Origin of the sequence: Pseudomonas sp. Z4-20, from assembly GCF_051131955.1 — a bacterium.
GTDB lineage: Bacteria > Pseudomonadota > Gammaproteobacteria > Pseudomonadales > Pseudomonadaceae > Aquipseudomonas > Aquipseudomonas marvdashtae.
In genome coordinates, this window is the sequence record NZ_CP071641.1 from 1,943,031 (window position 1) to 1,998,772 (window position 55,742).

53 protein-coding genes, 4 tRNA genes and 1 pseudogene (2 of these 58 cut by a window edge) are annotated in these 55,742 nt (G+C 61.2%); 33 read left to right on the top strand and 25 right to left on the bottom strand.

Translation table 11 applies throughout. The features are described 5' to 3' along the window. Window positions 1-1,944, bottom strand: the 5' portion of a protein-coding gene (locus J3P82_RS09000) for a PAS domain S-box protein (RefSeq protein WP_434562376.1). The gene continues 1,335 nt to the left of window position 1, outside the view; only the first 1,944 of its 3,279 coding nucleotides appear in the window; its start codon is at window positions 1,942-1,944; its stop codon lies off the left edge, out of view. Window positions 1,945-2,011: 67 nt separating this feature from the next. Then, window positions 2,012-2,902 (bottom strand): LysR family transcriptional regulator, encoded by an 891-nt coding sequence (locus J3P82_RS09005; protein WP_434562378.1) that lies wholly within the window; start codon window positions 2,900-2,902, stop codon window positions 2,012-2,014. Between the two features lie 157 nt (window positions 2,903-3,059). Between J3P82_RS09005 and leuC the strand changes: the two genes are divergently transcribed. From leuC to J3P82_RS09100, 19 genes are all read left to right on the top strand, one after another. After that, complete coding sequence (gene leuC, locus J3P82_RS09010; RefSeq protein ID WP_434562380.1) at window positions 3,060-4,478, top strand: 3-isopropylmalate dehydratase large subunit; 1,419 nt, start codon at window positions 3,060-3,062, stop codon at window positions 4,476-4,478. 11 nt (window positions 4,479-4,489) lie between these two features. Further along, on the top strand, window positions 4,490-5,134 hold the full coding sequence (leuD, locus tag J3P82_RS09015) for a 3-isopropylmalate dehydratase small subunit (RefSeq protein ID WP_212799752.1): 645 nt from the start codon (window positions 4,490-4,492) through the stop codon (window positions 5,132-5,134). A gap of 51 nt (window positions 5,135-5,185) precedes the next feature. After that, window positions 5,186-5,950, top strand: coding sequence for a class I SAM-dependent methyltransferase (locus J3P82_RS09020; RefSeq protein WP_434562382.1), 765 nt, complete (start codon window positions 5,186-5,188; stop codon window positions 5,948-5,950). Between the two features lie 54 nt (window positions 5,951-6,004). Continuing rightward, window positions 6,005-7,087, top strand: a complete 1,083-nt coding sequence (leuB, locus tag J3P82_RS09025) for a 3-isopropylmalate dehydrogenase (RefSeq protein ID WP_434562384.1) — start codon at window positions 6,005-6,007, stop codon at window positions 7,085-7,087. A 54-nt stretch (window positions 7,088-7,141) separates the two neighbouring features. After that, a complete protein-coding gene (gene asd / locus J3P82_RS09030) occupies window positions 7,142-8,254 on the top strand; it encodes an aspartate-semialdehyde dehydrogenase (RefSeq protein ID WP_434562386.1) in 1,113 nt (370 codons plus the stop codon). A 143-nt stretch (window positions 8,255-8,397) separates the two neighbouring features. Next, window positions 8,398-9,408, top strand: a complete 1,011-nt coding sequence (locus tag J3P82_RS09035; RefSeq protein WP_434562388.1) for an aspartate-semialdehyde dehydrogenase — start codon at window positions 8,398-8,400, stop codon at window positions 9,406-9,408. Window positions 9,409-9,618: 210 nt separating this feature from the next. After that, window positions 9,619-12,213 carry a FimV/HubP family polar landmark protein gene (locus J3P82_RS09040; RefSeq protein ID WP_434562390.1) on the top strand — a complete coding sequence of 865 codons (2,595 nt, stop codon included), beginning with the start codon at window positions 9,619-9,621 and terminating at the stop codon, window positions 12,211-12,213. A 180-nt stretch (window positions 12,214-12,393) separates the two neighbouring features. Further along, window positions 12,394-13,218: a tRNA pseudouridine(38-40) synthase TruA gene (truA, locus tag J3P82_RS09045; protein WP_434563758.1), complete on the top strand. Its 825-nt coding sequence runs from the start codon at window positions 12,394-12,396 to the stop codon at window positions 13,216-13,218. Between the two features lie 63 nt (window positions 13,219-13,281). Beyond that, the gene (locus tag J3P82_RS09050; protein ID WP_434562392.1) at window positions 13,282-13,905 is read left to right on the top strand and encodes a phosphoribosylanthranilate isomerase; all 624 of its coding nucleotides are present in this window, start codon (window positions 13,282-13,284) and stop codon (window positions 13,903-13,905) included. A gap of 267 nt (window positions 13,906-14,172) precedes the next feature. Further along, window positions 14,173-15,093, top strand: coding sequence for an acetyl-CoA carboxylase, carboxyltransferase subunit beta (gene accD / locus J3P82_RS09055; RefSeq protein ID WP_434562394.1), 921 nt, complete (start codon window positions 14,173-14,175; stop codon window positions 15,091-15,093). Further along, the gene (folC, locus tag J3P82_RS09060) at window positions 15,090-16,397 is read left to right on the top strand and encodes a bifunctional tetrahydrofolate synthase/dihydrofolate synthase (RefSeq protein ID WP_434562396.1); all 1,308 of its coding nucleotides are present in this window, start codon (window positions 15,090-15,092) and stop codon (window positions 16,395-16,397) included. Before accD ends, folC begins: the two co-directional genes overlap by 4 nt. Continuing rightward, complete coding sequence (locus J3P82_RS09065; RefSeq protein WP_434562398.1) at window positions 16,381-17,055, top strand: SPOR domain-containing protein; 675 nt, start codon at window positions 16,381-16,383, stop codon at window positions 17,053-17,055. Before folC ends, J3P82_RS09065 begins: the two co-directional genes overlap by 17 nt. A gap of 90 nt (window positions 17,056-17,145) precedes the next feature. Next, window positions 17,146-17,706: a CvpA family protein gene (locus J3P82_RS09070; protein ID WP_434562400.1), complete on the top strand. Its 561-nt coding sequence runs from the start codon at window positions 17,146-17,148 to the stop codon at window positions 17,704-17,706. Between the two features lie 41 nt (window positions 17,707-17,747). Further along, window positions 17,748-19,253, top strand: coding sequence for an amidophosphoribosyltransferase (gene purF / locus J3P82_RS09075; RefSeq protein WP_030142021.1), 1,506 nt, complete (start codon window positions 17,748-17,750; stop codon window positions 19,251-19,253). Window positions 19,254-19,309: 56 nt separating this feature from the next. After that, window positions 19,310-20,521: an O-succinylhomoserine sulfhydrylase gene (locus J3P82_RS09080; RefSeq protein ID WP_434562402.1), complete on the top strand. Its 1,212-nt coding sequence runs from the start codon at window positions 19,310-19,312 to the stop codon at window positions 20,519-20,521. Next, window positions 20,518-21,291, top strand: coding sequence for an SDR family oxidoreductase (locus J3P82_RS09085; protein WP_434562404.1), 774 nt, complete (start codon window positions 20,518-20,520; stop codon window positions 21,289-21,291). The genes J3P82_RS09080 and J3P82_RS09085 overlap by 4 nt, the downstream gene beginning before the upstream one ends. Before the next feature lie 170 nt (window positions 21,292-21,461). After that, window positions 21,462-21,537: transfer RNA gene (locus J3P82_RS09090), tRNA-Val, on the top strand. A 58-nt stretch (window positions 21,538-21,595) separates the two neighbouring features. Then, window positions 21,596-21,672 (top strand) — tRNA-Asp (locus tag J3P82_RS09095). An 89-nt stretch (window positions 21,673-21,761) separates the two neighbouring features. Then, window positions 21,762-21,838 (top strand) — tRNA-Asp (locus J3P82_RS09100). Between the two features lie 192 nt (window positions 21,839-22,030). Here J3P82_RS09100 and J3P82_RS09105 read toward each other — a convergent pair. Continuing rightward, on the bottom strand, window positions 22,031-23,314 hold the full coding sequence (locus J3P82_RS09105) for an NAD(P)/FAD-dependent oxidoreductase (RefSeq protein WP_434562406.1): 1,284 nt from the start codon (window positions 23,312-23,314) through the stop codon (window positions 22,031-22,033). A gap of 185 nt (window positions 23,315-23,499) precedes the next feature. Here J3P82_RS09105 and J3P82_RS09110 point away from each other — a divergent pair. Both J3P82_RS09110 and J3P82_RS09115 read left to right on the top strand, forming a co-directional pair. Further along, a tRNA-Val gene (locus tag J3P82_RS09110) sits at window positions 23,500-23,576 on the top strand. Between the two features lie 188 nt (window positions 23,577-23,764). Next, window positions 23,765-24,403 (top strand): hypothetical protein, encoded by a 639-nt coding sequence (locus J3P82_RS09115; protein WP_434562408.1) that lies wholly within the window; start codon window positions 23,765-23,767, stop codon window positions 24,401-24,403. 598 nt (window positions 24,404-25,001) lie between these two features. Here the strand turns inward: J3P82_RS09115 and J3P82_RS09120 are convergent. The 3 genes and pseudogenes from J3P82_RS09120 to J3P82_RS09130 all read right to left on the bottom strand — a co-directional run. After that, window positions 25,002-25,310 carry an addiction module antidote protein gene (locus J3P82_RS09120; RefSeq protein ID WP_038858737.1) on the bottom strand — a complete coding sequence of 103 codons (309 nt, stop codon included), beginning with the start codon at window positions 25,308-25,310 and terminating at the stop codon, window positions 25,002-25,004. A gap of 166 nt (window positions 25,311-25,476) precedes the next feature. Beyond that, entirely contained in the window at window positions 25,477-26,001 is a 525-nt protein-coding gene (locus J3P82_RS09125; RefSeq protein ID WP_434562410.1) for a DUF2867 domain-containing protein, read from the bottom strand. Window positions 26,002-26,025: 24 nt separating this feature from the next. Next, a pseudogene (locus J3P82_RS09130) lies at window positions 26,026-26,262 on the bottom strand (DJ-1/PfpI family protein); the annotation flags it as partial. A 319-nt stretch (window positions 26,263-26,581) separates the two neighbouring features. Between J3P82_RS09130 and J3P82_RS09135 the strand changes: the two are divergent. Beyond that, window positions 26,582-26,812, top strand: coding sequence for a hypothetical protein (locus J3P82_RS09135; protein WP_434562412.1), 231 nt, complete (start codon window positions 26,582-26,584; stop codon window positions 26,810-26,812). 143 nt (window positions 26,813-26,955) lie between these two features. Beyond that, window positions 26,956-27,159, top strand: coding sequence for a hypothetical protein (locus J3P82_RS09140; RefSeq protein ID WP_434562414.1), 204 nt, complete (start codon window positions 26,956-26,958; stop codon window positions 27,157-27,159). Between the two features lie 40 nt (window positions 27,160-27,199). On the opposite strand, the gene pip is transcribed toward J3P82_RS09140, so the two are convergent. Continuing rightward, window positions 27,200-28,180, bottom strand: a complete 981-nt coding sequence (gene pip, locus J3P82_RS09145) for a prolyl aminopeptidase (RefSeq protein WP_434562416.1) — start codon at window positions 28,178-28,180, stop codon at window positions 27,200-27,202. A gap of 218 nt (window positions 28,181-28,398) precedes the next feature. Between pip and J3P82_RS09150 the strand changes: the two genes are divergently transcribed. Further along, on the top strand, window positions 28,399-29,403 hold the full coding sequence (locus J3P82_RS09150; RefSeq protein ID WP_434562418.1) for an NAD(P)/FAD-dependent oxidoreductase: 1,005 nt from the start codon (window positions 28,399-28,401) through the stop codon (window positions 29,401-29,403). Window positions 29,404-29,493: 90 nt separating this feature from the next. After that, complete coding sequence (locus J3P82_RS09155; protein ID WP_434562420.1) at window positions 29,494-29,697, top strand: hypothetical protein; 204 nt, start codon at window positions 29,494-29,496, stop codon at window positions 29,695-29,697. Between the two features lie 248 nt (window positions 29,698-29,945). Here the strand turns inward: J3P82_RS09155 and J3P82_RS09160 are convergent, their stop codons facing one another. From J3P82_RS09160 to J3P82_RS09175, 4 genes are all read right to left on the bottom strand, one after another. After that, window positions 29,946-30,080: a hypothetical protein gene (locus tag J3P82_RS09160; protein ID WP_434562422.1), complete on the bottom strand. Its 135-nt coding sequence runs from the start codon at window positions 30,078-30,080 to the stop codon at window positions 29,946-29,948. Between the two features lie 157 nt (window positions 30,081-30,237). Beyond that, window positions 30,238-30,414, bottom strand: a complete 177-nt coding sequence (locus tag J3P82_RS09165) for a DUF3606 domain-containing protein (protein WP_434562424.1) — start codon at window positions 30,412-30,414, stop codon at window positions 30,238-30,240. A gap of 90 nt (window positions 30,415-30,504) precedes the next feature. Then, on the bottom strand, window positions 30,505-30,933 hold the full coding sequence (locus tag J3P82_RS09170) for a DUF2628 domain-containing protein (RefSeq protein WP_434562426.1): 429 nt from the start codon (window positions 30,931-30,933) through the stop codon (window positions 30,505-30,507). A 286-nt stretch (window positions 30,934-31,219) separates the two neighbouring features. Then, complete coding sequence (locus J3P82_RS09175; protein ID WP_434562428.1) at window positions 31,220-31,417, bottom strand: hypothetical protein; 198 nt, start codon at window positions 31,415-31,417, stop codon at window positions 31,220-31,222. Window positions 31,418-31,757: 340 nt separating this feature from the next. Here J3P82_RS09175 and J3P82_RS09180 point away from each other — a divergent pair, with 340 nt between their 5' ends. Further along, a complete protein-coding gene (locus tag J3P82_RS09180) occupies window positions 31,758-32,261 on the top strand; it encodes an anti-virulence regulator CigR family protein (protein ID WP_434562430.1) in 504 nt (167 codons plus the stop codon). Between the two features lie 46 nt (window positions 32,262-32,307). Here the strand turns inward: J3P82_RS09180 and J3P82_RS09185 are convergent, their stop codons facing one another. After that, complete coding sequence (locus J3P82_RS09185) at window positions 32,308-34,158, bottom strand: sigma-54-dependent Fis family transcriptional regulator (protein ID WP_434562432.1); 1,851 nt, start codon at window positions 34,156-34,158, stop codon at window positions 32,308-32,310. Between the two features lie 317 nt (window positions 34,159-34,475). Between J3P82_RS09185 and J3P82_RS09190 the strand changes: the two genes are divergently transcribed. Genes J3P82_RS09190 through J3P82_RS09215 form a run of 6 tightly spaced genes read left to right on the top strand, consistent with a single transcriptional unit; the run spans window position 34,476 to window position 40,425 of the window. Further along, window positions 34,476-35,570, top strand: coding sequence for an ABC transporter ATP-binding protein (locus J3P82_RS09190; RefSeq protein WP_434562434.1), 1,095 nt, complete (start codon window positions 34,476-34,478; stop codon window positions 35,568-35,570). After that, a complete protein-coding gene (locus tag J3P82_RS09195) occupies window positions 35,570-36,679 on the top strand; it encodes an ABC transporter ATP-binding protein (protein ID WP_434562436.1) in 1,110 nt (369 codons plus the stop codon). The genes J3P82_RS09190 and J3P82_RS09195 overlap by 1 nt, the downstream gene beginning before the upstream one ends. Continuing rightward, window positions 36,676-37,542 (top strand): carbohydrate ABC transporter permease, encoded by an 867-nt coding sequence (locus J3P82_RS09200; protein WP_186639844.1) that lies wholly within the window; start codon window positions 36,676-36,678, stop codon window positions 37,540-37,542. The genes J3P82_RS09195 and J3P82_RS09200 overlap by 4 nt, the downstream gene beginning before the upstream one ends. 10 nt (window positions 37,543-37,552) lie before the next feature. Beyond that, a complete protein-coding gene (locus J3P82_RS09205) occupies window positions 37,553-38,353 on the top strand; it encodes a carbohydrate ABC transporter permease (protein WP_434562438.1) in 801 nt (266 codons plus the stop codon). Between the two features lie 10 nt (window positions 38,354-38,363). After that, window positions 38,364-38,636, top strand: a complete 273-nt coding sequence (locus J3P82_RS09210; RefSeq protein ID WP_025212861.1) for a DUF2160 domain-containing protein — start codon at window positions 38,364-38,366, stop codon at window positions 38,634-38,636. A gap of 46 nt (window positions 38,637-38,682) precedes the next feature. Then, window positions 38,683-40,425, top strand: coding sequence for an ABC transporter substrate-binding protein (locus J3P82_RS09215; RefSeq protein ID WP_434562440.1), 1,743 nt, complete (start codon window positions 38,683-38,685; stop codon window positions 40,423-40,425). Window positions 40,426-40,540: 115 nt separating this feature from the next. On the opposite strand, the gene J3P82_RS09220 is transcribed toward J3P82_RS09215, so the two are convergent. Continuing rightward, entirely contained in the window at window positions 40,541-41,482 is a 942-nt protein-coding gene (locus tag J3P82_RS09220; RefSeq protein WP_434562442.1) for an alpha/beta hydrolase, read from the bottom strand. A gap of 225 nt (window positions 41,483-41,707) precedes the next feature. Here J3P82_RS09220 and J3P82_RS09225 point away from each other — a divergent pair, with 225 nt between their 5' ends. Beyond that, complete coding sequence (locus J3P82_RS09225; RefSeq protein ID WP_434562444.1) at window positions 41,708-41,935, top strand: hypothetical protein; 228 nt, start codon at window positions 41,708-41,710, stop codon at window positions 41,933-41,935. Between the two features lie 148 nt (window positions 41,936-42,083). Here the strand turns inward: J3P82_RS09225 and J3P82_RS09230 are convergent, their stop codons facing one another. The 12 genes from J3P82_RS09230 to J3P82_RS09285 form a co-directional block, all read right to left on the bottom strand. Then, window positions 42,084-42,878: a ChbG/HpnK family deacetylase gene (locus J3P82_RS09230; RefSeq protein ID WP_434562446.1), complete on the bottom strand. Its 795-nt coding sequence runs from the start codon at window positions 42,876-42,878 to the stop codon at window positions 42,084-42,086. After that, on the bottom strand, window positions 42,856-44,025 hold the full coding sequence (locus J3P82_RS09235; protein ID WP_434562448.1) for a GNAT family N-acetyltransferase: 1,170 nt from the start codon (window positions 44,023-44,025) through the stop codon (window positions 42,856-42,858). The genes J3P82_RS09230 and J3P82_RS09235 overlap by 23 nt, the downstream gene beginning before the upstream one ends. 5 nt (window positions 44,026-44,030) lie before the next feature. Then, window positions 44,031-44,720, bottom strand: a complete 690-nt coding sequence (locus tag J3P82_RS09240; protein ID WP_434562450.1) for an N-acetyltransferase — start codon at window positions 44,718-44,720, stop codon at window positions 44,031-44,033. Further along, the gene (locus J3P82_RS09245; RefSeq protein WP_434562452.1) at window positions 44,717-46,612 is read right to left on the bottom strand and encodes a hypothetical protein; all 1,896 of its coding nucleotides are present in this window, start codon (window positions 46,610-46,612) and stop codon (window positions 44,717-44,719) included. Before J3P82_RS09245 ends, J3P82_RS09240 begins: the two co-directional genes overlap by 4 nt. A gap of 119 nt (window positions 46,613-46,731) precedes the next feature. Continuing rightward, complete coding sequence (locus tag J3P82_RS09250; RefSeq protein ID WP_434562454.1) at window positions 46,732-48,036, bottom strand: oligosaccharide flippase family protein; 1,305 nt, start codon at window positions 48,034-48,036, stop codon at window positions 46,732-46,734. Continuing rightward, window positions 48,033-49,037, bottom strand: coding sequence for a polysaccharide deacetylase family protein (locus tag J3P82_RS09255; protein WP_434562456.1), 1,005 nt, complete (start codon window positions 49,035-49,037; stop codon window positions 48,033-48,035). The genes J3P82_RS09250 and J3P82_RS09255 overlap by 4 nt, the downstream gene beginning before the upstream one ends. A 12-nt stretch (window positions 49,038-49,049) precedes the next feature. Then, entirely contained in the window at window positions 49,050-50,186 is a 1,137-nt protein-coding gene (locus tag J3P82_RS09260) for a glycosyltransferase family 2 protein (protein ID WP_434562458.1), read from the bottom strand. Further along, a complete protein-coding gene (locus J3P82_RS09265; protein WP_434562460.1) occupies window positions 50,179-51,138 on the bottom strand; it encodes a glycosyltransferase in 960 nt (319 codons plus the stop codon). The genes J3P82_RS09260 and J3P82_RS09265 overlap by 8 nt, the downstream gene beginning before the upstream one ends. Beyond that, window positions 51,135-52,505 (bottom strand): O-antigen ligase family protein, encoded by a 1,371-nt coding sequence (locus tag J3P82_RS09270; protein WP_434562462.1) that lies wholly within the window; start codon window positions 52,503-52,505, stop codon window positions 51,135-51,137. The genes J3P82_RS09265 and J3P82_RS09270 overlap by 4 nt, the downstream gene beginning before the upstream one ends. Further along, the gene (locus J3P82_RS09275; protein WP_434562464.1) at window positions 52,502-53,605 is read right to left on the bottom strand and encodes a glycosyltransferase family 4 protein; all 1,104 of its coding nucleotides are present in this window, start codon (window positions 53,603-53,605) and stop codon (window positions 52,502-52,504) included. The genes J3P82_RS09270 and J3P82_RS09275 overlap by 4 nt, the downstream gene beginning before the upstream one ends. Next, the gene (locus J3P82_RS09280) at window positions 53,602-55,194 is read right to left on the bottom strand and encodes a GumC family protein (RefSeq protein WP_434562466.1); all 1,593 of its coding nucleotides are present in this window, start codon (window positions 55,192-55,194) and stop codon (window positions 53,602-53,604) included. The genes J3P82_RS09275 and J3P82_RS09280 overlap by 4 nt, the downstream gene beginning before the upstream one ends. A gap of 17 nt (window positions 55,195-55,211) precedes the next feature. Next, on the bottom strand, window positions 55,212-55,742 hold the 3' portion of the coding sequence (locus tag J3P82_RS09285) for a polysaccharide biosynthesis/export family protein (RefSeq protein ID WP_434562468.1). The gene runs 492 nt beyond the window's last position; the window shows 531 of its 1,023 coding nt (coding positions 493-1,023); its start codon lies beyond the right edge, outside the window; its stop codon occupies window positions 55,212-55,214.

Consider the following 55,742-nt stretch of genomic DNA (forward strand, 5'->3'; position numbering starts at 1 on the left):
GCTTACGTCCCGGGCAGTCAGCAACAGGCATGCGGTCTCGTTGAGCGTGATGGGCTCGACCGACACTTCCACCGTAAGGGTTTCCCCGCGTTTGTTGCGTCCAAGCATTTCCTGATGCAGGACGCGGCCCTTGAGCTGCAATTCAGCCAGCAACGCCGCGCGCTGTTTTTCCTCGGCCCAGATGCCGACTTCATAGACCGTGTGGCCAATCACCTCGTCGGCGCGGTAGCCGGTCAGGCGACAGAAGCCGTCGTTGACCTCCAGGTACCGGCCGCTTTCGAGTTCGGTGATGGTGATGGCGTCGGGGCTGGAGTGGAACGCCTTGGCGAACTTCTCTTCGCTGGCCTTGAGCGCCGCTTCGGAGCGTTGCTGTTGGGTAATGTCCCGAAGGGTGGTGACAATGCAGGGCTGGTTGCCGACGTTGATCTGTCGGCTGGAAATGACACAGGTCAACGGCTGCCCATTCTTGTGATGGACCACCATGGCGACGTTGCTCAGCGACTGCTCGCGGATCACCCGTTCGATGCGTTGCAGGCTGCTGCCCGAGGCGTCCCACAGGCCGATCTCCTCGGCGCTACGGCCGAGCACATCATTGGCCGCCCAACCAAAGGTCTGGGTGAAACTGGAGTTGATTTCCAGGAACCTGCCGTCGTCCTGGTGCGTGACGCAGATCGGGTCGGGACTGACCTGGAACAGGGTGGCGAACTTCTCCTCCGAGGCCGCCAGGCTCTGTTCGCGCTCTACCTGGTCGGTGATGTCCAGCAGGGTGCCGGCCATGCGCAAGGGGCTGCCGTCGTCGTTGCGGTAGAGGCGGGCGCGGCTCTCCAGATAGCGGGAGCTGCCGTCCGGCAACTGCACGCGGTAGGTCAATTGATAGTTGCCCGCCGGGCCTTCCCGCAGGCTGCGGTAGGCGTTGCGCATGTTGTTGCGTTCTTCGGTGGGCACGCCCTCGAAAAACGCATCGAACGATTCATGAAATGCCATGGGCTCCAGGCCATGAAGCTGCGCGGCCCGCGCCGAGCCGTAGAGCATGCCGCTGGGGATGTGCCAGTCCCAGGTGCCCAATTGCGCCGAGTCAAGGGCCAGGTCCAGGCGTTCCTGGCTGTCCTTCAGGGCCTGTTCGGCGAGCTTGCGTTCGGTGGTGTCGAGAAAGGTGCTCAGCAGATATGGCTGGCCTTCGAGCTCGACTTTCTGGGCGCTGAGAATGCCGTTGTGAACCTGGCCGTTGCTGGCCCGAAACTCCACCTCCATGCTCACCAGTTCGCCCTTGGCCTTGGTCGCTTCCACCAGCTTCGCCCGTTGCCTGGGGTCGACCCACAAGCCCAGTTCCAGGGTCGTACGGCCAATCACATCATGCACCGGCCAGCCGAACAGGCTTTCGAAATACTGGTTGGCTTCGCTGATCAGCCCGTCTTCCTGGCGGGTCAGCAGGACCATGTTCGGGCAAAGATGAAACAGCGTGGCGAAGCGTTTTTCCGAGCTGCGCAACGCCTGTTCTCGTTCGCGCTGGTGGGTGATTTCACGGATCACGCCGATCATGCGCGGGCGGCCGTGCTTGTCGGGCAGCACGCTGCCACTGATTTCCAGCCAGTGCAGGCTGCCATCGGGCCAGACGATGCGGTGATGCATCGCCTGTTCCAGTGGCGCACCGGCCACCGCCGCGTGAAAGGCGCGCATGGCCTTGGCGCGGTCTTCGGGCAAGAGCAGATCGAGGTAGTCAACGTCCGCTGGTAACGGTTGGCGCGGATCGAAGCCGAACAGCGCCTGGGTGCCTCGCGACCAACTGATCTGTCCGGTATCGATGTCCCAAGACCAGGCCCCCAGGCGCGCACCGTTCAAGGCCGCCAGCAGTTGTGGCGCGCTGTCCCAGCTTTGCTCGGACCGTTTCGGGTCCAGGGCCTGGATGCGTGGCAGGGGCGGGAGGTGGTCGGCGGGTTTGGGCATTCTCTAGCGGGCCTTGGCAGGTGGGGCGTTAGGCACAGGCGGCGCGGCCCTATAGGAGTAGCACAACTTATGCCCTTGTCCCTGGCAGATCGACTTGTGCATCCAATAGAGCCATGAAAGCCCGTGCAGCGTTCGACAGCGTCCGTTCGGTGTGCAAGATATAGCCTAGCTGGCGACTGAGCTGCATGCCCGGCAAAGGCACGCGCGCCACCTGTTCATCGAGCATGGTGCGCGGCAGAACGCTCCAGGCCAGGCCGATGGAGACCATCATTTTTATGGTTTCCAGGTAATTCGTGCTCATCGCGATGTTCGGTGTCAGGCCCTGGGCTTCGAACAGTCGTTGCACAATGTGATGGGTGAACGTGTTGCCACCCGGGAAAACCGCCGGATGCAGGGCGATGTCCGCCAGGCTCACCGCGCGGTTTTCCAGCAATGCGTGTTCCGGCGCCACCACGAAATCCAGCGGGTCGTCCCACACCGTCGTCGCTCGCACCAATGAGTGAGGTTCGGGGGCGAGGGTGATGACCGCCAGCTCCGCCCGACCATGGAGGATTTCCTCGTAGGCCACTTCCGAGTCCAGGAACTGAATATCCAGCGCGACCTGTGGGTAGCGTCGGGTGAACTCCCTTAATAACGGCGGCAGTCGATGCAAGCCGATGTGGTGGCTGGTGGCGAGCGTCAGGCGGCCGGTCACTTCGCCGGTCAGGTTGGTCAGGGCCCGGCGGGTGTCGTCCAACACGTTGAGGATCTGATAGGCCCGTGGCAGCAGGGCCCGACCGGCTTCGGTCAGGCCGACTTCCCGGCCCAGCCGGTCGAACAGGCGCACCTTGAGTTGCTGTTCCAGCCCGGCGATGCGCTTGCTGATGGCCGGCTGGGTCAGGTGCAGGCGCTCGCCAGCGCCGGAGAAACTGCCGGTTTCGGCGATGGCAATAAAGGCATTGAGATTGGCAAGGTCCATGGCGTTTCTGGTCGGATTCCAGTTAGTTATGCAAAGCATGAAAAATATGAATTTGAGTTATTTAATGTAGCCTCTTACCATCAGCCTCACAAGCCAAGGGGTTATTGATCCGCTCAGGACCCAGGGCATAGAAACAAGCTGATGAGGAAACCGTCTGATGGCCGGCAAAACGCTCTACGACAAGCTCTGGGATTCGCATTTGGTCAAGCAGCGCGACGATGGCTCGGCGCTGATCTACATCGATCGTCACATCATTCACGAAGTGACCTCGCCGCAAGCTTTCGAAGGCCTGCGCCTGGCCGGGCGCAAGCCTTGGCGTATCGATGCCAACATCGCCACCCCGGACCACAACGTACCGACCACCCCGGAGCGCAAGGGCGGCATCGAGGCCATTGCCGACCAGGTCTCGCGCCTGCAGGTCCAGACCCTCGACGACAACTGCGACGAATACGGCATTGTCGAATTCAAGATGAACGACGTGCGCCAGGGCATCGTCCACGTGATCGGCCCGGAGCAGGGCGCGACCTTGCCGGGTATGACCGTGGTCTGCGGCGACTCGCATACCTCGACTCACGGTGCCTTCGGTGCGCTGGCCCATGGCATCGGTACTTCCGAAGTCGAGCACGTGCTCGCCACCCAGTGCCTGGTCGCCAAGAAAATGAAAAACATGCTGGTGCGCGTCGAGGGCAAGCTGCCGTTCGGCGTGACCGCCAAGGACATCGTCCTGGCCGTGATCGGCAAGATCGGCACCGCCGGCGGCAATGGCCACGCCATCGAGTTCGCCGGCAGCGCGATCCGTGACTTGTCGGTGGAAGGCCGGATGACCATCTGCAACATGTCCATCGAGGCCGGTGCTCGCGTGGGCCTGGTGGCCGCCGATGAAAAAACCGTGGAATACGTCAAGGGCCGTCCGTTCTCGCCAAAAGGCGCGGAATGGGATATGGCTGTCAAGGCCTGGAAAGACTTGGTCTCCGATGCCGATGCCCAGTTCGATACCGTGGTCGAGCTCGACGCCACGCAGATCAAGCCACAAGTCAGCTGGGGCACTTCGCCGGAAATGGTCTTGGCGGTGGACCAGAACGTACCGGATCCGGCCAAGGAAATGGACCTGGTCAAGCGTGACTCCATCGTCCGTGCGTTGAAATACATGGGGTTGAGCGCCAACCAGGCGATCACCGACATTCAGCTGGACCGCGTGTTCATCGGCTCTTGCACCAACTCGCGGATCGAAGACCTGCGCGCCGCTGCGGTGATCGCCAAGGGCCGCAAGGTCGCCTCGACCATCAAGCAGGCCATCGTCGTGCCGGGCTCCGGCCTGGTGAAAGCCCAGGCCGAAGCGGAAGGGCTGGACAAGATTTTCCTCGAGGCCGGTTTCGAATGGCGCGAGCCGGGATGCTCGATGTGCCTGGCGATGAACCCGGATCGCCTGGAGTCGGGCGAGCATTGCGCCTCGACGTCCAACCGAAACTTCGAAGGCCGTCAAGGCGCCGGTGGCCGCACGCACCTGGTGAGCCCGGCGATGGCCGCGGCGGCGGCCGTCAACGGCCGTTTCGTCGACGTCCGCGAATTGATCTGAAGGAGCGCAGCATGAAAGCTTTTACCCAGCACACCGGTCTTGTCGCGCCTTTGGATCGTGCCAACGTCGACACCGACCAGATCATCCCCAAGCAATTCCTGAAGTCGATCAAGCGCACCGGCTTCGGTCCGAACCTGTTTGACGAATGGCGCTACCTGGATGTCGGCCAGCCGTACCAGGACAACTCCAAGCGGCCGTTGAACAAGGATTTCGTGCTCAACGCCGAGCGTTATCAAGGCGCCAGCGTGTTGCTGGCTCGCGAGAATTTCGGCTGCGGTTCGAGCCGCGAGCACGCGCCATGGGCCCTGGAAGAATACGGTTTTCGCAGCATCATCGCGCCGAGCTATGCCGACATTTTCTTCAACAACAGCTTCAAGAACGGCTTGCTGCCGATCATCCTCAGCGACGCTGACGTGGATGAACTGTTCCAGCAGGTCGAGGCCAATCCGGGCTATCAACTACAGGTCGACCTGGCCGCCCAGACCGTGACCCGTCCCGACGGCAAGGTGCTGGGTTTCGAGATCGACGCGTTCCGCAAGCATTGCCTGCTCAACGGCCTGGATGACATCGGCCTGACCTTGCAGGACGGCGAGGCGATTGCCACGTTCGAGGCCAAGCACCGGGCGAGCCAACCTTGGTTGTTTCGCGATGCTTGATCTTGCGTAACGAGTAAAGACGCCAGCGACACGAAACCATAAGGACATCCCATGACCAGCGCCGCCCACAGTCAGGTTGTACAAAAGCAATTCGGTGAACAGGCCTCGGCCTATCTGAGCAGTGCCGTGCACGCCCAGGGTGCTGAATTCGCACTGCTACAGGCGGCGTTGGCCGGTCGCGGCGATGCCCGCGTGCTGGATCTGGGCTGCGGCGCCGGCCATGTGAGTTTCCACGTGGCGCCGCTGGCCGGTGAAGTGGTGGCTTATGATTTGTCCCAGCAAATGCTCGACGTAGTCGCCACGGCGGCAGCGGAGCGTGACCTGGGCAATATCAGCACGGTACGTGGCGCCGCCGAGCGCTTGCCGTTTGCCGCCGGCGAGTTCGATTTCGTCTTCAGCCGCTATTCAGCGCATCATTGGAGCGACCTGGGCCTGGCGCTGCGGGAAGTTCGTCGGGTGCTCAAGCCGGGTGGGGTGATGGCGTTCATCGACATCCTGTCGCCGGGCACGCCGCTGTTCGATACCTACTTGCAAAGCGTCGAAGTGCTGCGCGACACCAGCCATGTGCGCGACTATTCGGCCGCCGAGTGGTTGCGCCAGGTCAGCGAGGCGGGGCTGCACACCCGTAGCACCTCCCGTCAGCGCTTGCGCCTGGAGTACCCATCGTGGGTCGAGCGCATGCGCACTCCGGAAGTGATGCGAGCGGCGATTCTTGAGTTGCAGCGCTCGATGGGCGATGAAGTGCGTGAATATTTTCAGATTGAGGCCGATGGTTCGTTCAGTACGGATGTGCTGGTGCTGTGGGCCGAGCGATAACATTTTTTCCGGCCATGCCCAGAGGCGTGTCCCGACAGAGCAAATGAGGAAAGCATGAGCAAGCAGATTCTGATTCTCCCAGGTGATGGCATTGGCCCGGAAATCATGGCCGAGGCGGTCAAGGTCCTGGAGCTGGCGAACGATAAGTACGGCCTGGGCTTCGAACTCAGCCACGACGTGATCGGCGGCGCGGCCATCGACAAGCACGGTGTGCCGCTGGCCGACGAAACCCTGGACCGTGCCCGTGCTGCCGATGCCGTGCTGCTGGGCGCCGTGGGCGGCCCGAAATGGGACAAGATCGAACGTGACATCCGCCCTGAGCGCGGCCTGCTGAAGATTCGTGCGCAACTGGGCCTGTTCGGCAATTTGCGGCCGGCGATCCTTTACCCGCAACTGGCCGATGCCTCGAGCCTGAAGCCGGAAATCGTCTCGGGCCTGGACATCCTAATCGTCCGCGAGCTGACCGGCGGTATCTACTTCGGCGCCCCGCGTGGCACCCGTGAGCTGGACAACGGCGAGCGCCAGGCCTACGACACCCTCCCGTACAGCGAAAGCGAAATCCGCCGCATCGCCCGGGTTGGCTTCGACATGGCTCGCGTGCGTGGCAAGAAGCTCTGCTCGGTGGACAAGGCCAATGTGCTGGCTTCCAGCCAACTGTGGCGCGAAGTGGTCGAGCAGGTGGCCAAGGATTACCCGGATGTCGAACTGAGCCACATGTACGTCGACAACGCCGCCATGCAACTGGTGCGCGCGCCGAAGCAGTTCGATGTGATCGTCACCGACAACCTGTTCGGCGACATCCTGTCCGACGAAGCGTCGATGCTCACCGGTTCCATCGGCATGCTGCCGTCGGCCTCCCTGGACGCCAACAACAAGGGCATGTACGAGCCGTGCCATGGTTCGGCGCCGGACATCGCCGGGCAGGGCATCGCCAACCCGTTGGCGACCATCCTGTCGGTGTCGATGATGCTGCGCTACAGCTTCAGTTTGAACGATGCCGCCGACGCGATCGAAAAAGCCGTCAGCGTGGTCCTGGACCAGGGCTTGCGCACAGGTGATATCTGGTCGCAGGGTTGTACCAAAGTCGGTACGCAGCAAATGGGCGATGCAGTAGTCGCCGCGCTGCGGAATCTGTAATCTTTCGGGCCCACCGCTTCGACGGTGGCCCACTTTTGTATAGGTGTAGTTGCGATGAAACGTGTAGGTCTGATCGGTTGGCGCGGCATGGTCGGTTCCGTGCTCATGCAGCGAATGCTGGAAGAGCAGGATTTCGATCTCATTGAGCCGGTGTTTTTCACCACCTCCAACGTTGGTGGCCAGGGCCCGTCCGTGGGCAAGGACACCGGTGTGCTCAAGGATGCCTACAGCATCGAAGAGCTCAAGACCCTCGACGTGATCCTGACCTGCCAGGGCGGCGACTACACCAGCGAAGTGTTCCCCAAGCTGCGTGAAGCCGGCTGGCAGGGTTACTGGATCGACGCCGCTTCCAGCCTGCGCATGCAGGACGACGCGGTGATCATCCTCGACCCGGTCAACCGCAAGGTCATCGACCAGCAGCTGGATGCGGGCACCAGGAACTACATCGGCGGCAACTGCACCGTCAGCCTGATGCTGATGGGCCTCGGCGGCCTGTTCGAAGCCGGCCTGGTGGAATGGATGAGCGCCATGACCTACCAAGCGGCGTCCGGTGGCGGCGCGCAGCACATGCGAGAGCTGATCAAGCAAATGGGCGTGACTCACGGCGCCGTTGCCGATGAGCTGGCGAACCCGGCCAGCGCCATCCTCGATATCGACCGCAAGGTCGCCGAGGCGATGCGCAGCGATGCCTACCCGACCGAGAATTTCGGCGTACCGCTGGCCGGCAGCCTGATCCCCTGGATCGACAAGGAACTGCCTAACGGCCAGAGCCGTGAAGAGTGGAAGGCCCAGGCCGAAACCAACAAGATCCTCGGTCGCTTCAAGAGCCCGATCCCGGTGGACGGCATCTGCGTGCGCATCGGCGCCATGCGTTGCCACAGCCAGGCGCTGACCATCAAGCTGAACAAAGACGTGCCGATTGCCGACATCGAAGGCCTGATCAGCCAGCACAACCCTTGGGTCAAGCTGGTGCCGAACAATCGCGAAACCAGCATGCAGGAGCTGAGCCCGACCAAGGTCACCGGCACCCTGAACGTGCCGGTGGGGCGTCTGCGCAAACTGAACATGGGGTCGCAATTCGTCGGTGCCTTCACCGTTGGCGATCAACTGTTGTGGGGCGCGGCCGAGCCGTTGCGTCGCATGTTGCGGATCCTGCTCGAACGTTGATCGGTTGCTGCCGTGAAAGAACCCGCGCCTTGTGAGAGGTGCGGGTTTTTTTATGGGCCGGCAGCGGTTTTCCTGCGCTCAATTGCTTGCCCGCCAGCCACCCGGTAAAGTGCCGCTCCCCACGTGTTACCTGAGGTAGACCCATGAGCCAGTCCTTTGATATTGCCGTGATCGGCGCCACCGGTACTGTCGGCGAAACCCTAGTCCAGATTCTCGAAGAGCGGGATTTCCCGGTTGGCACCCTGCACCTGCTGGCCAGCAGCGAATCGGCGGGAAGCTCGGTGATGTTTCGCGGCAAAAACGTGCGGGTACGTGAGGTCGATGAATTTGATTTCAGCAAAGTCCAGCTGGCGTTCTTCGCGGCCGGACCGGCGGTCACCCTGAGTTTTGCCCCGCGTGCCACGGCTGCCGGTTGTGCCCTGATAGACCTGTCCGGCGCGTTGCCGCCAGAACAGGCGCCGCAGATTGTGCCGGAGGCCAACCCGAAGAAGCTGGCTGGCCTGCGCAAGCCGATCCAGGTCAGCAGCCCCAGCGCCTCGGCGACGGTGTTGGCCGTTGCATTGGCGCCGCTGCGCGAATGCCTGAAGATGGAACGCATCAGCCTGACCGCCAGCCTCGCCGTGTCCGCCCAAGGGCGCGCGGCGGTGAGCGAGCTAGCGCGCCAGACCGCCGAGTTACTCAACGCTCGCCCACTTGAGCCGAAATTTTTCGACCGGCAGATGGCATTCAACCTGCTGGCCCAGGTCGGTGCTCCCGACGAACAGGGTCACACATCGCTGGAAAAGCGCCTGGTGGGCGAGTTGCGCCAGGTGTTGGAGCAACCTTTGCTAAAGATTTCCGTCACTTGCATTCAAGCCCCGGTGTTTTTTGGCGATAGCTTTAGCGTGACCGTGCAGTCTGCCCGTGCCGTTGACCTGGCGAAGATCAACGCAGCTCTGGAAGCGGCCCCTGGCGTCGAGCTGGTAGACGCAGGCGATTACCCGACCCCGGTGGGGGATGCGGTGGGGCAGGACGTGGTTTATATCGGACGCGTGCGCGCCGGTATCGACGACCCGGCGGAACTAAATATGTGGCTGACGTCAGATAACGTGCGCAAGGGGGCGGCGCTCAATGCGGTGCAGGTGGCTGAGTTGTTGATAAAAGACCTGCTGTAAAAGATACTTGGCAACAATTTGTCGAATGGTTCTAGCTGGGCGCTATGCTTGGTCAGAATGCTGAAGGCGAACCTCCCTCCCGGGGACTTCTCCTGGGCATGAGTGAAACGATCGCGCGCGCCGTCGCTTCGGGGCTGCGCGCAATGCCTTACGGCAGCGGCATCAACACCTTCTCGCTGGCCGAGGAATGTTCAAACAAAGGAAGAGGCTATGGTTCAAGTTCGCAAACTGGTGTTAGCAATAGCGGCCGCCTCGGCGCTGTCCTCCGGTATGGCGCAAGCGCTCGGGCTCGGGGAATTGACCCTGAAGTCGCCGCCGAACCAACCTCTTGTGGCTGAGATCGAGTTGCTCGATGTCCAGCAGCTGACGGCCGCCGAAGTCGTGCCAAGCCTGGCTCCGGCCGAAGAATTCGCCAAGGCCGGCATCGATCGCCAGGCGTTTCTCAATGACCTGAGCTTCACCCCGGTGATCAACGCCAACGGCAAGAGCGTCCTGCGGGTGACGTCCAGCCGGCCAATGACCGAGCCCATGGTCAAGTTCCTCGTTCAAGTAATGTGGCCCAATGGCCGTTTGCTGCGCGACTACAGTGTGCTGATCGATCCGTCCAAATTCTCGCCGCAGGCCGCCGATGCCGCCCGGGCCAAGCCGTCCCAAGTGGTCTCTTCGCCAGTCACCGGCGCCACCAAGCCCTCCCAATACACCACCACGCCGCGCGACACCCTGTGGGAAATCGCCGCCAAGGTGCGCAATGGCGGGTCCGTGCAGCAGACCATGCTGGCGATTCAAGCGCTGAATCCGAACGCATTCATCAACGGCAACATCAATCTGCTCAAGACCGGCCAAGTCCTGCGCCTGCCGGACCCAGTGCAAAGCACCGCGTTGCCACAACCCCAGGCCATCGCTGAAGTGGCCGCGCAGAATGCCGCCTGGCGCCAAGGGCGTCGGGGCGTGGCAGGTAACGGTCGACAGCAGTTGGATGCCACCAAGCGTGGCGCTAATGAAGGCGCCCCAGCCCAGGCGGCCGATCGCGATAACCTGAGCCTGGTTTCCGCCGAGTCGGCGAAGGCCGGCAACAAGGGCAAAGGAGCCGCTGGCGATGCCCAGGTTCTGAGCGACAAGCTTGCGGTGACGCAGGAGAGCCTCGATTCGGCCCGCCGCGACAATGAAGAACTGAAAAGCCGCATGGCCGATCTGCAAAGCCAGCTGGACAAGCTGCAGCGCCTGATCGAGCTGAAGAACAATCAACTGGCCAAGATGCAGGGCGAGGGCGTCGCGGTTCCTCCGGCCGGCGAGTCGACTCCGACGATGTCGGCAGAGTTGACCCCTGGGCCGTCGGCACAAGCGCCGACAGCAACGCCAGCACCCGAAGCCGCCCCAGAGGCGACTCCGCCGGCCACTCCGGTCGAGCCGACACCTGCTGCTTCCGATGAGAAAAAGTACAACGACCTGCTGACCAATCCGATCCTGTTGGGGCTGATCGGCGGTGGCGCGTTGGTCCTCTTGCTCCTGCTGTTGTTGCTCGCCCGTCGCCGCAAGGCCCAGCAGGAAGCAGAGAAACATCTGCGCATGGCCCGAGCCCTCGAGGAGGAGGCCGACTTCTCCCCGGAGCTCGATCTGCCCCCGAGCAGCTTCGAGGGCATTGACGTTCCACCGCCAAGCGTAAAGCTCGAGCCCAAGCCAGCCCCGGCGCCCGTACCCAAGCCCGCTCCGTTGGTTGCGCCGGTAATCGTCACGCCACCAATCGCCGCACCGTTGGTGGCACCGGCCGCGGAGCCTTCCGATGACGATGTGTTGCCCCAAGCCCAGTCTCACATCGACCGCGGTCGCTTGAACCAGGCCGCTGACCTGCTGGAGCAAGGCATCAAGGCCGAGCCCCAGCGCAGCGACCTGCGGCTGAAATTGATGGAAGTCTATGGCCAGCAAGGCGACCGCGATGCCTTTGTCGCCCAGGAGCGCCAACTGGTTGCCAACGGCGAGAACTACGCCCAGGTTGAACAGCTCAAGAGCCGTTTCCCGGCCATGGCGGTTGCCGCCGGCGCAGGCTTGGCCGCTGCGGCAGTCGCCGCCGAGCTGGATGCTCAATACGTCAAGTCGCTGCTGGAAGACACGCCAGCGACCAATGAAGAACTCGACAGTGCCTTTGACTTGAGCCTGGACGATCTGGAGACACCGACACCTGCGGTGTCGGAGCCTGCTGTCGAGCTGGACGCATTTCCAGCCGACGACGACTTGGACTTCGAGGCGCTGCTCAAGCAGCAGACCGAAGCCAATCAGGCTAACGAAAGCCTCGACGATCTGTCGGACTTCGACCTGGACCTGGGCGCCGATGCTCCGGCGCCAGCCTTGGCTGATGAAGACTTCCTGCTGGACCTGGACGACGATCTCAAGGGCTTGGACACGCCAGTTGCCGACACGCCTGCCCTGGATGACACCCCGTCCGACGATCTTGAGCTGCCAGCGGATTTCGATCTGTCCCTGGCCGACGAAATGGACGCCCAGGACCGGCCGAAAGATGCTTTCGAGTCGGAGTTGGATGATGTCAACGCCGAGTTGGATCGCCTGTCCGACAGCCTGAGCCAGCCAACCTTCACCGCCGAAGACGCCTTGGCGAGTGCTGGCGATGAACCGGAAGACTTCGACTTCCTCAGCGGCACCAACGAAGTGGCAACCAAGCTCGACCTGGCCCAGGCTTATATCGACATGGGCGACGACGATGGCGCCCGGGATATCCTTGGCGAAGTCCTCAACGAAGGCGATGCCACGCAGAAGAGTGAAGCGCAGGAAATGCTCTCGCGCCTGGCGTGAGCCAGCGGTAGACCAACAACGGCAGCCGATGAGGCTGCCGTTTTTGTTTGCGTGCGATTCATCGTGGCGAAGGACCAGCGGTTGCACTGGCATCCCGTCGCTCCGGGCTTATAATGCCCGCCTTTGCGTATCTCAGCAGGCTGTAATTCCTTGGCAAACATAGACAACCCGGCCGCCGAAATGGCGGCCGACGGCTTTTTCCGGATCGCCCTGGGCGTTGAATACAAAGGCTCGCGCTATCGCGGCTGGCAACGTCAGGCCTCCGGGGTACTGACGGTGCAGGAAACCCTCGAAAACGCGCTGTCCAAAGTCGCCGACTCGCCCGTGTCGCTGCATTGCGCCGGCCGGACCGATGCCGGCGTGCATGCCTGCGGCCAGGTGGTGCATTTCGACACTCAGGTCGAGCGTTCGATGAAAGCCTGGGTGATGGGCGCTAACATCAACTTGCCCCACGACGTCAGCGTCAGTTGGGCCAAAGCCATGCCTGCACACTTCCATGCGCGCTTCAAGGCCATCGCCCGGCGTTATCGCTATGTGATCTACAACGACCAGATCCGCCCGGCGCACCTGAACGAAGAGATCACTTGGAACCACCGCCCGCTGGACGTCGAGCGCATGGCCGAGGCCGCGCAGTGCCTGGTCGGTGTCCATGATTTCAGCGCCTTTCGCGCCGGCCAGTGCCAGGCCAAGTCGCCGATCAAGGAGCTGCATCATTTGCGCGTGACCCGTCACGGCAAAATGATCGTGCTCGACATCCGTGCCAGCGCCTTCCTGCACCACATGGTGCGCAATATCGCCGGTGTGCTGATGACCATTGGCGCGGGTGAGCGGCCGGTGGAATGGATCAAGGAAGTGCTTGAAAGCCGCATCCGCCGTTCCGGTGGCGTCACCGCGCACCCGTTTGGCTTGTATCTGGTGCAGGTGCAATACCACGATGAGTTCGAGCTGCCGGAGCGTTACATCGGGCCACATTTCCTCACGGGGTTCTCGGAACTCGACGGCTGACGGCCTTCGTTGCATTTGTTACCATCCGGGACTTTCACGGATTTGCTTGAGGTTTTACCCACCATGCCGGTCGTTCGCAGCAAGATATGCGGAATAACCCGCGTCGAAGATGCGCTGGCAGCGGTCGAGGCCGGTGCGGACGCCATCGGGCTGGTGTTCTACGCCAAGAGCCCGCGAGCGGTGACGGTGCAACAGGCGAGGGCGATCATCCGGGCGCTGCCGCCGTTCGTCACGCCGGTTGGCCTGTTCGTCAACGCCAGCCGTTGCGAGCTGGGCGAGATACTCGATGCGGTGCCGCTGGCCCTGCTGCAGTTTCACGGTGACGAGACACCCGCCGATTGCGAAGGTTGGCATCGCCCGTATATCAAGGCGTTGCGGGTCAAGGCCGGTGACGACATCGCGGCCAGTTGCGCGGCTTTTGCTGGTGCCAGCGGTATCTTGCTGGACACCTATGTGGAGGGCGTTCCTGGCGGCACCGGCGAAGCGTTCGATTGGTCGCTGGTGCCGCAAGGCCTGGACAAGCCGATCATCCTCGCCGGCGGCCTGACGGCGGAGAACGTCGCCGCAGCCATCGCCCAGGTTCGCCCCTATGCGGTGGACGTCAGTGGCGGGGTGGAGCAGGCCAAGGGCATCAAGGATCCGGCGAAGATTCGTGCATTCATGGCGGCAGTTCGCGGCAGCCAGTAGTCAATGTGACGGCTGGCAGACTGCCGCCGTCCATACCTGCACTGTACAAAGCAGGCAGGCGCCGCCTCCGGGTGGGCCGATAGCGTAGGGGCAATCGCCGTGGAGCGGTTGCCGGGATGGCAGGGGATGGTTGGGCTGGACGCAGGTCATGTTTCGCGCTGACCGCGGTGGTTTCTCAATCCTCGCCGCACAATGAATTTGAGCTCAAGGGCATACGCGGGGCCGCGAACCAAAGCGTTCGGGCCGCCGGTACTGGAGAAAGAAAGCATGAGCAACTGGTTGGTAGACAAACTGATCCCTTCGATCATGCGTTCCGAGGTGAAGAAAAGCTCGGTGCCTGAAGGTCTGTGGCACAAATGTCCTTCCTGCGAGGCGGTGCTGTACCGTCCCGAGCTGGAAAAGACCCTGGACGTTTGCCCCAAGTGCAACCACCACATGCGCATTGGCGCGCGTGCCCGTATCGATATTTTCCTCGACGCAGAAGGTCGTGTAGAACTGGGCGCTGACCTGGAGCCAGTCGACCGCCTGAAATTCCGCGACGGCAAGAAATACAAGGATCGCCTGACCGCTGCCCAGAAGCAGACCGGTGAAAAGGACGCCTTGGTATCCATGAGCGGCACCCTGCTGGGCATGCCGGTGGTGGTCTCGGCTTTCGAATTTTCCTTCATGGGCGGCTCGATGGGTGCCATCGTCGGCGAGCGCTTCGTGCGTGCTGCCAACCATGCCCTGGAAAATCGCTGCCCAATGATCTGCTTCGCCGCTTCCGGCGGTGCGCGGATGCAGGAAGCGCTGATTTCCCTGATGCAAATGGCCAAGACCTCGGCGGTGCTGGCGCGTCTGCGTGAAGAAGGCATTCCGTTCATCTCGGTGCTGACCGACCCGGTCTACGGCGGCGTTTCTGCCAGCCTGGCTATGCTCGGCGATGTCATCGTCGGCGAGCCGAAGGCGCTGATCGGCTTTGCCGGCCCGCGTGTGATCGAGCAGACCGTGCGCGAGAAGCTGCCGGAAGGCTTCCAGCGCAGTGAGTTCCTGCTGGAACACGGCGCCATCGACATGATCATCCACCGCCAGGAGCTGCGTCCGCGCCTGGGCAACCTGCTGGCGCAACTGATGGGTCTGCCGACGCCGACCTTCGTCGCCGCACCGATCGAGCCGATTGTGGTTCCACCGGCGCCTGCTGGCCTATGACCCAACGTACCCTGGGCGACTGGCTTGCCTACCTCGAGCAGTTGCATCCATCGGCCATTGACATGGGGCTGGAGCGCTCGCAAACGGTAGCGTCCCGCATGGGACTGGCCAAGCCGGCGCCCCGGGTCATCACGGTCACCGGCACCAATGGCAAAGGCTCGACCTGCGCCTTCGTGGCTTCGTTGCTGCGTACCCAGGGGCTGAGCGTCGGGGTCTACAGCTCGCCGCACCTGCTGCGCTATAACGAACGGGTCATGGTCAATGGCGTCGAAGCCACTGATGCCGAGCTGTGCGAAGCCTTCGCGGCGGTGGAAGCCGGGCGAGGCGAGATTTCCCTGACCTATTTTGAGATGGGCACCCTCGCAGCGTTCTGGTTGTTCGCCCGTGCCGGCCTGGATGCCGTCGTGCTGGAAGTCGGCCTGGGCGGACGGCTGGATGCGGTCAACCTTGTCAATGCGGACGTCGCGCTGGTTACCAGCATCGGCGTGGACCATGCCGATTACCTGGGCGATACCCGCGAATCCGTGGCGTTCGAAAAAGCCGGCATCTTCCGCCAGGGCGCGCCCGCGCTCTGTGGCGACCTCGATCCGCCGCAGCCTTTGCTGGACAAGGTTCGCGAGCTGTGCTGCCCATTCTTCCTGCGCGGACGGGATTTCGACCTGGCGATGACCGAGCAGCATTGGCAGTGGCGCGGCACCGATGCCAAGGGCAACCCGGTGGAGCTGCACGATCTGCCGCTGCTCGACCTGCCGATGGAAAACGCCGCGCTGGCGCTCCAGGCTTACTCGTTGTTGGGCTTGCCTTGGGACGCCGGGCAGATTGTGCAGGCGTTGCAGGCAACCCGCGTCGTCGGTCGTCTCGACCGCCGCTCGTTCGATTGGCAAGGCAAGCGCATCAACCTGCTGCTGGATGTCGGCCATAACCCCCATGCGGCCCAGTACCTGGCCGAGCGCCTGGCGCGACGGTCGGTGGCAGGCAAGCGTTTGGCGGTGTTCGGGCTGCTGTCGGACAAGGACTTGGATGGCGTTGTCGACGCGTTGAATGCTAGTGTCCAGCATTGGGCCGTGGCGCCGCTGGATTCACCGCGCTCGCGTCCGGCAAGCGAGTTGCAGGCAGCGCTGCAGCGTCGTGGCGCTTCGGTTGATGCCCATGGCAGCGTGGCTGACGCGTTGGAAGGGCAGTGCGCCCTGGCGACGGCCGCTGATGAGATCCTGCTGTTCGGATCATTTTTTTGCGTTGCCGAGGCCCTTCAATGGCTAGCCCGGCGCTCCACGGAGGAAGCTGCAGATGGCATTGCTGGATAAAGCGTACAAGCAGCGCATGGTCGGGGCCTTGGTATTGGTGGCCCTGGCAGTGATTTTCCTGCCGATGCTGTTTTCCCGTCAGGACGAGCAGCGCCAGGTCACGGTTGATGCGCCCGCCGCGCCCCAGGCGCCCGCCGTGCCGCCGGTACAGGTCGAGCCGGTGGCGGTGCCCGAGCCGCAGGCATTGCCTCAAGAGCCTGTTCCGAGTGACGAGGAACTGGCCGGGCAATCCGCTGAGCCTTCCGCGCCGACTGCCTCCGCCCCCGCTGCTGTAGCGCCTGCTCCGTCGGCGCCGAGCAAGCCGGTCGTTGCGCCAACACCTGTTCCGGCCACACCATCAGTCAAGCCGCCGCCAAGCCAGCCGATCACCCCCGCCACCAAGCCGGACACCACGCAAAGTCGCGTCGATGCCAACGGTCTGTCGGTCAGTTGGTCAGTGCAACTGGCGAGCCTCACCAGCCGCGAAAGCGCTGAAAAACTGCAGAAAAACCTGCGCAGCCAAGGCTATAACGCGTATATCCGTTCCGCCGATGGCAAGAACCGGGTGTTTGTCGGCCCGCTGATCGAGCGTGCCGAAGCCGACCGCCTGCGTGACCTGCTCAATCGCCAGCAGAACCTCAAGGGTTTCGTGGTGCGTTTCCAGCCAGAGCGCGGTTGAACGGCCATTTAGCTGATTTGAGCCATGCAGCTTACCGACAGCCCTGCGCTCTGCTAAAATGCGCCGCCTTATCCGTCTGTAGGCTGCACCGTGCCATTTACCTGGGTTGACTGGGCGATCGTTGCAATCGTCGCCATCTCCGCATTGATCAGTCTGAGCCGCGGCTTCGTCAAGGAAGCCCTCTCGCTACTGACTTGGATCATCGCGGGAGTCGTAGCCTGGATGTTTGGTGGCTCGCTGTCCCAGTACCTCGCCGGATACATCGAAACCCCATCGGCTCGCGTGATCGCGGGCTGTGCCATCTTGTTTATCGCCACCTTGCTGGTGGGCGCAATGATCAATTATCTGATCGGCGAACTGATTCGCGTCACCGGGCTTTCCGGGACGGACCGGTTCCTGGGCATGGCCTTCGGCGCGGCGCGTGGCGCGTTGCTGGTGGTCGTGGCCGTCGGGCTGCTGAGCCTGGGGCCGGTACAACAGGATACGTGGTGGCAGGAGTCCCGGCTCGTGCCACAATTTCTATTGGTCGCAGACTGGTCCAAGAACCTGATCCTGGGTTGGAGCAGTCAGTGGCTTGCCAGCGGTATCAGCGTACCCGCTGAAATACCGTTCAAGGAACACCTCTCGCCGATGGCCAAAACGCCGCAGTGAGTGTTGTTCAGTTCAGATCCATTAAGTAGGGGTTGCGTCGCATGTGTGGCATCGTCGGTATCGTCGGTAAGTCGAACGTCAATCAGGCGCTGTATGACGCGCTAACCGTGCTCCAGCACCGCGGCCAGGACGCTGCCGGTATCGTGACCAGCCATGACGGCCGGTTGTTCCTGCGCAAGGACAATGGCCTGGTGCGCGACGTGTTCCATCAGCGCCACATGCAGCGCCTGGTTGGCCACATGGGCATTGGGCATGTGCGTTATCCGACAGCAGGCAGCTCGACGTCGGCCGAGGCCCAGCCGTTCTACGTCAACTCGCCGTACGGCATCACCCTGGCGCACAACGGCAACCTGACCAATGTCGAGCAACTGGCCAAGGAGATCTACGAATCTGACTTGCGCCACGTCAACACCAGTTCCGACTCGGAAGTGATGCTCAACGTGTTCGCCCACGAGCTGGCCCAGCGCGGCAAGCTGCAGCCGACCGAAGAGGACGTGTTCGCCGCCGTGACCGACGTGCACAACCGTTGTGTCGGTGGCTACTCGGTGGTGGCGATGATCACCGGCTACGGCATTGTCGGTTTCCGTGACCCTCACGGCATTCGTCCGATCGTATTCGGCCAGCGTCATACCGACGAGGGCGTCGAGTACATGATCGCCTCCGAAAGCGTGTCCCTGGACGTGCTGGGCTTTACCCTGATTCGCGACCTGGCCCCGGGCGAAGCGGTCTACATCACTGAAGACGGCAAGCTGTATACCCGCCAGTGCGCGACCAACCCGAGCCTGACCCCGTGCATCTTCGAGCACGTCTACCTGGCGCGCCCGGACTCGATCATCGACGGTATCTCGGTCTACAAGGCGCGCCTGCGCATGGGCGAGAAGCTGGCCGACAAGATCCTGCGCGAGCGTCCGGACCACGACATCGACGTGGTCATCCCGATCCCGGACACCAGCCGAACCGCCGCCCTGGAGCTGGCGAACCACCTGGGCGTGAAGTTCCGCGAAGGCTTCGTGAAGAACCGCTACATCGGCCGTACCTTCATCATGCCGGGCCAGGCTGCGCGGAAAAAATCCGTACGCCAGAAGCTCAACGCGATCGAGTTGGAATTCCGCGGCAAGAACGTGATGCTGGTGGACGACTCCATCGTGCGCGGCACCACCTGCAAGCAGATCATCCAGATGGCCCGCGAAGCCGGTGCCAAGAATGTGTATTTCTGCTCGGCGGCCCCGGCCGTGCGCTACCCGAACGTCTACGGCATCGACATGCCGAGTGCCCATGAGCTGATCGCTCATAACCGCACGACCCAGGAAGTCGCCGACCTGATCGGCGCCGACTGGCTGATCTACCAGGACCTGCCGGACCTGATCGAAGCGGTCGGCGGCGGCAAGATCAAGATCGAGCAGTTCGATTGCGCGGTATTCGACGGCAAGTACGTCACCGGCGACATCGACGAGGCCTACCTGAACCGGATCGAGAACGCGCGTAACGATGCGTCCAAGGCCAAGACTCAGGCGGTCAGCGCGATCATCGATCTGTACAACAACTGATTAACGAACCGGCCCTGAGGGGCCGGTTTGCGTTTAACCGATTAAGGAGTGACAGCATGAGTCAGGATTGGGATGCCGGTCGGCTGGACAGCGACCTCGAAGGCGTAGCGTTCGATACCCTGGCGGTTCGCGCGGGTCAGCACCGTACACCGGAAGCCGAGCATGGCGATCCGATGTTCTTCACCTCCAGCTACGTCTTCCGCACCGCCGCCGATGCTGCGGCGCGCTTTGCTGGCGAGGTGCCGGGCAACGTCTACTCGCGTTATACCAATCCGACCGTGCGGGCTTTCGAGGAGCGCATCGCCGCCCTGGAAGGTGCCGAGCAAGCCGTCGCCACCGCCACCGGCATGGCCGCGATCATGGCGGTCGTGATGAGCCTGTGCAGCGCCGGCGATCATGTATTGGTGTCGCGCAGCGTCTTTGGCTCGACCATCAGCCTGTTCGAGAAGTACTTCAAGCGCTTTGGCGTGGAGGTCGACTACGTACCCCTGGCGGACCTGTCCGCCTGGGATGCCGCGGTCAAGGCCAATACCAAGCTGCTGTTTGTCGAATCGCCGTCCAATCCGCTCGCCGAACTGGTCGACATCGCCGCGCTGGCGGAAATCGCCCACGCCAAGGGCGCCATGCTGGTGGTCGACAATTGCTTCTGCACCCCGGCGCTGCAACAGCCGCTCAAATTGGGCGCGGACGTGGTGGTGCATTCGGCCACCAAGTTCATCGACGGCCAGGGCCGTTGCATGGGCGGCGTTGTCGCCGGTCGTGGCGAGCAGATGAAAGAAGTGGTGGGTTTCCTGCGCACTGCCGGGCCGACCCTCAGCCCGTTCAACGCCTGGATCTTCCTCAAAGGCCTGGAAACCCTCGGCCTGCGCATGAAAGCCCATTGCGCCAACGCCCAGCTCCTGGCCGAGTGGCTGGAGCAGCAGGACGGCATCGAGAAAGTCCATTACGCCGGGCTCAAGAGCCATCCGCAACACGATTTGGCGGCGCGCCAGCAACGCGGTTTCGGCGCGGTGGTGAGTTTCGAGGTCAAGGGAGGCAAGGAGGGCGCCTGGCGCTTCATCGATGCCACTCGATTGATTTCCATCACCGCCAACCTGGGTGACAGCAAGACCACCATCACGCACCCGAGCACCACGTCCCATGGCCGCCTGTCGCCACAGGAGCGTGAAGCGGCGGGCATTCGCGATAGCCTGATCCGCGTTGCGGTCGGCCTGGAAGACGTAGCGGACCTGCAAGCCGACCTGGCCCGCGGGTTGGCGGCCCTGTGATCGAGCTGGCAACGCCGCCGAGCGGTATTCACGGCCGGGTTGCCCTGGTGACGGGCGCCGCGCGGGGGATCGGCCTGGGCATTGCCGCTTGGCTGATCTGTGAAGGCTGGCAAGTGGTGCTGACCGATCTGGACCGCGAGCGTGGTTCCAAGGTAGCGAAAACCCTGGGCGACAACGCCTGGTTCGTCACGATGGATGTGGCGGACGAGGCGCAGGTCGCCACCGGTATTGCCGAGGTGCTCGGACAGTTCGGGCGGCTCGACGCGCTGGTGTGCAACGCGGCCATCGCCGACCCGCACAACATCATCCTGGAAAGCCTGGACCTGGCTCACTGGAACCGGGTCCTGGCGGTGAACCTCGGCGGGCCGATGCTGCTGGCCAAGCATTGCGCGCCTTACCTGCGTGCCCACAACGGCGCCATCGTCAACCTGGCCTCGACCCGCGCCGCGCAATCGGAGCCCGACACCGAGGCCTATGCCGCAAGCAAGGGCGGTCTGTTGGCGCTGACCCACGCCCTGGCGATCAGCCTGGGCCCGGAGATCCGCGTCAACGCGGTCAGCCCTGGCTGGATCGATGCGCGGGACCCATCACAACGTCGCGCAGAGCCATTGACCGACGCCGATCATGCCCAGCATCCGGCGGGCAGGGTAGGCACGGTAGAAGACGTGGCGGCGATGGTGGCGTGGTTGTTGTCGCGCAACGCCAGTTTCGTCACGGGCCAAGAATTCATCGTTGACGGCGGCATGTCCAAGAAGATGATTTATCAATGAAGAGCAGCTACAAGCGGCAAGTTTTGAGCTGCAAGCAGGGTGGTGCGGCTCCACTGCTTTTGACCTGTCGCTTGAAGCTCGCCGCTTGAAACTGTTTTTGAAAAAAATCCAACGCTGCTATTGACTTAGCTTCGGTACCTGCGTAAATTTCGCGGCCTCAACGCAGCAAAGGGTGATTAGCTCAGCCGGGAGAGCGTCTGCCTTACAAGCAGAATGTCGGCGGTTCGATCCCGTCATCACCCACCATGTTTCTTGAGAGTCTTGCGAAAGCAAGATGGAAGCTGTCAAAAGCCTCCACCGACGCGCAGCGGTAGTTCAGTCGGTTAGAATACCGGCCTGTCACGCCGGGGGTCGCGGGTTCGAGTCCCGTCCGCTGCGCCATATTTTCCGAAGCAGGTTCGCCTGGTTCGAGATTTAAGCCCAAGGGTTTAGATCAGACGAGTTAACTGGACGCAAGTCCATAGCGATACGCAGCGGTAGTTCAGTCGGTTAGAATACCGGCCTGTCACGCCGGGGGTCGCGGGTTCGAGTCCCGTCCGCTGCGCCATATCTGCTTCGAGGCCCACTGAACGCCTTGAAGCTAAGAAGAAAGCTGCAAAGTTATCTTCTAGTCGATAGCAAGGACCCTGGTCGAAAGACCGGGGTTTTTTGTTTTCGGAATTTGAAAGATTGGAACAGGCCCCGTGGCGAGGGAGCTTGCTCCCGCTGGGCTGCGAAGCAGCCCTTGTTGTTGGCCGCTTCAGAACCCCAACTTATCCCGCAACCCGTAATACCAAGCCCCCAACGCCGCAAAAGGCGTACGCAACAACTGACCGCCTGGGAAAGGGTAGTGGGGCAGGTCCGCAAACGCATCAAAACGCTCAGCCTGACCACGCAGCGCCTCGGCCAAGACCTTGCCCGCCAAGTGCGTATACGTCACGCCATGGCCGCTGCAGCCCTGGGAATAATAAATGTTATCCCCCAGCCGCCCGACCTGCGGAAGACGCGACAGCGTCAGCAGGAAATTTCCGGTCCAGGCGTAGTCGATCTTCACATCCTTGAGCTGCGGGAACGCCTTGAGCATCTTCGGCCGAATGATCGCCTCAATGTTCGCCGGATCCCTCGCGCCATACACCACGCCGCCACCGAAGATAAGGCGCTTGTCGCCGGTCAGCCGGTAGTAATCGAGCAAGTAGTTGCAGTCCTCCACGCAATAATCCTGGGGCAATAGGCTGCGAGCCAGTTCATCGCCCAGCGGCTCGGTGGCGATTACCTGCGTGCCGCACGGCATGGACTTGGCCGCCAGCTCCGGCACCAGGTTGCCCAAGTAAGCGTTGCCCGCCACGATAATGAACTTGGCCCTGACCTTGCCCTGCGGGGTATGCACCACCGGACTGGCGCCGCGCTCAATGCGCACCGCCGGCGACTGCTCATAAATGATCCCACCCAGCGACTCCACCGCCGCTGCTTCGCCCAAGGCCAGGTTGAGCGGATGAATATGCCCGCCGCTCATGTCGAGCATGCCGCCCACATACTCATCGCAAGCCACCACCTCGCGAATACGTCGCTGATCCATCAGTTCCAATTGGGTATGACCGAAACGCTCCCATAAACGCTTCTGCGACTCCAGATGGCCCATCTGTTTAGCGGTGAGGGCGGCGAATACACCACCGTTCTTCAGATCACACTGAATCTGATACTTCGCCACCCGCTCGCGAATGATCCGCCCGCCCTCGAACGCCATGTCGCCCAGCAACTGCGCCTGCTGCGGACCGACGCTGCGCTCGATCACATCAATGTCGCGGCTGTAACTGTTAACGATCTGCCCGCCGTTGCGACCCGACGCGCCAAAGCCCACCTTGGCCGCCTCAAGCACGGTGACCTTGAAACCGTTCTCCAGCAAAAACAGTGCAGACGACAGGCCGGTATAACCGGCGCCGATCACGCACACATCGGTTTCGACGTCATCCTGCAGGGCAGGGCGCGAAGGCGCCGGATTGGCCGAAGCGGCGTAATATGACGCTGGGTAGGCTGTGTTCGCCATTCTGGAACCTCTGTTTTATATTTTTTACGAATGCAGCGATCCTACCCGAGTTAAAAATCCGCCGCCAGCCACCCCCCAAATCTTCGGTGGATTACCGAAATTAAATATTTTGCATATTCATAGGGTTAGGTGAAAAAAAAGGTATTGACACCCCTCCGGAATTCCGTAGAATGCCGCCTCACAGCAGGCACGTAGCTCAGTTGGTTAGAGCACCACCTTGACATGGTGGGGGTCGTTGGTTCGAGTCCAATCGCGCCTACCAAACAAAATCCGCTCTGCTGGGCGGTCTAGAAGGGCTCACCGAAAGGTGGGCCCTTTTTTGTTGGATGCGTTCCAAGCTTTCCCAAAGCTTTTACATCCCACCTCACAACGCTCATTCGACGTCCAACCCAACGTATCCAATCGCCGTAGTGTCGGATGTTGAGTTGTCGAGTACATAAGGAAATGGTCATGCGAGTCGTCACTTTCGTAACTTTTCTAGCACTTGCTGGTTGCTCTGGAATACCTTCGGTTCCATACGAAGAGCCTGCTCAATCGGAGGGAATGGCGCGTGTTCGCGTTATTACGAACTCCGACGTGTTCGGCGATAGCATCACCGGCAGTTGTGCTCCTGCTACCCGGCATAAAATGGCTGAAGCCGGACGTTTCGGGCGGGACGGGACGGCGAACATCAACTATCCGCAGTACCCCCAGAAGTCGGCGAGCCTTGGCATGCCGCAACGAGTTTTCCCTACTCTCGCTCAGTACGTCCCTGCCATTCGGATGGGCGAAGGGGCTTACAAAGAAGTCGTAACCGAGTATCGCGTTAGGACTGATCTGCCATTCCAAATGGCGACCCTAGGCGCGACCGTTGGTGGCAATGGCAACTCTTACTGGGCCTGCGCTGACCAGGCGCTTGTTTACACGCTGGGACCAGGGAAGGACTACGAAGTTTTGGTAGGGGTGAGTAGCAGACCAAACAAAGATGGTCAGCAGCCGCTTGTTTGCATGTTCGCGGTTTTTGAACTCGCCGCTTTTCCTGGCACTTCAATTGTGATTCCCAAGAAGCTGACGCCTGCTGCGCCTCCGCAGGAAGTCTGCAAAAACTAATAAGAGCAGCCCGGCCATCAAGCCGGGCTTTTTATTGTCCGCTCGTCGACGCCATAGCACTTTCATTCAGAGCGCTGCCTCTCAGCTATATAGCGCAGATTCCGCGCATTAGAGGAGACATAGCATGGTGGATGACAATAACGGCCCCGAAGCGCCGTACTCCGGGCCAGATGAGAAGACGCCCGACGCAGGCGAAGGCCATGGATCCGGGCTGGAGCAAGCTAAGTCTGAGCCGAAGCAGGGCACTGGCGAGAGACCGGAGGACTGGAGCCCGCCTCCTGGCAACCCGGGTTCTGACCAAGACGCCCAGACGAATCGTGAGAATGGTGGTGCTAAGTAGATTGCTGAACAGCATGACGTCGGATAACCCGGCCATCGTGCCGGGTTTTTCGTTGCCTTTCAATTTACATGAAGGAGCAGCGCTCGCGTTAATCGAGCTGCGGAGGAAAAAGGGACAGATTTATCTTGCTTTGCTTCGCTGAGAGCTTCCATCGAACGGATTCGATCATAAGGAGAACGGGGACTGACTACGATTGTGAGACGGTCCGATTATAAGTGAGCTCACAATCGTGGTTGTCCCCGCTGTGCAATCCGTTCGTCAGGCAGGTGAATGATTAGCCGCATGCCCAGGCTGCGCATGAAGATCAATGCCTAGCGCATGAATAACCTTGAGTACGGTATCGAATCTCGGTTTTGATCCGGGTGCGAACGCCTTATATAAACTTTCTCGCCCCATGCCAGAGTCCTTAGCGATCTGCGCCATGCCTCGGGCCTTGGCTACATAGCCGATCGCTCGGAGAAACTCCTCGCTATCACCATCAGCCAGCACCTGAGAAAGGTACTCACTGATTGCTTCGTCGCTATCGAGTAGTGCCGCCATGTCAAATGTTGTCAGGTGTTGGCTCATGTTCAAATCTCCTTTGCCAATTTCTTAGCTCAGAACCTTGGTCTGTCCCCAGTCTTTTGTCCTCAGTCTTTGCGGTTTGTCTGTATAACCGCGCCATCCTTTTTAGGGCGGCTTCGCCACCCAGCGGGAGCGAGCTCCCTCGCCACGGGGGTTGCGGCGTCGCGGCTCAGGCAGCCAAAGGCCAACCAATGCGTGCTGCACGGCGCAGACTCGCCTTAACAACCAAGCGGTGAAACGGGGCAATGACGAAAATGTAGGCCCGGCCCAGACGGTTGTGGCACTTGACCACGGTTGAAAAAACCAGTTGGCGAGTACCTTCCGGCTCTGCCTCTTCAAAGCAGAGGATCGATATCCGGAAGTCGAGGTGCTTGTCGTCCTCGCCCAACACGATTTCAGTCTGGTTCGTGCTGTAGACCTTGAAGATTTGAATCCGATGAGCAAGTGTCGCCAGATGTCTGGCTGTCTTGAGCCCAAAACAGGCAACGACAGTGTCTCGGACTTTCATGAGCCATCCGATCCAGGATGGCTGGTGGGAAAGGATGAATCGCGCGAGCAAGTCTGGATCGCTGGAGGTGCCCGCAGGGAGCTGAATCGCAAAAGCGTCTGCCAGGTTCGTCGACGTGTAAAGGTGAGTGACGCCGGACCTCAAGGGGACCGGCACGGACTTGATGAGCTCAACTTCTCGGGGCATCGGGGATCTCTTCCTGAGTTCTAACTACCAATTAGATGACATGCCATGTCGCGTTTTTTGTCGGGAGGCGGCAACTTCTCCTTGTCGGATACTGAGCCCGATCAGCGCATCATACAGCGCCTGCTGCCCAGCGGGCAGGACAGGGAGCAACGTCGCACGGCGCTTGTCGGCATCGAACCAGGATTCAACCAACCATCCCACCAGATAAAGCGCCGAAAGGCATCCGCCAGCAGTTGCAACGTTGCCCTGGCAAACAAGGGGGTTGATCCACGGAGCAGGGGTCAGGGTGGGAAATGCATGGGTCAATTCCAGTGCCGATGAAAGAGGTATCCGGTCCTTTTTGGGAGGATGCCGCCCAGCGTCATCATGACGCTGTGGATGCTTGGCATTCCTTTCTTAATATCCCTACGGATTTCGCGGCGGATCCGCCTTTTCCCTAAGCGGAAAAACGAAGCAGGGCACGGTTGTGAGATGGGCCAATGATATAGCGCCGTAAACTCCCCCTGCCCGTCGTTCCACAAATTGAAACTTCTACTCTGACGAGGCGATCTCCTAAGTATTGGCTAACAGGAGATCGGGTATGAAGTGCTATCTATGCGGGCTGGAAGCGCAGCAGTGCGAAGAAGATCAAGGCGGTGAACGCGTCGACTGCGCGGATTGCGGCACGTACAAAATTTCTAGCCTGGTTTTGAAAGAGCTGGGAACCAAGAACTTCAATTACCCGAAAATGCGCGATGATTTGCATCGCCAGCGGCAGTTCAACGCTACATCTGTTGCCGAGATCAATACCGAGACGGCCATCTGGTCTTGAGCGTGGCGCTTCGCAGCGAGCGCGTCCGATGCCATCGCCAAGGCTTCGTAGATTGCCTATGCGGACCCTCCCTCCAGTATCATCACTCAGATGCCGGTTTGTATTGTCCGAGCGACGGGCAATGCCTCAGGAAGGATCACCCAATGCCAAAAAAACAGCCCGATGAAAAACCGGCAGCGACTGCCGCCGAAATCGAGCGTTCAATCCTGGCGCTCAACAAAATGGCTGAGCGCCTGTGGGGGGATGGCCGAGAAGTTGAAGCGCAGGCGCTTTTAAAGGCGCTGGATGCGTTGAACCGTGCGCTTGATCGTATAAGGATCGGGGAAAGTCGCAGAGTGCTTCATTGAAGACCGGCTTGGTGCAGGCTTCATAGCGTCCCGTCAGCGCCTAACTGAATTCCCCACGTTGCTTGAACTGCTCCGTCGCTTCAATCAGCGCACTGATGATCCCCGTCTCGGAAGGCGAGTGCCCGGCATCGTTGACCACCGTCAGTACCGAGCCTGGCCACGCCTTGTGCAGGCGAAAGGCCGAGTTCGGCGTCGCGATCATGTCGTGCCCGCCCTGAATGATTCTACAGGGCAGATGGGCGATGACCTCGATGTCGCGAATGAGTTGATCTTCCTCCAGGAACAGTTTGTTCTTGAAGTACCAGGCATCCAGGCACCCCATGCCGATGCTGGTCTGATCGTCCGAAGCTTGTTCTTCCACGCCGTCAGGGTCGTGGCGTAATAACGAACAGCTGGCGGAATAGCGCACCCAGCCGCGGATCGCTTCCATGCGGAGCTGCTCGTCGTCGCCGGTCATGCGGTCCAGGTAGGCCTCCAAGAGGTCGTGCCGTTCGGCTTCGGGAATGAAGTTCACGAAGTCTTCGTGGGCACGGGGGAAAAAGCGTCGCATGCCGTGGATGAACCAGTCGATTTCGTCGCCCGTGCCCAGGAAAACCCCTCGCAGAAGGAAGCCAAGGCAGCGTTGCGGATGCGCCTCGCCATAGGCCAATGCCAAGGTGGTGCCCCACGAGCCACCGGTGATCAACCATCGATCGATTCCCAGGTGCTCCCGTAACGCCTCGATGTCGTTGACGAGTGCCTGGGTGGTGTTGTTGCGCAGTTCCGCCAAGGGCGTCGAGCGAAGGGAACCGCGCTGATCGAACAATACGATGCGGTAATGATCCGGGTCCCAAAATTGCCGTTTGGTCGGCGGAGCACCTTCTCCGGGTCCCCCATGAAGGTACACGACCGGCACACCGTCGGGGTTGCCGCTCTCTTCCCAATAAAGCGTATGCAGGTCGTCGACGGGCAGCATGCCGCTGCGCCGAGGATGCTCGATGGGTGGGAATTGGCTGTAAGTGATTTCTCGGGGGGCGTCCATTGGGCGGCTCCTTCTGTGCGCGTTGTTCGACAAGGTTTCTTTCAGTTTCGAAAAGAGCCGCGAGCCGCAAGTTCACGCGCGGATCTGCCGCACAGGACAAACGGAAGGGCGCCAAGTCATTGATAACACGGCACAAACGGCCGTCTGTCGGCCCAGGCAATCTTTTGTCGTTCAGTTCGAGTCACTGCTAATGACACCGCAAGCACGAGGAACAGGTGATGCCCTTAGCCCCCGACGACTATGACGAGCTGTTCGCTCGGCCAGAATCAGCCTCCACCGAGGCTGGGCACGTCGACCTTGATTGTCTGATCATCGGCGCTGGCCCCGCCGGGTTGACCACCGCCGTGTATTTGAGTCGCTTCCATCGGCAGGTCTTGGTGGCCGACGGTGGTCGCAGCCGCGCGAGTCTCATTCCACGGTCCCATAATTATCCGGGATTCCCACCGGGCATCTCTGGAAGGGACTTGCTCACCCGGCTGCGAGAGCAGGCCTTGCGCTACGGCGCGATCATCGAATCGGGAAGGGTGAAGCGCCTGATCAAGCACCGCGCAGGTTTCGTCGCGCAACTGAACGGCCGGGAACTGATTGCGCGCCGCGTCGTATTGGCGACCGGAATCGTCGACACGCTGCCCCACATGGAGCGCCCCTACGATGCGGTTGCGCAATCGGTGATCCGCCTCTGCGCAATTTGCGATGGCTACGAAGTCAACGGCGACAACGTCGCGGTATATGGCGAAGCGAGCTGCGCAATCAGCCACGGATTGTTTTTGCGCAACTTCACCGACCGGGTGACGGTGTTGGTTTATGGCGACAGCCAAGCCTGCGAAGAAGCCGTTGCGGTGGCGAAGCATGCCGGCATTCGCCTCATTGGCGATAGGGTCGAGCACATCGAGGCCAGCGACGATCAGGTCCAAGTAAAAACCTGCAAGGGCCAGAGCCTCTGCTTCGACATTGTGTACCCCTCACTGGGTTCGCAGGTGTGCTCCGAACTGGCGGTGCAGCTCGGCGCCGAAACCGACGAGCAGGGTGCGCTATGCGTCGACGCGCATCAGGCGACTTGCGTCGAAGGTTTGTACGCGGTTGGAGACGTCGTTGATTCGCTCAAGCAAATCAGTGTCGCTACCGGCCAGGCGGCAGTCTGTGCAACGGCGGTGCATAACAGCCTGGAAGTGCGGTTGTGGGATCGCGCGCGTGACAAGAGAACGCCTTTGGATTCGATTTGAACCTCAATCGGTAGGATCACTTTCAAACCGGAACACTCAATCGCCTTAGCGTATCTATCGGCAACATCATCGGAGTGCTCGGCAGTGGACGTGTACAGGATTGAATTCGAGAACGACCGTTGGACCCTCTACAAGTCCCATGGCTACAAACCGATCCTGCAGGCCGACAGTCATGACGCGTTGATTGATCACGTACTTGCCTTGACGCAAGGAAAGGGCGCCGTCGTCCGGTTCACTGCAGAAGGCGGTGTGCGCGAGCTGCGGGTGGGTGACATTCAAGAGGACGGACTGTAACGGGCTGTTGAAGACGTGAAGAGTTTGAACTGCCGACGCCATGGCCTGCCGAATGCCTATCACCAAGAGGATATGCCCATGACTGACGAACAGAAAAAAGAACCGCCCAAGGACGACACCCCCGCCCATTCCACGGAGCAGGAGCGTGAGCGTTTGAAAGACTTCAACAAGGACGGGATACCGCCGGGTTCTTCCTGACTGCAGCGGCGCCGTCCGCTGATGCACTTTATGCAAGCAACCAAAGCCCTTTACCGGACCACGCAGATCCAGTGATGGTCATGCCGGTACGGGGCGCGGATAAATGCCACGTCGGATACCAGTACCATGCCGCGATCCTGAAGGGCTTCGGTGAGTTGTACGAGTGTCTCTGCTTCGATAGTCATTGCTGTTACCTCGTCAGATTACTGCGTTCATAATTGTTGACCGAACGCCGCAACGGGTAATTCATTTTTTCTAACGAGCTTATCTAAGGCACTAAGCCGATGGGGCAGGGATTGTTTTTTTCGAGAATAAGCCCCACAGCCACGTGGGGCTTATTCATTACTTCTTCAGGTGACGGCGAACATCATCGGCCATCGGTCCAACGGTTTTTACCGCGGCCTTGAGTTCGTCTTCGGTTACGCCGAACTCTTTTGTCCAGTATTTCATTTCCCAATCTTCGGAAGTGCTGATGCGGCTCCGGTCTTGGGGCCCGCGATTGCTCAAGTTGTCAGCCATTGTCGAGTTCCTTTGAGAAGGCCTGGTAACGCCAGGCGACTCTCAATGGACAATCAAGCGGGGCTGTTTGCGCAATTTTTATGGCTGATGTCAGAGGCGCATGCCTTTAAGCGGATTCCAGCCTTGCTCACCTTTTACTTCTTTCAAGTAGTAGGCGTAGTTGGTCATGAGCGCGTACATCATCGACATGGCGATGTTCAGGCCCATGCTCAACGGTCGGGGGAAATCCATGCCGATGATGGCGAAGACCACGCTCAACAGGATGTTGATTGCCAGGAAGGTACCCAGCAGGGCGAGGTTCTTCTTCCACAGGCCCAAGACGAACAGGTAGATAGGCCCGAAGAAAAACGCAATGACGTTGGCGTTGATCAGTATTTTCTTCTTGAAGTCAGGCAGTGTCTTGACGGCTTCCTTATAGCGCGGGTCGTTTGGCGCGCCATGGGCGTCAAAGAAGGCGAAGCGTTCCTGCCATTTGGCGCTGTATTTGTCGGTGCCTTGTACTTGTTCAGTGCTGCTCATTTTCCCGTTCCTTATGTTCCATGAAAAGTGGATTTCTTCCGAGAGTCCTGCGCTTCTGTCTTTAGCCTTGAACCCGAAGCGTTGCGCTGCCCGCTTTATAAGCGTTTGCGCACAGAAATACCGCACCGGTCGTTTAAATGGCTAGCTGATCTGTGATGGACATCACGATAGTCCTGCGCGCGAGCAAGGAATGCTCAGGAAGACGGCGGAAACGGGAAAAGGCAGCTCATCCTGAATCGCCCGTTTATCAACGGGCGACAGGTTCATCCAGCACTCAGGTCAACACTCAGAGCATGGCCTCCGCAAAAACATGGTCTTGGGTCATCGTCAGAAAGTGCAGCGGCATGTCCTGCTTTGCTTGTGGGCACGGCATTTCAAAACTGCCAACTACCTGGCTTTCAAGTGCGTTCAGCCGCATCGACTCCTCTTCCTTTAGTTTTGCCATTCTCGCGTGGTTCGCTGCGATTTCATTGAGAGTTGACACGGTACATCTCCAGTGGCTGACCAAGCATGAGAATTTGCTGCCGCGCCAGAAAGACGTCGTCCTGGGGCTGCTACGACGTTCCGGTGCAAACCTTGCGCCAGAGGCAGCGGCGTTATGCGGGCCTCTTTCCCCAAGCGACCAGCGGCATGAATCGATGGCTGTCGAGGCCGGCAACGTTTCAACTTTGCCTCAGAAATAAGTCACTGATAATACAAACCCATCCTTGGGCATGAAGTGCGTGGACGGTGCAGGCAAGCGACGCGCAGCGTGATATGGAACTAATATCACCGTGAGTCTCTATATCTTTACAGGGGACATCCCCTTTTTCGAGAGAACTGCCATGTTCAAATCGCGCTCGTTGATTGCTGCAATGACCTGTTTTGCCTTGGTCACAGGTCCTGGAATCGTTGTTGCGGACCCGGGTAACGGCAAGGGAAACGCTCAGTTCGATCAAGGTCAGGGGCAAGGAGGCAAGGGCGGGCAGGGCAACAAGGGTGGCCAAGGTAATGCCGGCAACAAGGGCAACCAGGGAGGCAAGGGCAACCAGGGCGGTGGCGGCGATTGGCATAACGGTCCAAGCGTCGACCGTGGCGGCATTCTTGGCGTGATTGGTGGTTATCGGGATTACTGGAACCCTGCTCCGGCGTTGCCGCCGGGCATCCAGAAAAACCTCGCCCGCGGCAAGCCGTTGCCACCGGGCATCGCGAAGAAGCTCGACGGACGTTTATTGGGACGCTTGCCGCACTATGACGGTTATGAGTGGCAACAGGTCGGCACCGACTTGATCCTGGTGGCGATCGCCAGCGGCATCATCTATGAAGTGCTCAACGGTGCGTTCGATTAACTTGGTGTTCCAACGAATCGCAGCCTCTTCGGAGGCTGCTTTCGTCTCAGCTTTCAAGCTGTCGCAGGCGTTTGTACAGCGTATTGCGGCTGACCCCGAGCCGTCGCGCCAGGTGTGAAATATTGCCGCCCACTGCCTGCAACTGGCGGTTCAAGTCCTCGGCATCGTTCAGGTCCACGGTCAGCGGTTCCGGTGTTTCCACCGGCTCCATTTCCAGGTCAACGAAGAAATCGTCGGGCAGATGCTCCGGCCGGATCGGCTGTTCCTCGGCCATCGCCAGGGCCACTTGCAGCACGCTGCTGACTTGCCGCAGGTTGCCCGGCCAAGGATGGCGCTCGAACAGATCGAGGACTTCGCGGCTCAGGCCGGCCCATTGGGTCGGTTCGCGGTGGTGTTCCCACAAGCGTTTGAACAGTGCTTGCTTGTCGCTGCGCTCGCGCAGCGGCGGCAGTTCCAGGGTCAGGCCGCCGATGCGGTAGTACAAATCTTCGCGAAATCGCCCCAGTTGCACCTGTTCACGCAGCGAGCGGTTGGTGGCGGAAATGATGCGGATGTCCACCGGGAACAGCTCGGCGCTGCCCACCGGTTGCACGCAACGCTCCTGCAATACTCGCAACAGGCGGGCCTGGGTTGGCAGGGGCATGTCGCCGATTTCGTCGAGAAACAGCGTGCCACGATCGGCCTTGCGGATCAGGCCGATGCTGCCCTTCTGGTTGGCGCCGGTGAAGGCGCCTTTTTCATAACCGAACAATTCCGATTCCACCAGCTCGGCGGGAATCGCCGCGCAGTTGACCGCGATAAACGCCTGCTTGCAGCGCGAACTGGCCTGGTGCAAGGCTTTGACGAAGACTTCCTTGCCGACGCCGGTCTCGCCGTGGATCAACAGCGGAATGTCTTTTTCCAGCAAGCGCTCGGCCTGGCGCACGGCTTTTTCTACCCGGCTGTCGCCCAAGTGCAGGGTGTTGAGGCTGATGGCGGTATTGGCAGGGGCGTGTGTAGGCGAGGGCGTCGGGTCGGTGAAGATGCGCGGCTTGATCAAAACCTGCTTCGGCCGCCTGAGCAGGCACTGGAATCGATTGCGTCCGGACGCCTGCAAGGCGAACGGCAGGCCGTCGGGCTGGTTGAGCAATTCCATCAGCGAGACCTTGAACAGGCTTTCGATGCTCACCCGCGACAGGCTGAGGCCCAACAGGTTGTCGGCGCGGCGGTTGGCCGAAAGCACCTGGCCGCTCTCATCGAAAATCAGCAACCCGGCCCATTGGCTGTCGAGGTTGTTCAGTCCAGTGTTGAAGGTCAGTTGGAAGTGCTCACCGCGAAACAGGTTGAGGATCAGCCGGTTCTCCACGGTCTGGCTCATCATCTTGACCATGCCCAGGGTGTGGGATGGCGGCAGGTAGCTGTCGCTGGAGACGTCCAGCACCGCGATGACCTTGCGCTCGGCGTCGAAGATCGGCGCCGCGGAGCCGGTCATGAAGCGGTTGGCCTTGAGGAAGTGTTCATCGTGTTCGATGTGCACAGCCTGTTCGCAAGCCAATGCGGTGCCGATGGCGTTGGTGCCCGTGCAGCGTTCCATCCAGCTCGCCCCGGCGCTGAAGCCATGGGCCAGTTTCGGCTCGATGAAACGCTGGGTGCCCCAGGACGTCAGCACCTGGCCCTGATTGTCGGCCAGCATGATCAGGCAATTGGAATTGCTCAGGATGTTCTCGTAATACGGCAGGACTTCCTGGTGCGTGGTCTGCACCAATGAATGCTGGCTTTCCAGCAACTGGGCGATGCCCTCGGCGGGCAGTTGGTCGAACGCGGGCACGCTCTGGTGATTCAGGCCAAAGGCGCGGCAGCGGGACCAGGAGGCTTGGATGATGGCCTCGTGGGTCAAGGCAGGAGCAGGTGCGGCCATGGGGCACTCTCGTAGGTGCGATTTTTTATTGTTGTGGCAAGTCTCGCACAGACTCCATGTGCTGGGGCAATCGCGCCTCCATCGACTGGAGGCCAGGCTAACCGAAAGCGTTCATTCAGTGTTGTTCAAAATTGTTCATTGTCAACCTGCCCATTGTTCAGTTGTTCATTCCTCATTGTTCACTTGTGTTCATCCGCGAATGCCATTTTCCGTTTAACAGAAACCTATTCTAATAAAATCATGGGCTTGCGATTTCTGGCACGGCTTTCGCTTTTGCACCTGGGTCGCTTGACTCCAAATAATAAAAAGGCCGAGCCATGTCATTACAGCTTGAGCACATCTGTCGCACCGTCGAAGGCCAGACCTGGATCGACGATGCCAATCTGAGTTTCGAACCCGGATCCTTCAACGTCCTGCTGGGCCGCACGCTGTCCGGCAAGACCAGCCTCATGCGCTTGATGGCTGGGCTGGACAAGCCCGACAGCGGTCGCATCCTGATGAACGGCGTCGATGTCACCAAGCGGCCGGTGCGGCTGCGCAATGTATCGATGGTCTATCAGCAGTTCATCAACTACCCGACCATGACCGTTTTCGAAAACATCGCCTCGCCGTTGCGCCAGGCCGGTGTGTCCGAGGAGATTATCCAGGGCAAGGTCCTGGAAACCGCGAAGATGCTGCGGATCGAAAAATTCCTCAAGCGTCATCCGCTGGAGCTGTCCGGCGGCCAGCAGCAACGCACGGCCATGGCCCGTGCGCTGGTCAAGGACGCCGAACTGATCCTGTTCGACGAGCCGCTGGTGAACCTCGATTACAAGCTGCGTGAAGAACTGCGCCAGGAAATGCGCGAGCTGTTCCAGGCTCGCCACACCATCGCCGTCTACGCCACCACCGAGCCGAACGAAGCGTTGGCCCTGGGCGGTACCACGACGATCCTGCATGAAGGCCGGGTGATCCAGAGCGGCAAGTCGTCCTCGGTGTATCACCAGCCGCAAACCGTGCTGGCCGCCGAATTGTTTTCCGAGCCACCGATCAACCTCATGCCGGGACGCATTGCCGGCAATGAGGTCAGCTTCGCCAACTTCGTGCACTTCCCGCTGAACGTCGACCTGCGTCCGGTGGGCGAGGGCGAGTTCCGTTTCGGCGTGCGCCCCAGCCATATCTCCCTGGTGCCGAGCAACGATGACGACCTGGAGCTGGCGGTGACCGTCGAGGTGGCCGAGATCAGCGGTTCGGAGACGTTCCTGCACGTGCGCAACGAACACTTCCTGCTCGTCCTGCATTTGCCCGGCGTGCACGAATACGACGTCGACGCACCGATCCGCATCTATATTCCGACCCACAAACTGTTTGTCTTCGATGCCCAGGGCAAGCTCGTCCAAGCCCCCGGGCAGCGCATTGCGAGGGTTGCCTGATGGCCGAAATTCGTTTGCAGAACCTCGCCCACAGCTACACCAGCACCCCGGCGGGCCCCGAAGACTACGCGATTCGCGAGATGAACCATATCTGGGAACAGGGCGGTGCCTACGCGCTGCTCGGGCCTTCTGGCTGCGGCAAGTCGACCTTGCTCAACATCATCTCCGGTTTGCTCAGCCCCTCCGAAGGGCAGGTGATGTTCGACAGTAAAGTGGTTAACGACCTGACCCCGGAGCGCCGCAACATCGCCCAGGTGTTCCAGTTCCCCGTGGTGTACGACACCATGACGGTGTTCGACAACTTGGCGTTCCCGCTGCGCAACCAGGGCATGGCCGAGGCGCGAATCCACACCAAGGTGCAGGAAATCGCCGAGGTCCTCGACCTGCAGAGTCTGCTGGATAAAAAGGCTCGCAACCTCACCGCCGACGAAAAACAGAAAGTCTCCATGGGCCGCGGGCTGGTGCGTGACGATGTGTCCGCGATCCTGTTCGACGAGCCGCTGACGGTGATCGACCCGCACCTGAAATGGAAATTGCGGCGCAAGCTCAAGCAGATCCACGAGCAGTTCAACATCACCATGGTCTACGTCACCCACGACCAGCTGGAAGCCTCGACGTTCGCCGACAAGATCGCGGTGATGTACGGCGGCCAGATCGTCCAGTTCGGCACGCCTCGGGATTTGTTCGAGCGCCCGAGCCACACCTTTGTCGGCTATTTCATCGGCAGCCCCGGCATGAACCTGATCGAGGTCACGGCGCAGTCCGGCGGCGTCGGTTTTGCCTCGACCCACTTGCCGCTCTCGGACACTTTGCAACGGCGTGTCGCCGAAGCCGAGGGCAAAAGCCTGAAGGTCGGTATCCGTCCGGAATTCATCCATGTCTGGGACGGTCCTTACGACGACGCGATGCGAGCCGAGGTCGTGCACGTCGAAGACCTGGGTACCTACAAGATCCTGACCCTGAACCTCGATGGCGCACCGCTGAAAGTGCGCCTGGCCGAAGACAAGCCGGTGCCGGAAGGTACGGCGTACATCAGTTTCCCGGCCCAATGGCTGATGGTCTATGCCGATGAATATCTGCTTGAGTCCGCAGGCGAGGTGCAGCCATGAACAAGGTGCAGAACAACAAGGCCTGGTGGCTGGTGCTGCCGGTATTTCTGCTGGTGGCCTTCAGCGCCGTGATCCCGATGATGACCGTGGTCAACTATTCGGTGCAGGACATTTTTGACCAGTCCAGCCGCTACTTCGTCGGCGCCGACTGGTACCGGCAGGTGCTGCTCGATCCACGCCTGCACGATTCACTGCTGCGCCAGTTCATCTACTCGGCGTGCGTGCTGCTGATTGAGATCCCGCTGGGGATCGCCATCGCCCTGACCATGCCGACCAAGGGCAAATGGTCGTCCCTGGTGTTGATCATCCTGGCGATTCCGCTGCTGATCCCGTGGAACGTGGTGGGCACCATCTGGCAGATTTTCGGCCGCGCTGACATCGGCCTGCTGGGTTCGACGCTCAACGCCATGGGCATCAACTACAACTACGCGGCCAACACCATGGACGCCTGGGTCACGGTGCTGGTGATGGACGTCTGGCACTGGACTTCGCTGGTGGCACTGCTGTGCTATTCGGGGTTGCGGGCGATTCCAGACGTCTACTATCAAGCGGCGCGGATCGATCGTGCATCCAGCTGGGCGGTGTTCCGCCACATTCAGTTGCCGAAGATGAAAAGCGTGCTGCTGATCGCCGTGATGCTGCGATTCATGGACAGCTTCATGATCTATACCGAGCCGTTCGTACTCACCGGCGGCGGGCCGGGCAACGCCACGACGTTCCTCAGCCAGACCCTGACGCAGATGGCCATCGGTCAATTCGACCTGGGCCCGGCGGCGGCGTTTTCCCTGGTGTACTTCCTGATCATTCTGTTGGTGTCCTGGCTGTTCTATACCGCCATGACGCACTCCGACGCCAACCGTTGAGGCCCGCACAATGAGCAAGAGAAAGCTGATTCCGCTTTTGATCTACATCCTGTTCCTGCTGGTGCCCATCTACTGGCTGCTGAACATGTCGTTCAAGAGCAACACCGAAATCCTCGGCGGCCTGACGCTGTGGCCGCAGGATTTCACCTTCCAAAACTACAAGGTGATCTTCACCGACCCGAGCTGGTACACCGGCTACCTCAACTCGCTGTACTACGTCAGCCTGAACACGGTGATTTCCCTGGCGGTCGCGCTGCCGGCGGCCTATGCGTTCTCGCGCTACCGCTTTCTTGGCGACAAGCACCTGTTCTTCTGGCTGCTGACCAACCGTATGGCGCCACCGGCGGTGTTCCTGCTGCCGTTCTTCCAGCTGTATTCATCAATTGGGCTGTTCGACACCCACATCGCCGTGGCCCTGGCTCACTGCCTGTTCAACGTGCCGCTGGCGGTGTGGATCCTCGAAGGCTTCATGTCCGGGGTGCCAAAAGAAATTGACGAGACCGCCTACATTGACGGCTACAGTTTCCCCAAGTTCTTCACCAAGATATTCATTCCGTTGATCGGGTCCGGCATTGGTGTCACGGCATTTTTCTGCTTCATGTTCTCCTGGGTCGAGCTGTTGCTGGCCCGGACATTGACCTCGGTGAATGCCAAGCCGATCGCGGCGGTCATGACCCGCACGGTGTCGGCGTCCGGTATCGACTGGGGTGTGCTGGCGGCGGCGGGGGTGTTGACCATCCTGCCGGGCATGCTGGTGATCTGGTTCGTTCGCAACCACGTGGCCAAGGGCTTTGCCCTGGGCCGGGTCTGAGGAGTCGATGATGGAATGGATGAACTGGACCGCCCCGACGGCGGCATTCTTTGGGGTCATCGCCTTGCTGCTGGCAGGCATGACAACATGGGAACTGCGTTCGCCGAGTATCCCTCGACGTGGTTTCCTGCCGATTGCCACGACCCGTGGTGATCGGTTGTTTATCGGTCTTCTCGGTAGCGCCTACCTGCATCTGCTGGTAATCGGCGTTACCGACTGGAGCATCTGGATAGCGTTCGCGTTGTCTTTGGTGTGGCTGTTGGCAGTGATGCGGTGGGGCTAGTCGCAAAGGTTCGACGAAAGCTCTTAAACCCAAACAGGAGGTCTCTATGTTCGATAAAAACAATAAGCTGCGACATAGCGTTTCATTGGCAGCCATGCTGGCACTCAGCGGGCTGAGCGCTGCGGCCTGGGCCGACGCCTATGAAGACGCCGCTAAAAAATGGATCGGGAGTGAATTCAAGCCGTCGACCCTGACAGCCGAGCAGCAGCTCGAAGAACTCAAGTGGTTCATCAAGGCTGCCGAACCGTTTCGCGGGATGAAAATCAACGTGGTGTCGGAAACCATCGCCACTCACGAATATGAATCCAAGGTACTGGCCAAGGCGTTTAACGAAATCACCGGGATCCAGCTGACCCACGACCTGCTCCAGGAAGGCGACGTGGTGGAGAAGCTGCAGACCCAGATGCAGTCGGACAAGAATATCTATGACGGCTGGGTCAACGACTCGGACCTGATCGGTACGCACTTTCGCTACGGCAAGACCGAGTCGATCACCGACCTGATGGCCAACGAAGGCAAGAATTTCACCTCGCCGACACTGGATCTCAAGGACTTCATCGGCATTTCCTTCACCACCGCGCCGGACGGCAAGGTCTATCAACTGCCCGACCAGCAGTTCGCCAACCTGTACTGGTTCCGCGCCGACTGGTTCGAACGTGCGGACCTGAAGGCCAAGTTCAAGGAAAAATACGGCTACGAGCTGGGTGTACCGGTGAACTGGTCGGCTTATGAAGACATCGCCAAGTTCTTCTCCGAGGACGTCAAGGAGATCGACGGCAAGCGCGTCTACGGCCACATGGACTACGGCAAGAAAGACCCATCCCTGGGCTGGCGCTTCACCGACGCCTGGTTCTCCATGGCCGGCGGTGGCGACAAGGGCCTGCCCAACGGCTTGCCGGTGGACGAGTGGGGCATTCGCGTCGAAGACTGTCATCCGGTCGGTTCCAGCGTGACCCGCGGCGGCGACACCAACGGCCCTGCGGCCGTGTTCGCCACCACCAAATACGTGGACTGGATGAAGAAGTACGCGCCACCGGAAGCGGCGGGCATGACGTTCTCCGAATCCGGACCGGTGCCGGCCCAGGGCAACATCGCCCAGCAGATTTTCTGGTACACCGCATTCACCGCCGACATGACCAAGCCGGGCCTGCCGGTGGTGAACGCCGATGGCACGCCGAAATGGCGCATGGCGCCTTCGCCGCGCGGTCCGTATTGGGAAGAGGGCATGAAGCTGGGCTATCAGGACGTGGGGTCCTGGACGTTCATGAAGTCCACGCCTGAGAAACAGAAACTCGCGGCCTGGCTCTATGCGCAGTTCGTGACGTCCAAGACCGTATCGTTGAAGAAGACCATCGTTGGCCTGACGCCGATTCGTGAGTCGGACATCAACTCCCAGGCGATGACTGACCTGGCGCCGAAACTCGGTGGCCTGGTGGAGTTCTATCGCAGCCCGGCCCGCGTGCAATGGTCGCCGACTGGGACCAACGTGCCGGACTATCCACGCCTGGCACAACTGTGGTGGAGCCACATCGCCGAAGCTGCCAGCGGCGAGAAGACTCCGCAACAGGCCCTCGACGGCCTGGCCAAGGATCAGGACGCGATCATGACCCGTCTGGAACGCTCCAAGGCCCAGGCCACCTGCGCACCTAAGATGAACCCTGAGCGCGACGCGCAATACTGGTTCGACCAACCGGGTGCACCGAAGCCGAAACTGGCGAACGAGAAGCCTAAAGGCGAAACCGTGAGCTACACCGAGCTGTTGAAATCGTGGGAGGCGGCACGCAAGTAATGCTTCAAGCGTGACAAACGAACGGCACCGAAAGGTGCCGTTTTTTTTTGCCCGCGAGCGGAATATCAGGGGAGCTGATGCTTTTTCCTACAAATGTTTGAACGATCAGCAGGCGTCAACCGGCCTTGGCCGAACTGGCGCCAGCGCGTCCTGCGACAGGCGACGTTGTGGTTTTCATCAATGTATCCAGTGCCTGCCGATAAGTCCGGCCCGCCAGGCTCATGCTGTTGTTGTGCGTGGCCCCCGGCACCAGCAACAGGTGCTTGGGCTCGCGGGCGGCATTGAACAACTGCTCGCTGAAGCGCGGCGGTACATAGCGGTCGGCGGCGCCGTGGACGACCAGCAACGGCATGTTGATCTCGCCGATCTTGTCGATGGAATCGAACTTCTGCGACAGCAACCAGCGCACCGGCAAGGAGGTGTTGGCCATCGCGGTGGCGACATCGCCAAGGGACGTGAAGGTGGATTCGATGACCAAGCCCCGGGCCGGCACGACGCTGCCATTGCTGGCGGCTTCCTGGCCCAGTTGCGCCGCGAGGTCGACGGCGACCGCGCCGCCCAGGGAGTGGCCGTAGATCAGCCGAAGCGCCGGGTCCGGTTGCAGCACTTCGAGACGCTCCCAAGCGATTCGCGCGTCCTCATAGACGCTGGCTTCCGACGGCAGGTCGCCCTGGCTCTTGCCGAAACCGCGGTAATCGATGGCCAGCACCGAATAGCCCAGCGCCCTCAGTTGCTGGATGCGAAACAACTGGCCGGTCAGGTTCCACCGCACACCATGCAGGTACAGGATGGCCGGGGCATTCTTGCGTTCGGCCGGCCACCACCAGCCGTGGATATTTTCCCCGGCCTTGAAGCTTTTCGGCTTGAGATCGAACTCCTGCACCCCGCTGGGGAGCCCGCTGAACCAGCTTGCGGTCCCCGGCTCGATGCGAAACACCAATTCGCGCTCCTTGTGCTGCAACACGGCGCAGCCCACCGGCAGGCCGACCACCAGCGCAGCCATGAAAAACCAGGCCAGCCAACGTTGCTTGAGGCGAGAGAGAAAAGATGAGGACATCGACGCGATTCGCTACTTGGGGCAGAAGCTGCGTTTTAGCAGATTCCTTCCAGGGTACGCTGGAATTTCGGACGGTGTGCTTGCGACTGCTGCGCAGCCCAGCGGGGACTAATCCCCTCGCCACGAGGGCCTCGTTGTGCCTCCAGACGGTAGGTAACCCGATCGAACTCTCACCGTTTCGCCCGACTCGAAAACTCGACACCTATCAATATCGAGGACGAAGCCATGACGCCTGAGCATTCCAAAGGGCAAACACCCGTCGGCAACGCTGCACCCGCGAAGGACGCCGTCGGCGAGCCGGTGCCGGTGGTGGAACGCGACGTGCAGCGCCCCGATCCGGCGACCGACAAGGTGGATAAAACGATCACGCCGAAGTCGATCAAGAGCCACGAGCAGGACGCTGAAAAACTGCAGGACAAGGTCCGGCAAGTTGAGAAAAAGCTCGACCGATAAAGGGCGGCCGCCATTCGTCAGATACGCGGGAACGAGCACGTCAATGCCAAGGAGGTCGGCGTTCGCGCTGACCAGGATATGCCCTGGGAGCTGAGGTGAACTCGTGGCGAGGGAGCTTGCTCCCGCTGGGCCGCATAGCGGCCTCTTGTCACGGCATATCCCCCAGGTCGAGCAGCTCGATCCCGCGCCCACTCTCGCCATACCCGACCTTCGGCACTCCCGCCAGACGCCTGTGCAGCACGTGGGTCAGGGATTTACCGGGAGCCAGGCTGGCGTCGCCAAAATCGCCGTCCAGATGCAGTGGGTGAACGATCACCTCAAGCGAGCCATGATCCGGTGGCGCCGCGTGGTGCAAGTCGGCGGGGGTGCAGACGAAGTCCGCTGTTGCGCCGCAAAGTCGACGCAGGCGACGGTTGAGCAGTGTCTTGAAAATCCGTTTGGGCGTGGTCAGGTTCGGCCCTAGGTTGCGGGCCAATCGCATTGGCACGCCTTGACGCGCGGCGAAGCGTGCGACTGCTTCTCCGATGGGCCAGATGTTGTGGACGTGCTGGTGCGAATCCAGGTGGCTGGGGCGCAGGCCGCGGTCCAGGCAATGTTGCCACTGCGCCTGGAGTTCTTCTTCCACCGCCGCCAGATCTTTTGATCTCAGACGCAAGCAATAACGCGACAAGTTGAGGTCGAACTCGCCGCTGACGTCGCAGAATGCCGCCCGTGAGGTGATTGAATGGCTTAGCGGCGACCCATAGCTGAGGTTGAAATGCAGGCCGATACGCCCTTCAAGCAGAGGGTGCAGGGCCAGCTCGCATGCCTGGTCGAAAGCGGGCATGTTGGCCATCGCCGTAGCGGAGCTGATCACGCCTGCTTCGAAGGCTCGCAGGATCAGTTCGTTTTCGCTGAAGCTAAGCCCGAAGTCGTCAGCGTTAACGATCACTTGGCGAGGCATGCGTATTCTCCGAAGGCTTGTTGGGAGACGATGCCGTCGTCGCGGTCGGTCTGGCCCGGCGCTTTCCCAGCCAAGGCTTCAGGCTTTTCCATAGCCGCAAGGCAAGTCCAAGGAACAAGCCGTCGGGCTGCCAGGAATAGAAACTCCAGCGCCAGTGCTCCAGCTGTCCGGTCATGCGTTCGTGCAGTTGATGACTTGAATTCTCCAGGCTGACCCGTGATGCATCGATCCAGCGCCAGTTCTCGTCCAGTCCCCAGCGAATCCACTCTTCGAGCAGTACCCGGCCGCTGCCCAGGTCGGCATGCTGCGGCAGGAACGCCAGGTTGTAGTCGTACAGGCGCCCTTGGTCCAGCAGGCCGAGGCGATAGCTGATGCACTCGCCGTTGAGCTCCAGCATCACCACCCGCACTTGGCCTTGGGCGGCGAGGGCGGTAAAGGCGTGGTTCATCCATTGCCGGCGCCTCGGGTCGGCGAAGATGCCAACGCCTTCCTCGCCTTTCCAGCTGGCCGCCTCGACATCGGCGAGGGCTCGCAACAATTGCCCCATGCTGATGGCGTCCGGTGTCACCCGGCGAATCTCGGCACCGCAGGCGGCGATCCGCTTGCGTGCGCGGCGTAACTTGTAGCGCGGATCGCCAGAAATTTCCTCGCGGTCGCTGTCGCTGATCAAGTGCACCGGCACCCGACAACTGAGCCGCCGCTCCCCAGTGGAACTGAGCGCCATCCAGGCACTGAGGACGCTTTGCTCACCGACCGGCTCAGTCACTTCATTCAATTGCAGCAGGGCGTGGGGCAAATGCTGACGAATCTGCATCAATGCCTGGCCCATGCCTTCGGCGTCCAATTGCGCCAGCAAAGCAATGCGGTCGGCCAGCGGATAACCCAAGTGACGCAGCACCCGGAACGGCAACCCGCCGATCCGCTCGCGCCCCGATACCAGCGGCAGGCAAAGGCACAAGGTCTGCTCTTGCCAACCCAGCAGCAGGTGCAGTTGCTGGTCGGGTAGCAGGGCAAATTCCGCTGCTTGCAGCCAGGCCAGGGTATTGAAGGGTGTCGCGTCGGTCACTTGGGTACGCAGCTGTTCATAAGCTGTGGCAGGAAAATCCGCTGCGCCCAGGGAGCGACACCATTGGAACCGGATCGCCATGGCCATCAGGCCGTTGCAGTCGATGCAACCGGCGGGGCCGGTTTACGAAAGCCGTCCAGTACCGAGCCGCTGTAGAATGTGTCGCGGAAAAACCGCCAGCGCCCGAACAAGCAATACACGTGGGTGATCTGGCCGCGTTCCTGGCAGTCCATGCGTATATGCATTTTGATCGCTGGGGTGTTCTGCAAGTCGCAGACATCGACCATTTTGCTGCAACCCTTGTCTTCCATGATTTTCCACATGTCCATCTGTACATCCGCCGACAGTTGGGTTCCCCAGTACGCGCGGATCATCTCGCCACCGAACTGAAAGTACTCGCCGGGCTTGATCGGGAACCAGCAGCCATAGAAGTGATGATCGAAATAGTCCCGCATGCTGGCCCAGACGAAACCCACGGTGTCGCCCTTGTCGTCCAGGTACATCAGGCCGGTGTAGCCCTCGGCCGCCAGCTCGCGCATGGTTTCGACACGGTCGCCGAAATGCCGGGTAAAAGCGTCGGCATTGGCGACTGTGATGAACTCTCGGCGCAGCGGTGGGTAAGGCCTCAGGTTATGCGACCTCAATGGAATCTTCACATCGTGTTCCAGCCACACCAGTTGCGAATGGAAAAACACGAAGCGGCGTACCAGCAGCTTTAAGAGGGAGCGCAGGCCTTTTTTCTGAATGCGATCACGCAATTTTTGCAGAACGTTCATGGAGCCTCCTGACGGGTGGCAGGTTGTGGGAGAAGGGAAGCAGTCCAACTCAGGGCGAACACGGTTTCCCCTGGCAGCAGGAAACCGACTTGGCCGGCCTTGCAGTCGAACGGGACGTTGCGGCTGATGTTGTCGGGGCCGAAATACACCAGGCTCGCGCCGGGTTGCGGGCAGGCCGCGCCCTCCAGGCTGACTTGATGGGCGCGGGTGCTTTTGTTCACGCCCAGCAGACTGCGCTGTGGCCCGGTGGCCATGGCCAGCGCATCGACTTCAAACGCATCGTTGTCCAGGCGCAGAACCTGGTCGAGCCAGTGTTGCTGGATGAATTGCTGGGCCAGGCCCACCGGCTTGATCTCGAAGCGCTGGGTTCCCAGGATCCGCACCATGCCCTTGGGGTATTGCGGCTCGTCGGCGGACATGAACCAGTTGAGCATGTCCAGCCAGCCGTCGGCGGAGGCGTTGATCGCCACCGACGTCCACCACAGGGCGGCGTAGTGGGTTTCCTGGTCGTAGGGGCTCAGGCTCGAGCCGCTGGACATGTTGGTCTGGTCCAGCAGCAAGGCCTTGCGCGGCCGGCCCTGGCGGTCCAATCCCACCAGATCGGCGGCCTGCCGGACGCTGTCGCGATACGTCCGGGTGGCCAGTAAGTCGCGGACCATCCATTCATGCCAGGCCAGGGCGTCGATCTGATCGCCGGACGTTTCCAGCAGGCGCCGCGCCCAGTCGATCCCGCGTTTTTGCACGGCGTTTTCCGCCAGCGGACCGTTGGTGAACCGCGAACTGGCCGGTATGGCGATGCGTACCCCGGCGCGTGCGTTGGCGTCGTCGGCGCGGACCTGGTCGACCATGCTGTCGAACACTTGCTGGTAACTGGCGAAGTCCGGGTAGTTGAGGTTCGGTTCATCGGCGAAACTGAGGTAGTGGATGCCTTTGCCACCCAGGGCCCGAGTCGATTTGAGCCAGGCTTGCAAGCCGCTGTTGCTGGTTCGATCGGCCCGCAGATCGGCCTGGCGCTGGCTGCCGGCCAACAAGGTGATGTCCCGGTCGATGCCGAAGCGGTCCTGATACAAGCGCCGGAAAGCATCTTCATGATCGGCCCTGGCCGCGGTGACATCGACGAGGCTGTAGTAGGTGGCGGCTCGGGGCTTGAGTGCATCGAGCACGGCGTAGCTGGACGGCGGCGGCAATACGTAGGGCAGGGACATGCCCAATCTTGGGGTCGTGCCGAGTACCTCGTCGTGGACCTTCAAGTGGGTTTGCCCGGGATCCTCGCGCAACGGTTGCAGGTGCGCCGGGTCTTGGGCGAACAGGTTGGCCGTGCCGTCCAGCCAGAACGCCAGCTTGCCATTGCCTTGCACCTGCAAGCGCCAGGTCTGTTCGACGTCGGCTGCCGGCAGCGCCACTTGATCGAAATGCCAATAGGCGCGGTACGGCTTGAGGTTCAGTTGCAGCTGTTTGCCATCGGCGACGCGCCGGGCTTGCAACGCGCGCACGCCGTTATGGAATTTGCCCGCCAGCACTGCCTGCTCGCCAGCAGCCACTTTGAAATACAACTCGTCGCCGTCGTGGACTTCGGCGCTGAAATGCACTTTGGCCGGGGCGAACAGGGCGTGGGTGCGGGCATCGTGTTCGACCCCATAGCGACGGAAACTGTAGCCGGGAATTTCCAGGCGATAACTGGCGACGCCCGGCAACAAGGGCCACTGCTGCTCGCCACGCACCTGAGCGGCCTCGACCAGGCGTTCACCGACGAGTTGCCCTTGGCCGTCGAGCAGGTACAAGTGTTCGGTGTTGGCCTCGGCCTGCCAGGCCGGCACCCAGCGCACGGTCACCCGATCCGCACGGTCGGTTTGCAGGTACAGGCTGCCGTCGCGGATACCGGTCCATTGCATGGACGCGCCGTGGGCCAGGCAGCCCAAGCTGCATAGGCACAAGCACAAGCCGGTTTTCCACCCGTGGACTGACACCCTCGCAAGCCTGCTCACGATGGCGGTTTGACGGATAACCGCACTCATGCCGATTTCCCCAGGAGCATCTGACGCATCGGCAGCAGATCGCTTGGCAGGATGATCAACGTCTGCCACAGCAACACGCCGCTGAGACGGCAATACATCATCAGCATGGCAACGGTCACACCCAGATAGGCGATGGACGAAGCGGCGGCAGCGCCGACGATGCCATAGCGGGGAATGAACACCAGGTTGAGTGCCAGGTTCGCCAGCGCCCCGGCGCCCATCAGCAGCGATACGCTGCCGGGACGATCCTTGCCTAGCAAGTCGAGGCGCAGGATGCTTGCGTAGCAGAGTCCGAACAGCCCCGGCAGCAAGGCCAGCAGGGCGGGATAGGCCGGTTGATAGACCGCGCCGAACAGCGTGACGATCAGCCATTCGCCCACCAACGCCATGCCCAGGCAGGCGCCGAGCATCACCGTTGCGGTCAGGCGCAAGGCCAGCGGGGTCAGGCGCTGCATGTCTCTGTCTTGCTGCAGCAGGCGTTTCATCAGCGGAGTGGTGACCGCTTCCGGCACGATCAGCAGCAGCTCGGCGGCGGCGCTGGCCATGGCGTAATGTCCCAACGCGGTGCTGCCCAACAGTGCACCGATGAACAGGAAGTCCGAACGCAGCATCACTTGCTGGAACAGCAAATCCGGATGGCTGCGTGCGCCGTAGCGCAGCAGTTCGTTCTGACTGGCGCGATCCCAGTGCAGGGTGAACGCGTGATCGCGGCGCAACCACATCCAACCGGCCAGCACCACCAGGCTCAGGCCTGCCAGCCAACTGATCAGCGCCGCTTCCAGCGCGGTGTCTTTCCACATCCAGAACAACGCCACGAACAGCAACAGCGGCGCCAGGGATTCCATCAGCCGCAAGGCATTGAACGCGCCCACGCCGCCCGAGGCATTGTGCAGGGTCAGCAGGCCGCTCTTGAGCACCGTCAACGGTACGGCCAACAACAGCAGCCATGCCAGCAGGCCCAGCTGCGTGGTGATATCCAGTTCGCCGCCGAATTCGCGTACCAGCGCCACCACCAGCAACGTCAGCAACCCGGCCAGCAGGCAGCCGAAGACCAGCACCTGACTGAGCAGCAAACCCATCGACCGTTGCTGCGCGGCCTGGTAACCGACGGCACTGTTCAGCCCGCCGCTGGTGGCGGCGCTGATCAGGTCCGGCAGGGTGCTGAGCAGCGCGAACAGCCCGCGTTCGCTGGGCCCGAGGATCCGCGCCAGCAGCACGTTGCGCAGCAGGCGCAGGCCGATCATCGCCAGGCGCGTGCCCATGCTCAGCGCCAAGTGCCTGAGGTAATGAGCGCGGCTCATGGGCGTGCCCCTCGACGAATGCGCCAGGCCAGCAGTTCCGGGTGACAGGCGTTGCGCTGGCTGACGCCGAAGCGCGGCAGGTTCAAGGGATCGCCGTCGTGGCGATACAGCCCGGCGTCGGTGCCCAGGGCAAAAGGAAAACCATGGGCCGCCACCTGCTCGCGCACACGAGCGTCATTGTCACCGTTGGGGTAGCAATACACCGGCAAGGGTTGAGCGCAGCCGTTTTCCAGAGCCGTCCAACTGCGGGTCAGTTCTTCGTGCAGGCGCTGGTCATCCAGCCCGGTCAGAATCGCGTGGCTGGCGCCATGGGGGCCAAAGCGCACCAGCCCGGAATCTTCGAGCATGCGTACTTGGGTCCAGTCCAGCGCCTGGGGTTGGGAACCTTGTGGGCAAGCGTCGGTGAGGTCGCTCAAGAGGCGTGGGTCGAGGCTCTTGAGGCTTTGCAGATAATGCAGCAGCGCCAGGCTGCGGCGCTCGTCATCAATGTCATCGAGCAGCACCGGCAACGGCCGGCCGACGTCGTGCAAATGCTCGATCAGAGCGTTCCGCGCCACCTGGCCGTGGCTGCCCCAGAGGGTTTCGCCGATGCTTTCCCACCAGAAGTGCTGGCGGCTGCCGACGAAATCAGTGGACAAAAAAATGCTCGCCGGCACCTGGTACTGGCGCAGCAGGGGAAAGGCGTTCATAGCGTTATCGCGCCAGCCGTCGTCAAACGTCAGCGCCACCCGTGGGCGGTTCGGAACGCTTTCCGGGTCGGCCAGCAACAAGCTCATCAAGGGCACGCATTCAAAATGCCGTTGCAGCCAGATCAACAAATGCTCGAACGCATCAGGTCCCACGCACAGCTCGTTGCGATGGGGCAGCTCGGCGGCGCGGTCGTTGTTCAGCACTCGATGCAGCATCAGGATGACGCCGGCGCCACGCAACGGGTGGCGGCCCAGGGAAGTGTTCAGGTATAGCCAACCGCCGGTGCGCTTGAAGACGTGTTTGATCGACATCGGCCGTACTCCTTAGCGATTCTGCTCGGGGTTCCATTGGCTGTAGCGTTGGCCGCGCAGGAACTGCCACAGGCCGATGCTCATGCCCGCCAGCGTGACCAGCACGAACGCAGCCAGGCGAAAGGGCCGGGGCAAGCGGTGGCCCGCGTCCATCAAGCCGATCAGCGCCATCGCGTAGCCCAGCAGTTGCGCCACCAGGCTCAGGCGATAGAACCCATGCTCGTTCCACAGCCAGGCATTGCTCAGCAGCAGCGGCAAGAGCAACACCGGCGCCAGGCGGCGGATCAACTTGTGGCTGATCAACCCAATGGCGTAGAGCCCATGGCGCAGCGGATTGAGCAGCTCCCGGCGCTGGGCCAGGCTCTGCAACCCGCCGACGGTGACCCGTTGGCGACGGCGAAACTGCTTGTCGGCTTCGTCCACGCCTTGATCGGTCACCCGGGCCCGTGGCGCGTAGACGATGGACTTGCCCAGCGCCGGCGCACAGGTGCTGAGAAAGAAGTCATCGTTGACCTGCGCCGGAATCGCTTGGTACAGCGTCCGGCGCAGCGCCAGCAGGGCGCCGTCGGCCGAGACCATGCAGCCGGTGCGGCTTTCCACCCGCCGCAGCCAGCCTTCGTAATGGCGGTACAGGCTGTCGCCCAGGCTCAGGCCCTTGCCCGGCACGGGGATTTCCATATGCCCGGCGCAGGCGCCGACTTCCGGATCGCCCAGCGGCGCCAACAAATGACCGAGGGTGTCGTGGGCCCACCGGTTATCGGCATCGGTAAACACCAGGATCTCGCCATTGCTGTGGGCCACACCGGCATTAAGGGCGGCGGCCTTGCCTTGGCGTGGCAGGTCAAGCACGGTGACGCGCGAGTCGATGACCTTGCGCGCGCAGGCCACCGTGTCGTCGGTCGAGCCATCGCTGGCGAGGATGATTTGTAGCGAGCGCGCCGGATAGTCCTGGGCCAGCAAGGTGCGCAGTTTCTCTTCGATATGACGCGCCTCGTTGTGGGCGGCGATGACAATGCTGACGTTCATCGGCAAGGCCGTGCCGTAGCGCCGGATCGGGAACAGCGGGGCCAGCAGGCTCAGCATCAGCGGATAGCCGAGGTAGGCGTAGACGGGCAGCAACAGGCAAGACCAATAAATGAATTCAGCCACGGGCAGGTCTCCTGACGTTCCATTGACATAGATTGAGCAGCAACGCAGCGCCGGTCAGGTGCAGGCGCATCCCATGCAGGATCCACAGTTGCAAGGCCAGGCGCGGGTCGCGTTGGCTCTGGCGCAGGCTGAGGACCAAGGCCGGCAAAGCGGCGATAAGCAGCAACATCAATCCCAGGCGCGCCTGGCCCTGGAGCAGGGCAACCAGCGCCAGGAAATCCAGGCCCCAGGCGCCAATGGACAACGCGGGGAAACGCAACAGGCGCAGGCTCGGCCCGTGGCTGCGCAGCAACTGCCAGTGACTGCCCTGGCGCCACAATTCCTTGCTCATCCATTCACGCCAACTGCCTTCGTAGCCCCAGTGCAGGGCCACGCTTTCGTTGACCAACAGCAACTGCGCGCCGGCTTCGCGCAAGCGCAGGGAAAAATCCTTGTCTTCGCCGGTGCGCAGGGTTTCGTCGAAGCCTGCGACCTGATCGAACCAGGCGCGGCGCATCAGCAGGTTGGCACTGGGCAACCACTGCACCCGATGCAAGGGGCGTGAACCGGGACGCTGGCTGCGGCGCTGCCAGGCTCGCGCGAACCACGGCGCGTGTCCGGGCGTGTCCAAATCAAGGCCCAGCACATCGCCCTGGCGGCCTTCCATTTCGACCAACAGCTTGAGCCAGTCGGCGGGCATTTCCATGTCGGCGTCGATGAACGCCAGCCAGTCACCGCTGGCGATCGCCGCGCCACGGTTGCGCAGGGTGCCGATGTGTACGCCGGGCACGATCAGCACCCGCGCGCCGAGCTCGTTGGCGATGCGCGGGCCATGGTCATCGGAGCCGTTGTCGACCACGATCAGTTCGCATTCCAGTTGCGCCTGGCACGCGGCCTCCCGCGCTGCCAGCAGCGTGCGGCCGATGTGCCGGGCCTCGTTGTACATCGGGATGACGATACTGACGCGGCTCATGAGCGGGCCTCCGCTGGCGCGGCCTGTTCGGCGTCGTAGCGCAACACGCTGGTCAAGGCGAGCATGATCCACAGCAACTTGTGATTCGGTGCGCTGAGGAACATCAGGAACAACGCCAGCGACAGGAAACTCATGCCCAGGTGCGTCAACAAGTCCGCTTGCGCCCAGTCCCGGCGCTGGAGCCAGAGTTGGCGCGCGCGCATCAGGTTGTAGAGGCCCAGGCCGATCATGCCGACAAACATCAACCCGCCTGGAACGCCGATCTCGCTGAAAATTTCCAGGTAGGTGTTATGCGCCCGGCGATACAGGTCGCCCAATTTGCGATTGGCCGAGAAGGCCTTGGCGTAGCCAGTGGGGGCGTAGTGCAGGGGAAACGTCCCGGGGCCCGAACCAAGTATCGGGTTCTCGCGGATCATCTGGCTGCCCACGAGAATGTACGAGGCGCGGCGGCCCAGGGATTCGTCCTTGTGAGCGCTGGCGCCGGCACTGAGGATGCTCAACGATTGGATGCGCGCCACGTAACCGGCGGGCATCACGGCGATGGTCGCCGGGACCAGGAGCGCCAGCCCGAGCATGGCGAACCCCAGGTGCCGAGGACGGATACGCGGCAATTGCGCCCGATAGTGATACAACCCGATCACCAGACTGAGCAACAGAACCACCAGCCCGGACCGCGATTCGGTCTTGGTCATGCCGCCGAGCAAGAGGATGAAACCCCCTCCCCAGAACAACCGGTGCAACAGGTTCGGGCTGCGCAGGACCAGCAACAGGGCCAGCGGCACGGTGAAAGCGATCAACAGCGCAAACGAGTTAGGGTCTTCCAGCAGGCCGGAGGCGCGGCCCTGGTCCTGGTATTTAGCCGAAAACATCGCGAGCACGCAGGTGGTAGCGACGCTGACGGTCATCATTCGGGCGAACAGGTCCAGGTTCAGTTCGCGACCGATCAGCAAGGTGATCACGAAAAGAATCAGCCCCACCGTCAGCTCTCGCAGATGGGTCATGGACAAGTCCATGTTTTCTGAGATCAACAGGCTCAGGCCATACAGCATCATGAAGCCGATCAGCGGCTTCCAGATATTGCTGCGCAGGCGAGCCGCTGGAATCTGGTGCAAGGCCAGTTGCAACATCAGGATCAGGATCAGCGCCACGCCAAAAAACTTGCTGCCGGAAAACGCGTTGTCCTTGAACAGGCCTTCGAACGGTACCAACGCCGCTATGCCCAGCAAACCCCAGCCGGGCTTGCGGTACAACACGGCGACGCCGACCAGCCCCAGCACCGCACCCGGTGCGAGAAACGGATATGGACTGGCCAGCAATGCCAGGCACACCAGCCCCAACAGACTGACGATCGAGAGCGGGACAATCATGGCTGAGCCTCCCGTGCCGTGCGGATGTAGAGCTGCGACCAGCGTTCGGCCAGCGTACGCAGGTCGTAGCGGTCGCTTTGGGTGCGGCGCGCGTTATCGGCCAGGATCCGCGCCAGGGGCGGTTCGCTGAACAGCGTTTCGATCTGCTGCGCCAGCTGCGCGCTGTCGGCCGGCGTGGCGAGCAGGCCGTTGTGGCGGTCCTGCAGGACATCGGGAATGCCGCCGACGCCGAACGCCACCACCGGCACTCCGGCTTGCATGGCTTCGAGCAGGATCATCGGCGTGCCTTCGGTGCGTGAGCTGATTACCAGCACATCGAGGCGGCTCCACCATTCATTCATGTCGGTCTGGTAACCGGGCAATTCGATGCGCGTGGGCAGCCCGGCCTCGGCGATGCGCTTGAGCAAGGGCTGGCGTTCCGGGCCGTCGCCGAGCATCACCGCGTGCAGCGCCGCATGCTGCTGGCACAGCGGGATCATCGCGTCCAGGAACAAGTCCGGACCTTTCTCGCTGCTCAAGCGCCCCACATAGCCGACCCGCCAGCGCTGCCGGTCGTCGCGGTGGGGCAGCGGCGTCGTCTTGGCTGGCAGGCCGTTGGGAATCACGTCGAGTTTTTCCGCCTTCACGCTGGCCTGGCGATGCAGTGCCGCAATGCTTTCGGCCACGCAAACTACGCGCTTGACCGGCGCGGTGCGGCACAGCTGCAGGCTCAGCCAGGTGTAGAAACGCTGCTTGGGACTGCGCGGTGTGAAGCCGTGCTGGGTAATCACCAGCGGCAGGCGCAGCAACGTGGCCGCGGCCCAGCCGAACAACAGGCCCTTGAAGTTGTGCGTATTGATCAGCGGCCGATCTGCGCGCCGTTGCCGCAGGTGCTGCAACAGCTCGCCCCAACTGGCGCAGTGGCGGCAATCGACCCCGGCCTGGCGGAAACGCGTGATCAAGGTCGGCGGCGCCGCCAGGAACAACACTTGGTGTTGTCCGGGCGTGGCCAGGCAATGATCGAGCAACATCCGCTCGGCCCCGTAGAAGCCACCGCTGTCGAGCAGATGAATGATCGACAGGGGGCTGCTGCGGTGGGACGGGCCGAACGGCGCGTTCAATTTTTCACCCAATGGACAAGGCTGGGCAGGCTCCAGTTGCGATGCGGGTTGAGCTGCTCGGGCGACTGCTCGTTGATCACCAGCAACACCGGCAGGTCCAGTTGTTGGCCAATCTGCGCTGGATGCTTGAAGCGATGGTCGAAGAACTCGCGCACATAGACCAGGGCGATCGCCAGCAGCAAGCCGCTGAACAGGCCGAATGCAATGATCAACATCGGCTTGGGAAACGCTGCGGCGGTGGGTTCGAACGGCGGGCTCAGTACTCGCGCGTTGGACAGGTCGTTGTCCAGCGAACGAGCAGAGCTGGCTTCGGCGAACCGCTGGGCATAGGTGGAGAACGCCGCATGCAGCGCGTTGATCTCGGTGTCCATCTGCCGCAGCTTGCTCTGGGTTTCCTGCAACTGGTGGATGCGCTCCTTGAAGACGGCGATTCGTTCGACTTTCTGATTGATCACTGAACTGACCACCGCCAGGTCGGTGGTGCGTTCCTGGATGCGGTTGCTCACCACTTTCAAAAATTGCTGGCGAGTGCGCATGATCTGCTCGCGAGCCAGCAGCATCGGTTCGCTGCTGGGCTGGAAGATCGCCAAGTCGTTCATGTAACGGCTGACCTGGCTGGTCAGTTGCTCGCCCAGTTGTTTGATTTCACGGTCTTCGAAGGCGATGTTGTCCACGGTGGTGGTGAAGGTGAACGGGAAGGTGTAGTCGTTGAACCGCGAGCTGTTCGCCGCCGCCAGGCTGGTCTTGAGGTAGTCGAGCCAACGTTGGCTTTGCAACAGGCGATCCTGATACAGGTTCAAGGCCTGCTCTTCGGTGTTGATGGCGTTCAGGCGGAAGGTGATTTCTTCCTTGGGGTCAGAGGAACCGACGCCTTCAAGCAGCCCCAGGCGGTTGCCCTCCAGGCCGTCAAGGCGCGTCTGGTATTGGACTTTTTTCTGTTCGTAAAAGGTCTGGGGCAATTCGATCGATTGCAGTGCCTGGCGGCCGGTGAGGTAGTTCTCCAACAGTTGTGCCACGAACCGGGTGCCCTGGGCCGGGTCGCCGAAGCTATAGACGATGGAGATGACGTTGGAGCCGGGCAGGGTCTCGATCTTGAGATTTTCGATGGCCTCGTCGGTCAGCGTATCCAGCAGGGTGTCGCGTACCGGATCGACCTCCAGCCCCAGGCCGTCGCGCAGCGGGTTGATCACGTATTCGCGCAAGGGCTGGGTGACGTAGCGCTTGAGCGGTTCGCTCACCCATTTGTCGAGGACGCCAGGGCTTGGGGTGTATTCGCCTTGGTCGCGCAGGGTCTTGATGGTCTCGCGAATCAACGCCGGCGAGCGGAGGATATTGCTTTCGGTTTCCATGTCCGCCAGGGACGGTGGAATGAAGGTGGCGTTTTCCTGGTTCAGCGACGTGGTGGCGTCGCCCTGTGAGAGTTTTTTCGATTGGACGATCACTTGGGCAGTGATGTCGAAGCTCTGCTTGAGCATCAACGGCAATACCAGGGCGATCACCGCGAAAACCAGGAAGACGCGCTTCACCCACTGCTTGTTGGCGAAGAAGATCCTGAAAAACTCATGCAGATAATTTTCCTTGGGGTTCATGGTCGGTCACCTGGGTTTCAGTTGTCGCTGCCTTTGTTGTCGACGCGGTAGCCGAAGCTGAACCCCACGCCCTGGAACAGCACTACGTCAGCCAGTTGCCTGGCCAATTCGCCGGCACTGGCAAGCTTGGTCTTGGGAACGAAGAGCATGTCCTCCGGTTGCAGGTAGGCGATCTGCGAGGCGTCGCCGCTCAGGGCTTTTTCCACGTCGTAGTGACGGGCTTCGACCTGGTTGCCGTTGCGGCGCATGATCACCACCGAGTCGAGCCTGGCCTTGACGTTGGTGCCACGGGCCAGGGTCAGCGCTTCAAGGACCGAGATCGGCCGGCGGATCGGGTAGGAACCAGGTTGGGCCACTTCACCGAGGACATAGATCTCGTTGCCGGCGGTGGACTTGAGCAACACGTCCACGGTCATGTGGCCGGGCAGTTGGGCATAGCGCTCGTTGAGGAAGGTTTCCAACTGGGTGACGGTCATGCCTTGCAACGGCACGGCGCCGATTTCCGGGAAGCTGGCGTAGCCATCCCGGCCCACGATGATTTCCCGGCT

What these genes read in the sequence shown, in the direction of transcription:
- J3P82_RS09115 (WP_434562408.1), top strand. Translation starts at nt 23,765, where the DNA reads ATGCGAGTCGTCACTTTCGTAACTTTTCTAGCACTTGCTGGTTGCTCT.
- J3P82_RS09250 (WP_434562454.1), bottom strand. Translation starts at nt 48,036, where the DNA reads ATGAGCCGCGCTCATTACCTCAGGCACTTGGCGCTGAGCATGGGCACG.
- J3P82_RS09225 (WP_434562444.1), top strand. Translation starts at nt 41,708, where the DNA reads ATGACGCCTGAGCATTCCAAAGGGCAAACACCCGTCGGCAACGCTGCA.
- J3P82_RS09235 (WP_434562448.1), bottom strand. Translation starts at nt 44,025, where the DNA reads ATGGCGATCCGGTTCCAATGGTGTCGCTCCCTGGGCGCAGCGGATTTT.
- pip (WP_434562416.1), bottom strand. Translation starts at nt 28,180, where the DNA reads ATGGACGCCCCCCGAGAAATCACTTACAGCCAATTCCCACCCATCGAG.
- J3P82_RS09210 (WP_025212861.1), top strand. Translation starts at nt 38,364, where the DNA reads ATGGAATGGATGAACTGGACCGCCCCGACGGCGGCATTCTTTGGGGTC.
- folC (WP_434562396.1), top strand. Translation starts at nt 15,090, where the DNA reads ATGACCCAACGTACCCTGGGCGACTGGCTTGCCTACCTCGAGCAGTTG.
- J3P82_RS09170 (WP_434562426.1), bottom strand. Translation starts at nt 30,933, where the DNA reads ATGAGCAGCACTGAACAAGTACAAGGCACCGACAAATACAGCGCCAAA.
- J3P82_RS09180 (WP_434562430.1), top strand. Translation starts at nt 31,758, where the DNA reads ATGTTCAAATCGCGCTCGTTGATTGCTGCAATGACCTGTTTTGCCTTG.
- J3P82_RS09080 (WP_434562402.1), top strand. Translation starts at nt 19,310, where the DNA reads ATGAGTCAGGATTGGGATGCCGGTCGGCTGGACAGCGACCTCGAAGGC.
- J3P82_RS09160 (WP_434562422.1), bottom strand. Translation starts at nt 30,080, where the DNA reads ATGACTATCGAAGCAGAGACACTCGTACAACTCACCGAAGCCCTTCAG.
- J3P82_RS09165 (WP_434562424.1), bottom strand. Translation starts at nt 30,414, where the DNA reads ATGGCTGACAACTTGAGCAATCGCGGGCCCCAAGACCGGAGCCGCATC.
- J3P82_RS09240 (WP_434562450.1), bottom strand. Translation starts at nt 44,720, where the DNA reads ATGAACGTTCTGCAAAAATTGCGTGATCGCATTCAGAAAAAAGGCCTG.
- J3P82_RS09105 (WP_434562406.1), bottom strand. Translation starts at nt 23,314, where the DNA reads ATGGCGAACACAGCCTACCCAGCGTCATATTACGCCGCTTCGGCCAAT.
- J3P82_RS09255 (WP_434562456.1), bottom strand. Translation starts at nt 49,037, where the DNA reads ATGTCGATCAAACACGTCTTCAAGCGCACCGGCGGTTGGCTATACCTG.
- J3P82_RS09040 (WP_434562390.1), top strand. Translation starts at nt 9,619, where the DNA reads ATGGTTCAAGTTCGCAAACTGGTGTTAGCAATAGCGGCCGCCTCGGCG.
- J3P82_RS09050 (WP_434562392.1), top strand. Translation starts at nt 13,282, where the DNA reads ATGCCGGTCGTTCGCAGCAAGATATGCGGAATAACCCGCGTCGAAGAT.
- J3P82_RS09270 (WP_434562462.1), bottom strand. Translation starts at nt 52,505, where the DNA reads ATGATTGTCCCGCTCTCGATCGTCAGTCTGTTGGGGCTGGTGTGCCTG.
- J3P82_RS09140 (WP_434562414.1), top strand. Translation starts at nt 26,956, where the DNA reads ATGCCAAAAAAACAGCCCGATGAAAAACCGGCAGCGACTGCCGCCGAA.
- J3P82_RS09125 (WP_434562410.1), bottom strand. Translation starts at nt 26,001, where the DNA reads ATGCCCCGAGAAGTTGAGCTCATCAAGTCCGTGCCGGTCCCCTTGAGG.
- leuD (WP_212799752.1), top strand. Translation starts at nt 4,490, where the DNA reads ATGAAAGCTTTTACCCAGCACACCGGTCTTGTCGCGCCTTTGGATCGT.
- J3P82_RS09190 (WP_434562434.1), top strand. Translation starts at nt 34,476, where the DNA reads ATGTCATTACAGCTTGAGCACATCTGTCGCACCGTCGAAGGCCAGACC.
- leuB (WP_434562384.1), top strand. Translation starts at nt 6,005, where the DNA reads ATGAGCAAGCAGATTCTGATTCTCCCAGGTGATGGCATTGGCCCGGAA.
- J3P82_RS09120 (WP_038858737.1), bottom strand. Translation starts at nt 25,310, where the DNA reads ATGAGCCAACACCTGACAACATTTGACATGGCGGCACTACTCGATAGC.
- J3P82_RS09195 (WP_434562436.1), top strand. Translation starts at nt 35,570, where the DNA reads ATGGCCGAAATTCGTTTGCAGAACCTCGCCCACAGCTACACCAGCACC.
- J3P82_RS09135 (WP_434562412.1), top strand. Translation starts at nt 26,582, where the DNA reads ATGAAGTGCTATCTATGCGGGCTGGAAGCGCAGCAGTGCGAAGAAGAT.
- J3P82_RS09150 (WP_434562418.1), top strand. Translation starts at nt 28,399, where the DNA reads ATGCCCTTAGCCCCCGACGACTATGACGAGCTGTTCGCTCGGCCAGAA.
- J3P82_RS09205 (WP_434562438.1), top strand. Translation starts at nt 37,553, where the DNA reads ATGAGCAAGAGAAAGCTGATTCCGCTTTTGATCTACATCCTGTTCCTG.
- J3P82_RS09215 (WP_434562440.1), top strand. Translation starts at nt 38,683, where the DNA reads ATGTTCGATAAAAACAATAAGCTGCGACATAGCGTTTCATTGGCAGCC.
- accD (WP_434562394.1), top strand. Translation starts at nt 14,173, where the DNA reads ATGAGCAACTGGTTGGTAGACAAACTGATCCCTTCGATCATGCGTTCC.
- J3P82_RS09230 (WP_434562446.1), bottom strand. Translation starts at nt 42,878, where the DNA reads ATGCCTCGCCAAGTGATCGTTAACGCTGACGACTTCGGGCTTAGCTTC.
- asd (WP_434562386.1), top strand. Translation starts at nt 7,142, where the DNA reads ATGAAACGTGTAGGTCTGATCGGTTGGCGCGGCATGGTCGGTTCCGTG.
- J3P82_RS09185 (WP_434562432.1), bottom strand. Translation starts at nt 34,158, where the DNA reads ATGGCCGCACCTGCTCCTGCCTTGACCCACGAGGCCATCATCCAAGCC.
- J3P82_RS09280 (WP_434562466.1), bottom strand. Translation starts at nt 55,194, where the DNA reads ATGAACCCCAAGGAAAATTATCTGCATGAGTTTTTCAGGATCTTCTTC.
- leuC (WP_434562380.1), top strand. Translation starts at nt 3,060, where the DNA reads ATGGCCGGCAAAACGCTCTACGACAAGCTCTGGGATTCGCATTTGGTC.
- J3P82_RS09220 (WP_434562442.1), bottom strand. Translation starts at nt 41,482, where the DNA reads ATGTCCTCATCTTTTCTCTCTCGCCTCAAGCAACGTTGGCTGGCCTGG.
- J3P82_RS09065 (WP_434562398.1), top strand. Translation starts at nt 16,381, where the DNA reads ATGGCATTGCTGGATAAAGCGTACAAGCAGCGCATGGTCGGGGCCTTG.
- J3P82_RS09245 (WP_434562452.1), bottom strand. Translation starts at nt 46,612, where the DNA reads ATGCAATGGACCGGTATCCGCGACGGCAGCCTGTACCTGCAAACCGAC.
- J3P82_RS09035 (WP_434562388.1), top strand. Translation starts at nt 8,398, where the DNA reads ATGAGCCAGTCCTTTGATATTGCCGTGATCGGCGCCACCGGTACTGTC.
- J3P82_RS09265 (WP_434562460.1), bottom strand. Translation starts at nt 51,138, where the DNA reads ATGAGCCGCGTCAGTATCGTCATCCCGATGTACAACGAGGCCCGGCAC.
- J3P82_RS09200 (WP_186639844.1), top strand. Translation starts at nt 36,676, where the DNA reads ATGAACAAGGTGCAGAACAACAAGGCCTGGTGGCTGGTGCTGCCGGTA.
- purF (WP_030142021.1), top strand. Translation starts at nt 17,748, where the DNA reads ATGTGTGGCATCGTCGGTATCGTCGGTAAGTCGAACGTCAATCAGGCG.
- truA (WP_434563758.1), top strand. Translation starts at nt 12,394, where the DNA reads ATGGCGGCCGACGGCTTTTTCCGGATCGCCCTGGGCGTTGAATACAAA.
- J3P82_RS09005 (WP_434562378.1), bottom strand. Translation starts at nt 2,902, where the DNA reads ATGGACCTTGCCAATCTCAATGCCTTTATTGCCATCGCCGAAACCGGC.
- J3P82_RS09020 (WP_434562382.1), top strand. Translation starts at nt 5,186, where the DNA reads ATGACCAGCGCCGCCCACAGTCAGGTTGTACAAAAGCAATTCGGTGAA.